The following is a 57,671-nucleotide window of genomic DNA, read 5'->3' as shown; positions in this document are numbered from 1 at the left end:
ATAAGCGGTTTTATCGGTCAGGCGATTTGGTAAGGCTGTTAGCGAACGGACAAATAGAGTATATGGGGAGAAAGGATGCCCAGGTCAAAATTAGAGGCTACCGTATCGAAATCGGAGAAATCGAAGATAATTTGGCCAAACATGAGTTCATTAAAGATGTTGCTATTATCCCCAAGGCTGATGATGACGGAACCAAAATGCTCGTGGCCTTTTATACATCGAAGGATGGCTTGTTGATTCCAAGAGCGGGCATCGTCCAATTTTTAAACAAAAAAGTGCCTTCCTACATGGTTCCTAAGCATATATGTTTCTTGGATAGTATGCCTTTAACTCCTAGCGGAAAAATAGATCGCAAGAAACTAGCGATTTTGGAGGTGAATAGCGCAGAGGATCCTCTCGAATATGTGGTTCCTGAAACTGAGTTGCAGCAAGAAGTGTGCGCAGCTTGGGAGAAAGCGATGAAAAGAACAAAAATCAGTATTCATGATCATTTCTTCGACATAGGAGGACATTCTTTAAAAATACTTGAAATTCTTGTTATTTTAAAGCCACGTTTCCCCAAATTAAAAATTAACGATTTCTTTCTATTCCCTACGATTGCCCAGTTATCCGCAAGAATCGAGGAATTAATGAACGAAACCGTTACGAAACAGATGGGTTATGCCAATGAACCTGTAAGGGACTTATATGAGTTTCCTGCCGTATTTCAAACAGGATCTATAAATAAAGAGATTTTTACTCAGCTTTATATCCTTTTAACTGGCTCCACTGGTTATTTAGGCTCTCATTTGCTTTATGAACTGTTAACTAAGTCGGAAGCAATGATCTACTGTCTCGTTCGTCCAACTGATCATCAAGATCCCTATGAACGTCTAGTGAATGTTATGTCGGACTATTTCGGAAGCAGTATCTTGAAATTGATGGAACATAGAGTTTATGTAGTCCAAGGCGACTTGGAAAAAGAGGATTTAGGATTAAGCCAAGCTGACATGACGATGCTGATCAAAAACATCGATTCTATTTTTCATTGCGGAGCTGAGGTCAAACATTTTGGGGATGCCAACTATTTCACCAAGGTGAATGTCGATAGCACGCAGCAACTTTTAACCTTAGCCAAACACCGGAAAAACGTGCGATTTCATTATATTTCTACGCTGGGAATTCCTGAAGAGTTGGCCTTAAGCGGTCAATGGGAGACCTTCGTTAACAGGTCCGGTTATGATTACACTGCACATATAGACAACGTCTACACCAACAGTAAATTCGAAGCTGAAAAGCTGGTGGTTAAGGCTTGTGAAGAAGAAGGAGTTCCCGCTACGGTGTATCGGGTCGGAAACCTTTCTTGTCATTCTGACAATGGATCTTTTCAAAAAAATATCGATAATAACGCATTCTATAGAATGCTAAAAGCTATGATTCTTTTGAAGACTGCGCCAAAAGTAAACTGGCAAGTCGATATTACTCCAATTGATTATGCAGGCGAATCTATCGCTGCACTAGCGCTTAGTAACCATACTGTCGGCAGGTTGTTTCACATCTGTAACCCGACGCAGCTTTGTTATGAACAAATGATTGGGTATTTCCGGGAATACGGCTATGAAATTACATTCATGGATTTGGAAGACTACGAAGCGTGGTTGCTGGATACACAAAAGCCAAAAAACCAGGCAGGTTTGGAATTAGCCATGGCGCAGCTTGAAGGTGATGGAGCCAAGAGCTTTGCCTATCAATATTCCTGTCCTCAAACTTTGCAGTATCTTGCCGATTCGCATGTGCATTGTGAAGAGCCCAAACAACCGTTTTTCGATAAGTTAATTGATTATGCGGTACAAATCGGTTATTTTAATCAACCTTAATGGGGTGGGTGGGGACCGTTTGAACGCCTTCTTATATGCAGTCCATTTGAATTCCCATGTGGATTTTGAACAAATTTTACATACATTGCAATGGCAAGAGCAACAAAGAATTTCCCGGTACATGCGTTTCCAGGATAAATTGAATTCACTGATATCAACTATTTTAATTAAGTTTTTATTGTATAAGCACTTTAACGTCTTATCCGTGATGGAGAAAACCGTATACGGCAGGCCATTTGTTGAAGACCCGTTATGGCATGGAGATTTTAATATTTCACATTCTGGGTGTGTTATTGTTTGCGCACTGACCCACTCAGGACGTATCGGGGTTGATATTGAAAAAATAAACGATATGGATCCAGCCGTTACTGAACAATGCTTATCCGAAATCGAATTGCTGCAATGGAACCAAAAACAATCTTCTTTAGAGAAATTAAAGCTTTTTTATCGGTTTTGGACACTCAAGGAATCTTATTTAAAGTATGAGGGAACCGGAATTGCTTTTGTTCCACTAAAAAACATTGCTTTTGAAATTCAAGATGAACAAGCCTCCAGACTTTTACAAGACAAAGCTCTTAAGTTTTGCAGTTACCCTTTTATTGGTGATTATGTGATTTCCATTTGTAGTGATAAGATGGACCCGCCTCCCAAGGTGAATATATTGCAATTAAACACTTTATTATCTGATTACCTGGAGGTATTTGAGTGGCGCTGATTTAAACGAGGGTGATGGACTTGCTTTGGGGGTATTACTATATTTTAATCCTCACACGAATTCACGTATGGATATGCAGATCTATAAATGGCAGATCCATACGTTGATTCATGTGGTGACTTTGAAAAACGGATAACCTTGATTGAGATGGAGTGCGATTTAGAAATAATTAATCAAGTGTTCCTCGATTATCCTTGATAGCGGCAGCACGGATGCTTTCAATTCGCACCTGCAATGTCCCGGAGGGCGTTGCTATTGTCAGAGTATCACCTGCTTTTTTCAACAGAAGCTGCCTGCCGACAGGGGAGAGGAAGGATATGCGATTTTCTTCAGGATCTGCATCATTTGGATATACGATAGTATAGTCGTCTGTTGACTGATCATCGAGATAGGTGATTCTGACGAGGCTTCCGATGAGAACGACCGCAGGTACTTCCAAATCAGTCAGGGCCAGCTGTTCCTCAACTGTACGCGTATATGTGGAGAGGAATTGATCCATATGTGTACGATCTTTTCCGTGCATAGGAAAATAAGCGTCAAGAAAATGATTCTTCTCTTCACCCAGAACGATAAGCTGATATACAACCTGCTCGCGGAGCTCGTGCAATGAAATACTATGGTTCATAGTAGATTTCACCCCCTACCTGTGTCCTGCGGGATCTGACGTGACAATTCATGGACTTCTTCATACAAATTCCTCCAATTAATAATATAGACCTCCGGCAGAGAGGTCTTATAGCTATCTTACCAAATTTAAAGCATAAGTCCAGTTAAGACGTCGATTTTTTTTATTAAATGCGAAGTATTTTATATTAGTTTTTCTTCCCTCTACAAGGTGTCGAGCTGCGGCGATGCGGTTGAATTTTGACAAATGGATTCGTTGTAACTACAATGAATACAACAAGAGGAGGGTAACTTATGATTACTTTGAGTGTGTTGGATCAGTCACAAATATGCGAGGGCCGGACGGCATCAGCAGCATTGAACGAAACCACACAGCTGGCTCAGGAAGCCGATAGGCTCGGATATGCCCGTTACTGGGTTGCGGAGCATCATGCCTCTTCCGCGCTAGCTTCATCCAGCCCTGAGGTGCTAATTGCCCATCTGGCTGCTTTGACAAAGCGCATCCGGGTAGGCTCGGGCGGCGTGATGCTGTCACATTACAGTGCTTACAAGGTCGCAGAAAATTTCAGGCTGCTTGAGGCTCTTCATCCCGGACGCATAGATCTAGGTCTGGGTCGGGCTCCCGGAGGGATGCCTATTTCCACTAGGGCGCTTCAGGAAGGCAAATATACATCTATTGATCATTATCCGCAGCAGGTGGATGATTTGGCGGGTTATCTGCATGATGCTCTGCCCCCAGGCCACCGCTTTGCAGGCTTGCAGGCCGCCCCGATGATACGGACTTCGCCTGAAATTTGGCTGCTTGGCTCAAGCTCCGGCAGCGCACATATAGCAGCCGAGAAAGGACTTGCCTTTGCCTATGCACATTTCTTCGGTGTTCCAGGAAGTGAGCAGTCGATCTTTGATTACCAGAAACGCTTCCAGCCCTCTTGGTTGAATGCTAAGCAGAAAACGCTGGCAGCCGTAATGGTCATCTGTGCCGAAACCGACGAAGAAGCCAATCGCTTAGCGATGAGCTCTGATCTGTTTTTTCTCTTATTAAGAAGCGGCAGGCTGATGGATTCGTTCCCATCGGTCCAAACCGCTGTTGACTATCCATACACGGAAACGGATTTGGAGCTTATCCAAGCAACGAGACGGCAGCGGATCATCGGTACTCCTGATAAGGTGAAGGAACAATTATTAGTTATGCAGAAGCAATATAATATTGATGAATTTATGGTAGTAACTTTGACGCATGATTTTGCAGCAAGAATCCGCTCCTATCAGCTTGTGGCTGAAGCTTTTAAGGACAGCTGAAGTGACAACAAGTTACAGCGCCAAAAACCGTCAGGACGAGACTACCTGTCCAGGCGGTTTTTTGACATAATTAGAAAATATAATTTCTTTATTACGATGCTAATGCTTACGCTCATAGTCATCTTCCAAATGACTAATATCTTCATTGCTGCCGATAATCAGCAGTATGTCCCCGGTCCATATTTCATCCTCTGCTTTTGGCGAAATATTCATAGTTCCTTTAGTTTTGATGGCCATAATGGTGCAGCCGTATTTGGCGCGTATGTTAAGGTCCTTAAGGGACTTGCCATTCATAGAAAGAGGGGCCATCAACTCGACCAAATTATAATCAGGAGACAATTCAATGTAATCAATCAGATTGTTGGAACTTAACTGTTTGCCAAGTCTTGCAGCCATATCCCTCTCTGGATAGACGATCTGATCAGCACCAATCTTGCCTAAAACTTTGCCATGATAATCATTTTTTGCTTTGGCTGTTACTCTGGGCACGTTCAATTCCTTTAACAGGAGGGTAACAAGGATGCTGCTTTGCAGATCGTCACCAATGGCAACAATGGCATGGGAGAAGTTGCTGACTCCCATTTCTTTTAAGGTTGATTCATCTGTGCAGTCTGCCTGCAGTGCGTGCGTAGCGATAGAGGAGATTTCCTGGACCAGATGCTCATCCTTATCTACAGCTAACACCTCGTGGCCGTTTGCAATCAATGTACGAGTCAGACTTGAACCGAAACGTCCAAGACCTATTACAATAAATTGTTTTTTCAATGTGGGCACTTCCTTCTATCCATTGTATACATTTATAAAAAAAGCCTCGCTAAAAAGGAAAATCCTTTTGCGGGGCACTAGTCATTACTATGCATAGTACGCTAAGGGCGAATATTTGTCAATGTATCAAATTCTGCTGCCAAAAGCTCCATTGAACGTATACGTCCGTCCAGGTCGGGGACCATCTGCATTAGCATCACTTCCTCAGATAAGGTGTCTTTAGCCAGACGCCGCAGCCGGTCCGCAACCTGGTCGGTGCGGCCTGCTATAAATCTGCCTTTGTTACTCCTGCGGACAGCTTCTTCCTGTGGAGAGTAACGATAGCTTGCCGCTTCCTCCAAGGTGGGAGGAGGCAGGTGAAAGACCCCGCTATTCCAACGCATCCATTGCAGCTCAAGCGGACCAGCCAAGTACTTAGCTTCTTCTTCTGTTTCTGCTGCGATAGCCATAATGGATACGATGCTTTTGGATTTCGGCATAAAGACGGAGGGTTGAAATTGTTTATGATACATTTGCAGTATAGGTACCGCATAGTCAGGCGCTATATGAGCCGCGAACGTTAATCCCAGTCCATATTTTGTTGCAAAACGCATGCCGCCATCGCTTGAACCGAGCAAGTAGATCTCGGGAAAAGAAGGGAGTGGCGGTGTGAGCTTAATTTGGCTGAAAGGATGATCGGACTCAAATCCACCTGAAAAATAAGATAGCAGTTCCGCAAGCTGATCGGGAAAATCGTCGTACTGCACTGCCCTCAGAGATCGCCTGAGGGCTAGCGCCGTATTGCCATCAGTGCCTGGAGCCCTGCCAATACCCAGGTCAATTCTATGTGGGTACAAGGTTTCAAGTGTAGCAAAGCTTTCTGCAACTTTGAGCGGACTATGATTTGGCAGCATGATCCCTCCAGTGCCAAGCCGAATACGCTCTGTTACAGCAGCGGCAAGTGCGGCCAGCATTTCGGGAGAGCTGCTTGTCTGATGCGGAGTGTTGTGATGCTCGGCGAACCAGTAGCGGGTATAGCCAAGCTCGTCGGCTGCCTTGCTCAATTCCAAAGCATACTGTAACGTAACTTCGGGGGAATTTCCATTCCACACTGTACCGATATCCAGGATAGACAAGCGGATATTAGATTCAGACATCGTAGTTCACTCCCTCGAATGGATTGGTTTGAGTCTGGAATTCCTTAGACAACAGCTCGATGGATCTTTTGCGTGCTTTAATGTCAGGATGTATGGTAAGGATCATAAGCTCGTCGACGGCGGCTTCCTCCGCTAATTGACGAAGTTCGCTCCCAACCCGGGCTGCGCTGCCTACAAAGCTGCCAGAACGAATAGAGATCTTAATTTCTTCCTCGTATGATGTAAAGGAATGTTCATTAGCTTCCCTACTTGATGGTGGAGGTAAGTCCGAGCCCTGCTTTTTTCTAACCTCCCATAAATCCAACGGCTTAGCCAACCTTTCAGCTTCCTCGTCCGTTTCCGCACAAAAAACTGGTACAATCCAGATACTATGTGCTTTTTCCCGCAATACAGAGGGCTTGAAAAACTTCCGGTAAGCTCGTAGCACTTCAGTAGAAATAGCTCGTGAGGTATGATGTTCCATCACCAGTCCAAGACCGTAGTCCGTAGCATATTGTGCACTTTCATGATTGGATCCTTCAATCCAAACGTCCAGTTTTGTTGAGATTTGGGGGGATGCTATTATTTTTCCACGACTGGTGGCGTACGAATCGCTTAAATATGCAAGTAGATCCGCCAGATGCTCGGGAAATTCTTCTTTATTCATTAACTCATGCGTACGATGCAGGGCCTGAGCGACCATGAGATCATTTCCAAGCGACAAGGCAAACCCAAGATCGATCCTTTGAGGAAAAATTCCCGCCATAGTCCGAAAATTCTCAACGACCTTCAATGGACTCTGATGAGGGAGCAAAAGATTGCTTGTTCCTACACTTATTCGGGAAGTGTAAGCTGCCAGCTGTGCGATCAGCAATTCAGGAGCACTGCCCGCGTGATAGGCTGAGTTATGATTTTCAGATAACCAATACCGCTTGAAGCCTAATTGTTCTGCATAAATAGCCATATCAAGCGATTCCTTAAAAACCTGAGCAGCAGAGGTCCCGTTCCAAATCACCATTGTGTCCAATAAAGAAAGCTCAAGCTTGGCGGTACTGACAGCGCGATTATCATTAGATGGAGCCCACATATAACTTTCCTCCCATTCCATCTTTCTTTTATTCATTTATTCATTTATTTATTTATTTAGCATGCTAATTAATTAGGAAGAAAAATCATTCGTTCAAATTACGATCCATTTGCTGCAAAAGGCGTCTAAGCAATAATCGTTCCTCAGTGTTGATGCCATTTAGAAGCTTATCTTGATGACTTCGCCAAATTTCCAGCACAGGCTGTTCAAGCGCACGACCTTGCTCCGTTAAAAATACACGGCTAATCCGGGCATCACTTGCATCTTGCTTTCTGTTAACAAGACCGTATTCCTCCAGCTTTTTCAGCATATTTGTTAAAGTAGGCGGTTCACAGCCCATTCGCTCACACAACTGCGACTGCGTAACACCATCTTCCATCCAGAGCTGGCAGAGAGCATGATCCTGCCCAACGTGAATTTGATGCGCTCTAAGCGCGTCAGAGTAGTCCTTTCTCATTTTTGCCCATATTTTACTTAACGATAAGCGGATTTCCTCGTCGATCATATTCTCCATCCTTTAATAAAAGATTTTATTGATTTACTTAGCATGCTAATCATATAACAAATATGAATTCTTTTCAAGAAAGACGTCTTGCGGCGTCCTTTGATGTGTGCGTTCGTGACGTGGGAGCGTTGCGGAGGGAATGGCTGTGGGCTCCAGCCGCTGTTAAAGATTTGTTCCCTTAAGTGGATTGATGGAGAAGGTAGGAACAAATCTTTAAATGCGGACGCTACCGCTCTCCACCCACAACCTTTCGCTCTCTTAAGCTACAATCGCATGAACACACGAACACTAAGATCAAACCGACTACCAACAACCAACAAACCGAAAACAAACAAACAAACAAATAAATAAACAAACAAGCAAACAAACAAACAAACAAACAAATAAATAAATAAATAAACAAACCGAAAACCAAAAACCAACTACAACCAAACAAATTACAACCAAACGGATAACCAACTCAGACTGATAACCAGAAAGGATTTTTCTTTTGATTGGATGAGATTTCCTGGCGCGAACGGGTATTATGGATGGCTGTGGATGAAGAACGGCCCGCCAGCGCTGACAACCGAGAGGAGCTGCAGATTTAACGATGTTTTTCATCGCTAAAAGCACCGGGTCCTCTCACAACCTAGATTTAACGATGTTTTTCATCATTAAATCCCTGTTTTCCACCCTTTGAGTGGGCCATCTGACCTCTTTTAACGATGAAAAACATCATTAACGTGCTGATTGACCTGGAAACACTTGCTTTAACGATGAAAAAGAGGCTGTCGATTAACTGTGTGCAACTCAAAACGTTTACTGAAATCGATCAAAACTTGCCACTTAAACCTGTTTAAATCGATTTTTCGGGGTGAAAAGCGACGTTTTTCTCACAAAAAATTGATTTTTAGAGGTTCGTATTTTTAGTCCACAGTTAATCGACAGCCTCAAAAACATCGTTAAGTGAAGTGCGTGAAGTGAAGCACATGAAGTAAAGGACCTTAATTCAAGCACATGCGCATTTCGGCGGAAGGCGGGCTTCTACGAGTGTGTTCAACTGAATCTCTTTACAAGAATGGAGTTTGAAGCTATACTAAGCAAAGATAAAGCTGAATAGTTTTACCCGGAGGAGCCTGCCAAAAGCGGGCTCTTTTTGTGTTTTTTTCATATACGGAGCAATCAGCAGGTGATGTAATCCTTATTTTGGGAATACTAGGCATAGGGCTGCTGCTAAAATTTAGTATCTTTAATGCGGCCTACAGAAATCCCGGAAACCAGGGAAATCACAGAAATATGGGGGAGTACAAGTTGTCTATCCTTATCGCTCTTATTTTGTTACCTTTTTTATTTGCTGCGGTCGTGCCGCCGCTCTACAAATATGTGCGGTGCATCCATACAGGGTGGTTTGTGCTCGCAGTACCGGTAGTACTGTTCGTTTATTTTCTCAGCTGTATACCTGTAATCCAAGGTGGGGAGCAGTTAGCGGCTGAGATACCGTGGATTCCTTCACGGGGAATTTATTTTAGTGTTTATTTGGATGGGCTTGGTCTGCTTTTTGCATTACTTATTTCTGGGATTGGCGCACTTGTGGTGCTGTATTCGATTTATTATTTGAGCAAAAGTAAAGAGGCCATCGGCCAATTTTATGTGTATTTGCTCATTTTTATGGGAGCGATGCTGGGCGTTGTGCTGTCTGATCATTTGATGGTGCTTTACGGCTTTTGGGAGCTTACGAGCATTTCCTCATTCCTGCTTATTGCTTTCTGGCACAAGCGGGAGAGGTCGAGATATGGCGCCAAAAAATCGTTAATGATTACGGTGCTCGGTGGAATGGCGCTGCTTTGCGGCTTTATTATGCTCTATATCATGACGGGAACCTTCAGTATCCGCGAAATTATTGCTGATCTGCCCTCAGTGAACGGGCATGCCCTTTTCCTGCCAGCTCTGCTGCTAGTGCTGCTGGGGGCGTTTACCAAATCGGCACAATTTCCTTTTCACATCTGGCTGCCTGACGCGATGGAAGCGCCGACTCCGGTTAGCGCCTATCTCCATTCGGCCACGATGGTTAAAGCGGGCATTTATTTGGTCGCGCGGTTAAGTCCGGTGTTTGCCGGGCAAGCAGAGTGGTTCTGGCTAGTATCCGCTTTTGGGATGGTAACGCTGCTCTATGGTTCATTAAATGCAGTCAAGCAAACTGATTTGAAGGCTTTACTGGCGTTCTCGACGATCAGTCAGCTCGGTTTAATTATGGGCCTGCTAGGATTGGGCTCTGCTGCAGCTTATTATGGGATCGGCGGTGAATCGCTGCTATATACAACAGCAACGACGGCGGCGATTTTCCATCTGATCAATCATGCTACCTTCAAAGGCTCGCTGTTCATGGTCGCCGGCATTATTGATCATGAAACGGGAACGCGCGATATCCGCAAGCTTGGAGGATTAGCGGCGCTTATGCCAGTTACTTTTTCCATTGCTGCTATTGGAACGCTCTCTATGGCGGGATTGCCGCCGTTTAATGGATTTTTGAGCAAGGAAATGTTTTTTACCGCTGTTCTAAAGACTGTGCATATGGACCTGTTTTCCTTGCAAACCTGGGGAAGTTTATTTCCGGTCATAGCTTGGATAGCAAGTGTGTTTACGTTCATCTACAGTATGCTGCTGCTGTTCAAGACGTTTATGGGCAAGTTTCAAAAGGATCAATGGGATCGGAAGCCACATGAAGCGCCCATCGGTATGTTGATTTCTCCAGTTGTGCTGGCTTCACTTGTTCTTGTCTTCGGATTGTTTCCGAATCTTCTTGCTTATTCGTTGATTGAGCCTGCAATGGCCTCGATTATGCCTGAGCTGCTGGCTCCAGGCGAGAAATTTGTTGTATCGATTCAATTCTGGCATGGATGGACGACAGAATTGATGATGACATTTGGAGTTGTTGCGGCTGGTATAGGCTTGGCAGTGTCACATAAGCGATGGAAAGGGGTATATGGAAGGCTGCCTCAGGTGTTCTCGCTAAACTATTTGTATGACCGGGGGCTAGGTTGGTTGGGACTTGGATCGAATCGCTTAACGAGTGGCTACATGACAGGGTCGATTCGAAGCTATCTGGCCTATATTTTCACTTTTTTTATTCTGCTCTTGGGTTATGTGCTGCTTCGGACGCCTGGCATTCAATTCTCCATAAATTCAACAGCACCTATCGCTTACTATGAGATTGCTTTAGTCATTGCCCTGGTACTATCTACTGCTGCTGTGCCATTTGCCCGCTCCAGGTTGACTGCCATCATTCTGACAGGCACCGTAGGTTATTTGGTTACTATGTTTTTTATCATTTTTCGGGCACCGGATTTGGCGCTTACACAAATGATTGTCGAGACGGTTTCGGTGTCGCTGTTCCTGCTCTGCTTTTATCATATGCCGAAGCTGAAGAAGGAGCTGTCAAAGCTTCGATTCCGGCTGTCGAATGCGCTGATAGCTGCCGGCGTTGGCTTGATGGTCACGCTTATTGCTTTGGGAGCTGGCGGGAGCGGGAAATTTGCCTCCATTGCTGACTTTTTTGTGGAAGAAAGCTATAAGCTCGCAGGGGGAAAAAATATCGTGAATGTCATCCTTGTTGATTTTAGAGGATTTGATACGCTGCTAGAAATTATGGTGCTCGGGATTGCTTCACTGGGGATTTTCACGATGATCAAGCTGCGCTTGGAAGGTCGTGATATTGGTGCACGGGTACTCTATAACAAAGGAGAGCTATCCTTGGGGGCTGTAAACCGGGACACTGCGAGTCAGGAAGTTACGGAAGCACACGAAGCTTACGAAGCAGCCGTCAGGGCCAAGGAAGCAAGTATGAAAGGAGGGCAAACGGGTGGCCAAAAGCAATGATGTTATTTTAAGAACAGTGTCTAAATTTGTTTTTTTCATCATTCTTATATTTGCCTTGTATTTGTTTTTGACAGGCCATAGCTCTCCCGGAGGTGGCTTTATAGGGGGACTTATGACGTCTGGGGCGCTGCTGCTGCTGGCTATCGCATTTAATGTGGAGACGATGCGCAAAGTTATACCCGTAAATTTCCGGATCGTAACGGCGGTTGGCTTGCTCTTGGCTCTACTGACAGGCATAGGATCATTTGTATTTGATGCTCCGTTTCTCAGCCATTCGTTCGGGCATTTTGATCTCCCTCTTCTTGGAGATACAGAGCTGAATACAGCTGTACTGTTCGATCTTGGTGTTTACTTGGGAGTTGTTGGCGTGACGATGACGATACTGCTGAGTATTGGGGAGGACCGCTGATGGAAACGCTTATGGCTGTTGCTGTTGGACTTTTATTTGCTGTCGGTGTGTATCTCATTTTATCGCGCAGCTTGCTGCGTATTGTACTGGGAACGTCCCTTCTGACCCATGGTGTACATTTGCTGCTGCTGACGATGTCCGGACTGAAGACAGGCGCCGCGCCCCTGCTGGGAGAAGATGCTGGAAGATATGTCGATCCGCTGCCGCAAGCGCTGATTTTGACATCGATTGTGATTAGCTTTGGGGTTACCTCGTTCTTTTTTGTGCTGGCCTATAGAGCCTATCAAAAATTGGGCACGGATGACATGGAGCAACTGCGGGGACAAGAGGATGAATACTGATGAATAATATGGTTGTGCTGCCTTTATTAATTCCGTTATTTACAGCTGTTATGCTTATTTTTTTTCACAAAAGGCTGACGATTCAGCGCTGGATCAGCGGAGTAAGCTCGCTTGCGAGTGTGTTTGTTTCCGTATGGATCGTTCTAGAGGTTAGGGAAGAGGGGATTCAGACCTTGCATATGGGTGGCTGGCTGCCGCCCTATGGCATTGTCTTCGTTGCGGACATGTTCGCTTCTCTGCTCGTGTTAACAACATCGGTCGTAAGTGCGGCCTGCTTGTTTTATGCTTTTCGCAGTATTGGAGCTGACCGGGAACGGAACCATTTTTATTCGTTCGTGCACTTTTTGATCGCAGGTGTTATGGGCTCGTTCCTAACGGGAGATTTGTTCAATTTGTTCGTATGCTTTGAGGTTATGCTGATTGCTTCTTATGCGCTGATTGTACTAGGGGGCACAAGGCGTCAGCTTAGAGAAACTTTGAAATACATCCTTATTAATATTGTGTCATCAACACTTTTCGTCGCGGCAGTAGCCTATCTGTATGCGGCAGCCGGCACCTTGAATATGGCTCATCTATCTGTACGTGTTGCCGAAGCGGGTCAAGGTGGCATTATGACGGTTATTGCCGTTTTGTTTTTGATCGTTTTTAGCTTGAAGGCCGGTCTATTCCTGTTTTTTTGGCTCCCTGGCTCCTATGGTGCACCACCAGCTGTGGTAGCTGCATTGTACGGTGCTCTGCTTACTAAAGTAGGACTGTATGCTATCATCCGCATGTTCACTCTTGTTTTTTATCACGAGCCTGGCTTTACGCACACGATCATTGGTTGGATGGCGGCAGCAACGATGATTTTAGGTGGCATAGGTGCCATTGCCTATAAGGATGTGAGTCGGATATTAAGCTATAACGTGATAGCTGGAGTGGGCTTCATAGCTTTTGGACTCGCAGCGGCTAATCGTACTGCGCTTGAAGGGGTTATTTATTATCTCATGCACGATATGCTAATTAAAGCGCTCCTTTTTCTACTGGGTGGCATTATTGTTGCACTAGCAGGAACGGATAAACTCCAGCAAATGGGTGGTTTAATCACAAGAAATCCGCTACTCGGGTGGATGTTCTTTATTTCGGCTCTGGCCATGGTTGGTGTTCCGCCGCTTAGCGGGTTTATTGGCAAGCTGCTGATCGTGCAGGGTGGACTTGAGAGCGGTTTTTATTGGACAACGGGAATCAGCCTGGCGCTCAGTTTGCTGCTTTTAACCTCGATGCTGAACATTTTTATGAATGCTTTTTGGGGAGAAGAGAAGATGGCTGGCGATGGAATCTGGAAAAGTCCAAGGCTGCTGCTGGTTGTTTCCGCTGCATTGTTGATCTTGGTCATTTTCCTTGGAGTAGGTGCAGAATGGGTGGATCCCTATGTTTCGCAAGCTGCGGACGTGCTATTGGATGCTCAGCTGTATATTGATGCGGTATTGAAGGAGTAGATGAACGATGGCATTTCAAATTTGGGCTATTTTCAAGCTGCTGGTTCTATTTCTGAAAGAGCTGGTGGTTTCGACGATCGCTGTCGTTAGACAAATCATTCGGCCTCGCTTGCTTGTACGCCCAGGCATATTCGCTTATCAAACGGAACTGGAAACTGACTGGGAAGTGACATTGCTTGCCTGCCTCATCACCTTGACACCCGGGACCTTGACACTTGAAGTTTCTAATGATCAGCGAACTTTATACATTCATGCGATGGATATTCAGGATGTGGAGCAGCTATCCAAGCAAATTAAAGGTACTTTTGAGCGGGCGATTATGGAGGTGACAAGATCATGATGAACACGATTTTGATGGTGTCGCTCGTTATTTTGTCGTTGGCTGTGCTTGGATGTCTATATCGGATTTTGAGAGGACCCTCGATGCCGGACCGAATTTTGGCGCTGGACACCCTTGGCATTAATCTGCTTGCTATGGTGGCCATACTATGCGCTCTGCTGCGCACCCAGGCATATTTTGATACCATTTTGCTGATTGGCATTCTTACTTTTATAGGCACGACTGCGTTTGCGAGATATTTGGAAAGGGGTGTGGTGATTGAGCATGGAGACGATCCGGATGATCGGTGAGATTTCGATTGGCATACTTATTCTAATTGGCGCCTTGCTTAGCGCACTCAGCGCATTCGGACTGATTCGGCTGCCAGACGTTTACCTGCGGTCTCATGCGGCTTCTAAAAGCGCGACACTCGGCGTTCTTTGCATTTTATTCGGTGTATTTCTATACTTTATGCTTGATTTGGAACATGTCAGTGTAAAATTACTGCTGGGTATTGTATTTGTATTTATCACTTCTCCGGTAGCCGGGCATTTAAATGCAAGAGCTGCTTACCGTTCAGGTGTACCTTTGTGGAAGCACAGTAATAGGGATGATCTGAAGATTGCACTGAAAAAGGAGCAGGAACAGGAACAGGTGGAAAGTGAGAAGTAGGAGAAGAAGCAGTAAAAGGGTCTTATGCAAATTTTAATAGGAAAAAAGTCTCTCTTCTTGTAAAATAGTTGTAGCCTATACACAGAAAGAGGGAGTCTGTTTTGAATAGCCTGCAAACGCGGATTGTATTGTTTTTCTCGGCTTTATTGGTTTTGGCTGGTTCGGTGCTGGGGTTAAGTATTTATCTGAATTCCAAAGGATTGGTAGAGACATCAATAGGCATGCAGGCAAATGCGGTAGCGGAACGTGCGATTGAGCTGATACAATTTGAATCTTACGCAGCACTTAACGAGGATTCGGAAGAGACGCCATATTATTGGAAGCTTCGTACTGAACTAAATAATCTGCGTCAAACCAATGGATTAAAATATTTATATACGCTGGGAATCAAGGAAAATGCCGGAGTTAAAACTTACTATTATGTAGTGGACGGGGCGCCTGAGGATGCTGAGGAAGGTGATTTCTCCAAGCTTGGTGAGGCGGAAACAAATGGCTATCAAGGAATGATGGACGCATTTGCTACTGGCGAGCCACAGACGGGCGATTTGTCAAAAGATGAGTATGGTGCGACTTTGTCAGCCTATGTTCCGTTCAAGGACAAGGATGGCAATCTGCTTGGCGTTGTTGGAGCTGATTTTGACGCGAGCGGCATTTATACGATGATGGACAAAAACCGCAGCACACTGCTTGCAGTGTCAGCAGCTATTCTTGCCGTCAGTTTACTGCTGGTGTTCCTCTTAGCCAGATACTTGGCAAAGCCGCTAATTAAGCTGACCGGTGAGGTTGCGAAGGTCAGATCAGGAGACTTGACCGTTGCGATCGACATTAAGCGCAAGGATGAAATAGGCCGTTTGGCGGAATCCTTCCAGCAGCTTGTTACCGATACGAGGATCGTCATTCAGGGAATTGGCAAAAGTGCACAGCAATTGCAGACGGCTGCGGCTGAGGTGTTGGACAATTCCGTAGGAACTGCCGATGCGAGCGCCGCGATAACGGCAAGCATTAAAGAAGTTTCGCAAGGAGCTGACCAGCAAGTCATCCGCACCGCCGATATGACCAAAGCGATGGAGGAAATGACGACTGCAATGCAAAGAATCGCAGAATCCTCGTCGATTGCAGCTGAAGTGTCGCAAGCGACGACGGAAGAGGCTGAGCATGGAAACAGCGCCATTGGACAGGCCACGATTCAGATGGAAGCTCTCTATGCTTCCTCGCAGCAGATGGTAGAGGCAGCTCAGCATTTGCAGGTGCGCTCCGGGGAAATCGTGGAGATTGCTTCTATGATGACGGATGTTGCCGGACAGACGAATCTGCTCGCCTTGAATGCTGCTATTGAAGCGGCGCGAGCAGGGGAAAACGGCCGCGGCTTTGCAGTTGTTGCCGAAGAGGTGAGGAAGCTGTCCACGCAGTCGCACATTTCATCCTCCCGCATATCCGAGCTGATTGAAACGATTTTGCAACAAATGGAAGCACTCTCGCGAAGTATGGCAGGCAGCTCTTCCGAGGTTAGACAGGGCTTGCTGACCGTAAAGACAGCAGGGGAAGCTTTCGGCACGATAGTGAACGGATTGAAACAGGTAAACGTTCAGGTGCAGGGGGTTTCTGCAGCTACGGAACAGGTAACGGCAGGAGCAGAGGAAGCTGCTGCCTCAGTGGATGAAATGGAGCGGATTACAAGGCAGGCCGCGGAGCATTTCAAAGGTGTGGCTTTAAGCTCAAGCAGGCAGCAAACCAATATGAATGATGTAGCATCTTCAGCAAAAGCGCTGACAGTCATGTCTGAGGAACTGAAGTTATTGATTGATAGGTTCAAGGTATAATAGAATGAATGCTTGTCCTTGAAACGTGTTTAAGAGGAGATAGAGACCTGTGACTGATCGTGAGAATATACTAAATGATGCAAGAATTTATGTGAAAAAAGAGCTTGCCGGCGACAGCAGCGGCCATGATTGGTGGCATATTGTCCGTGTGACGCGGACTGCCAAATTGCTTGCTGAAGTGGAGCAGGCTGATATGTACATATGCGAGCTTGCTGCACTGCTGCATGATATTGCTGACGAGAAGCTGAATGAGAGCAAGGAAGCAGGGTTGGCAAAGGTTGTTCAATGGCTTGAACATGCTGGTGTGGATGAAGCTGGGCGGGAGCATATCAGGGACATTGTTTCCACAATGTCCTTTGGAGGCGGAGCCGGGCAGCCGATGGCAACGCTGGAGGGGCGGATCGTGCAGGACGCTGACCGCTTAGACGCGCTGGGTGCTCTGGGTATCGCCCGTACTTTTGCGTATTCAGGGTCAAAGGGGCAGCTGATTTATGATCCTGAGCTGCTTCCGCGGGAGGAGCTCACCCATGAGCAGTACCGTAAAGGGCGCAGTACAGCTGTCAATCATTTTTACGAAAAGCTATTAAAGCTGAAGCTCTTGATGAATACAGAAGCAGCCCGTGTGCTGGCGGATGAAAGACATCAGTTTATGAAGCTGTTTCTGCAGCAGTTCGATCAGGAATGGGAGCTCGGTAATGAGCGGTATGTGGAAGAATCGGTGTATCCGCAAGGTGGTATATCCCGGGTACATATCGCCTTTGATGATTCAACAAGCGGCTCGCTTCGGATCGTATTCCGTGGATTTCCTGGTGAGAAGGTGGTATGCCTGAATGATGACCTTATGGTTGGTCCGCTTCAGTCAGAAGGTGATCCAGAAGGGTGGTCGCGGCGGCTGCAATGGTGGCAGAAGTGCATCAATGGTCGTGAGCAGGACGATATCATGGAGTATTTGCTAAAAGCAGCTTTCGCGTGGCGCCTGTGGCCAGTTCGGTTGCAGGAGCTTCCGATTGTCATTTGGGCTGGTGATTCGACCGCTGAACAGGTGGGATTGCGCCGTTTGTTGGCGGTATTACCGCAAACTGCAGCTGTTTCTCTTGTGAATGCCACCTCCATTTTGCATGAAAGAGTTAGAGAGATCTGGTATCAGTGCACTGGGGAAATACCTCCAGAGAAACTGGCTCCACTGCTCGAGGAAGCAAAGCCTCTGCAAGCGGACATACGTAATGCCTACACGGCCGATTGGAAGCGGCTTATAGAAGAAGGCGGGACACTCCGTGTCCTGGAGGCTGGGGAGCTGCGGAGCGTGCAGGAAGATTATTTTGATGAGAAGATTGTTGAGGCTGCCCATGATCTAGAGGCTAAGAACGGTAAATACTTAAAGTCTGCGCGCTTAATTGGTGAAGTGATTGGGCACTCCGAGCAAAGAATCAGTGATACGTTTATTGAATATCGGGTACGGGAATTAATAGCACAAGGTCTGCTGACTTACACAGGTGAGCTGAAAGCTATGCGTTATTATAGCGTAAGTCTGGTGGAGGAAAAGCTTGAGCTTGCGTTGCGTAAGAGTACTAGACTGCATTGGTCAGTAAAGCTGCTGCCTGAGCTTGAGGCACTTATGGGGCAGCTTAGCGAACAGAATGCTCAGGTAGAAGCAGTGGAGCCTATGATGGAATCTATGCTTGAACCAGTACTGCAAGGATTGGAAGGAAGCCTGAACAATGCTGAAAATGGAGGTAATACGGAGGGAGAACAGGCTGTTCTCAAGCTGCTTAAGGAGTGGAAGCAAGGGGAGCAAGAGCAAAATGAGCGGCGGAAGGTCATTTCGCAGATCCTCTCTGGCATGGTACTCACGCTCAAGCATGTGCCGGATATCAATGATGCTGTTCAAAAAGGCGCTCATCTAAACTTACCTTCAAGAGTTGAATTTGGCCGAATTGAAACCGATCCTTATAGTGATAAAGCATAAAAGAGGAAAGAACATACCAAGAAGCAGCCCGCCCTCCGCCGAAAAGAGCGTGTGCTTCATTTAAGTATTTACCCATGTTTTTCATCTTTAAAGTAAGGATGTGGAGCGGACCTAATGCTTATAACGATGAAAAACATGGGTAAAGTAGCAGCTATTCATCCACAGCGCCTTCACTCACTAGGAAATGTGGAGGAGCGATAGCGTCTTGTTAAGACATCACTAACAGTCTACATGTATTACATAAAATGCGAACCAACCCTTTCCATTAAAAAATGGGAAGGGTTGGTTCGTTGTCACTTTGAATTAATTAATGAGGCGACGAGCACCCCAATAGTGAGAATCATAGTATGGTGTACCAAATAGAGTGCTTATTTTTACTTCTCTTGTTCCCATTGTACCTGCTTGAAGAATCTTATTATCTCCAAGATAAATAGCTACATGAGAGACACCGCTTGTGTAGGTTCCTTGCAGAAAGACAAGGTCTCCTTTGCGAAGGTCGTTTGCACTTACTGATGTTCCCATTTGACTTATTAGTGCTGCAGAGTGAAGCAGATTAAATCCGTTTTGATTAAATGCATATTGGACGAATCCAGAGCAATCAAAAGCAACGCCAGGCGTATCTCCACCAAAAACATAAGGTGTTCCAAGTTCTTTCATGCCCGTTGCTATGATGGCATCAGCTTTTGCCTCCCAGCTCTTTTGTTGTGATATAGAATTAGGAAGCTTAATAACGACACCCTTGTAAATATTATTCGGGTTAACTTGAGGATTAGCTGCAATAAGATCGGCAAGATTGATATTTAATTTTTGGGAAATGGTCCAAAATGTATCTGAGTCTGTAGCTATGTAGGGATTGGATTGTTCTGCCGAAGCGATTCCGCTGAATAAGTAACTTGCTGCTAAAGCTGCTGTAAGAATAACTTTTTTCATTAGTTACCTCCTCTGTTTTATGGGACTCTATTATTCTAGCAGAAATTGAAATACCAATAATACGGGTAAATTATGGAATGATGACAAAGTTATAAGTTCCCATGCTGAATTGGAGAAGGATCTTTGATTTATTGACTGAAGACCCAAATCGATAGTTAATAAAAAAAACAGGCAGTTTGAATCTGATTCATGTTATGATAGCATGTACGCCTGCGCTGCTATTGAGTGTATTCTTGCTGCCGTATTCTGGTTGTTTTTTCTCAAAAGGTAAGGCTGTACTAAAGCTATTTAATAGCCTAAATAGAAGCGGGAATTGCATGAAAATAGATATATTTGGAATACTTACAAAAAAAGGATGAATCCCAAAAGGGGGTATATGTATTCAAACGAAGCTTAAATTACAGCTAATTCATGCTTTTATCATAAGCCTTATTTTTGCCGCAGGTTTTGGTTTCATAGCCCTTTCCATCAGTAGTCAAACCATTGTCGGCTTTGATAAGGTAGTTACCGATTTTGTACAAAACTTTGAATCTCCGTTGATGACACAAATGATGATGGGTTTTACCATAATTGGTTCGGGTGGGGTCATCTCATTTTTGGCTCTCCTGATGGTGATATTTCTTTACAAAGTGTTGAAGCATCGGAAAGAATTGATTTTGTTTGTAGGAGTCATAGCAGGCTCGGCATTGTTGAATGTATGGCTTAAAATTTTATTTCATCGAGCACGACCTGATCTCCACCGTATCATTGATGCATCTGGTTTCAGCTTTCCCAGCGGTCACTCGATGGCAGCTTTTTCTATGTATGGCATTTTTGCTTTTCTCCTGTGGAGGCATCTTTCGACTTCCTTCAAGCGGATTAGTCTGGTCCTGCTCAGTACGGTCATGATTATAGCAATTGGTTTAAGCCGTATATACTTAGGTGTTCATTACCCAAGCGATGTTCTCGGAGGATATTTGGTCAGTGGAACCTGGTTGACTTTGTCTATTTGGTTCTATCAGCATTATAGTGAAAGATGGAGCTCCCGTTCTGCAAACCGGATGACCAACAAATCATAAAGTCATATAGGAAGTATATCGCCACTATCCCCTTCCTTCAGGAAGCAGCCTCTATGGGCAGTCCTTTTGAGCGTGCGATGCACATGGGCGATGTTTTTCATCGTTAGAGTAGCAGATCCTTCTCAGCTGCGTGCTATTCATTCCTAGCGCTGCGCCAGCTAGGAAATCTCCTCCAATCGAGAGAAGAACCCTTGCTGGCAGTCCGTTTGAGCTAGGTGTTCGTGTGATTCGTGCGAATGTAGCTAAAGAGAGGGAATGGCTGTGGGCGGAAGAGCGGAAGCGTCCGCCTTTAAAGATTTGTTCTTACCTCCATATCCATTTCATTCAAGGGAACAAATCTTTAACAGCGGCTGGAACCCACAGCCATTCCCTCCGCAACGCACCCACATCAAGAACACGCTCATCAAAGGACGCCGCAAGGCATTTTTCTCATAGCTAGTGGCTCAAAATCATAGGTTGGCATGCACCAGTCAAATGATTTTCAAACATATCGATAATTTCCAAAAATCTGTTGGCTTCTCTAAACACATGATCGGCCAACAAAGGATGAATGATGCTTTTTATTCTGCATTGCTCGATTAAATCCCTGGCAGTCTGCTTAAAGTCTCGCAATGATGTTACAGAAACTTTGTTCTGGTCAAGGAACTGGCTTAAAAGAGGTTGGGTTTGGGATTGTGGCCGCATAGAGCTTAGATCCGTTGCTTGAAACAAGAGTTGATCAAAATCGTTGCTGAATTCCCGTGCCTGATCAACAAGCTTACGTTCGGACGGATCGAGAAGATGGCCAATGAATTTGGCGTGGTCGGCCATGATTTTTAAGAAAAATACATTTTCATCGATAATGGCATCCTGCAAAGGTTCAAGCTTGCCTTGATTCAGTTCTTCCAAGCGGTTCCTGAAATAATTAGCTTCGCGGCTAACATGGTCAACAAGAAGCGGGAAATTGTTTTGTCCTGGCAGCTTGCAGGAAAGTATTAATCCCAATATTTTTCTTTTAAATACCCAGATATGGGAAACGGCCGTATGGACTTCCACATTAAAGCGATGGATCACTGAAGGATCTGTATCTACAGGGAAAGTATGTGATTTTTGTTCGATGCCTTCAAACAGATGATAAAAATAGTTGGCTTCATGAATCAATTGAGTATCCTCACAGCGAAAACCCAATCTCAAAAATAAGGAATGTTCTTTCATGATTCTGGACCAAAAGCGAATTTCGTCCAAGGATCGAAGTACAAATTCATTTGCCACGCGCGTTACCCCCCGCAAATTGATTTGTATACCATATGCGCATCCGCCCAGATGGGTTCGAAATACATTATTTTCATGGGAATGGGGAAATTACTAGAAAGACATATCCCTGGAGGAAAATAATGATCGAGACCAACGTCCCCAAAAAAGAATTGCCACAGTTTCCAGAACCTTACTGGAGAGCATCAACCAATCTCCCCTCTTTCCCTAAGCTTGATCAGCATATTACTGTGGACACTGCAGTTGTAGGTGGGGGGATTTCTGGCATTACGACTGCTTACTTATTAGCCAAGGCAGGCGTAAAGGTTGCATTGTTAGAAGCAGGAAATATACTCAACGGCACAACCGGCCACACTACAGCTAAAATAACTGCGCAGCACGATATCATTTACGATGAGTTAATTAAACAGATCGGCCAAGAACAAGCTAAGCTCTACTATCAAGCCAATATGGATGCTCTGAATTTTATAAAACAAACGGTAGACGAGCACAAGATCGAATGCGGATTTAGCGAGCAAGATGCTTATGTTTACACTAACACCGAATCGTCTATGAAAAAAATCAATGATGAGTTTGCTGCCTATCAGAAGCTTGGAATTAATGGGGAGTATGTGACCCGGATCGCTATTCCGCTGCCAATTAAGGCAGCAATCGAAATGAAAAAGCAAGCACAGTTTCACCCCCTGCAATATTTAGCTGTGCTGGTCCAAAAGATTGTGGACGAGGGAGGAGTTATTTACGAGAACACAACAGCCAAAACGATGGAGGAAGCTCCCTCTTCCAAAGTGATTACGCAAGATGGCTTTGAAATTTCATGCGAAAACATGATTTCGTGTTCACACTTTCCTTTTTATGATGGGATGGGGTTTTACTTTTCAAGATTGCATGCGCAAAGGTCTTATGTGCTTGGAATAAAAAGCGATAAGCAGTATCCGGGTGGTATGTACTTAAGTGCTGAGGATCCGAAGCGATCGATTCGTTACACGACTACGAGCAGCGGCGAAAATCTGATCCTTATTGGCGGCCAAAACCATAAAACAGGGCAAGGCATATGTACCATACAGCACTATGAAGCGCTGCAAGCTTTCGCAGAGGATACGTTTGGTATCCAAGAAATTGCTTATCGCTGGTCGGCTCAAGACTTGACTACTTTAGATAAAATTCCATACATTGGCCAGATTTCCTCGCTCAAACCGAACATGTATGTGGCAACAGGATACCGGAAATGGGGGATGAGTACGGGGACGGCTGCCGCGCTGCTGTTAAGAGATTTGATCCTTGGAAACGACAATCCCTATCACGAGCTTTATACACCTTCCCGGTTTGATCTGACTCCAGATGTAAAGAACTTTGTTGTGCAGAATGCAGATGTGGCCAAGCATCTTATTGCAGGAAAACTGGAAATTGTTCATAGAAAGCCTGAAGATTTAGAGCCGGGAGAAGGCTCAGTTGTTACTGTAAATGGAAAAAGAGCGGGTGCTTACAAGGATGACCAGGGCAAGCTGCATCTAGTTGATACGACATGTACACATATGGGCTGTGAGGTTGAATGGAATGATGGAGATCGAAGCTGGGATTGTCCTTGCCATGGCTCCAGATTTACATTTGATGGAGATGTTATGGAGGGGCCGGCCAAAAAATCATTAGCAAAATTGAATTGAATTAAAGACATTAAAAGCCAGAGTGCGTTCATCTATACGCATGCTGGCTTTTTGGTGTTGGGTGTAAAAGAAGGCTCCGATGATTCGGCATACCGTCCGCCGTTGGCAGCAGTTTTCGCAGTAATTGCAGTGTTCGTAGTCTTAGCATTCTTAGCAGTCTCGGCGATCACATCAAGCACATCAAGCACATCAGTCACATCAGTCACATCAAGCACATCAGTCACATCAAGCACATCAAGCACATCAATCACATCAGTATTATCAGTATTATTATCCAGGGCACTATTCCAAATTGGCGTGTCTACTATACATGGTGTTGGAGTCTAGTCCCTTATGTTCCATCAGCTTCAAGATGATTGCGTCATAGAACACCAGCAGAGTCTGCTCGAAAAGAGAGGCCATGGGTTGACTGGTAGTAAATCCGCCTTCAGATTGGCTTTTGGACGAACCAGGCAGCTTAACAATAACGTCCGCTAATTTTCCAATCGTTGATTCAGGTGCAAGAGTGACCGCTGCTAGGACACCACCGATCTGGCGGGTTTTCTCAGCCATCGAAACCAAACCCTTGGTTTCACCAGATCCTGATGAAATGATTAGCAGATCTTCCTGATCGAGTCCGGGAGTGACGGTTTCACCTACTACATATGCGTTCAGCCCCATTTGCATAAGCCGCATTGTAAATGCTTTACTCATAAGCCCTGACCGGCCTGCTCCGGCAACGAATATTTTTCCTGCTTTTTGAATGGCTTCAACCAGAAGATCGGATTCCGCTGCCGCGATGAGCGAAATGCTCTGCTGCAGCTCTTTTATAATATCAGAAGCGTAATCTGTTGTATGCGCCATGATGCTTACCCCGCTGCAATTAGTTTTCTCATTTCGGCTGCAGTGGCTGGCTTATCTGCTTGACCAGTGATGCCGCCCCCAACGATGATCAGATCCGGTTTAGCCTGGATGACTTCTGGCAGTGTCGCCAATTTAATGCCGCCTGCAATAGCTGTTTTAGCATTTTTTACTACAGCTTTAATGATTTTGAGATCCTCAAAAGAGCTTTGTCCTGCGGCTTGAAGATCATAGCCCGTATGAACACAAATGTAATCAACGCCAAGCGCATCTATTTCTCTGGCTCTTTGCGCAATATTTTTTACGTTGATCATATCGACCAGAATGCTTTTGCCTTGTTTTTTAGCTTCTGCTACGGCACCTTGGATGGTTGCGTCATCTGTTGCGCCCAGAACGGTGATGATATCGGCACCGGCTTCAGAAGCTTTCATGACTTCGTAGGCACCTGCATCCATGATTTTCAAATCGGCGAGAACGAGCAGGGAAGGGAAGGCTTCCTTTAATTCTTTAACTGCACGAAGTCCTTCGTTGATCACTACTGGCGTACCTATTTCGATAATATCGATGTAAGCTTGTACTTCATTTACCACCTGTTTGGCTTCCTCTATGTTCACAAGATCCAATGCCAATTGCAATTTCATCTGAACCACTCCTCGTTATCGTTTGTGCTACCCCCTTATCCTAAAGCCTAACTTTCCAAAAGGGAAGTAGGCACTTTAATGTGAAATAGTCACCTTTTTTATACTATAGAATAAGTGAGTAAGTTACTTTATAAGCACCTTAGTCACCTAGTAGTGACTGTATTCTGAAGGGGGCATAGCCCAAAAAAAAACAAAAAAATCCCTTGTCTGCAGCCCGGGAAAACAAGGCGGAACAAGGGATAGGGATTTAATAGGATCTCAGTGCTTCAGTGATCGAGTACGAAGAGGGGGAGGCCTTCTCATGTCACTTAACGATGTTTTTCATCGTTAAAGTATGTATGAGGAGAGGAGCTGTTGCTTTTAACGATGAAAAACATCGTTAAAGTAGCAGATCCTGCTCAGCTGCGCCCGCACTTCATCCCCAGCGACTGGTTCTACTAGGAAATCTCATCTAACCAAGAGAAAAACTCTTGCTGGCTGTCGGTTTGAGCTTGGTGTTCGTGCGATTGTAGCTAGAAAGAGGGAAGGGCTGTGGGTGGAAGAGCGATAGCGTCCGCATTTAAAGATGTGTTTCTACCTGCCTAGTCCAATCAAGGAAACACATCTTTAACAGCGGCTGGAGCCCACAGCCCTTCCCTCCCCCCGCACTAGCGTCAGGAACACGCACCTCAAAGGACGCCACAAGACGTTTTTCTCATCTCATAAATCAATGCTTCTGATTTTTACTTGCTTGATGGCAGCTGTTTCCATGTATTTTTTGCCCCAGTCATACATTAAATCCAGAACAGGAATCAGGCTGACCCCATATTCCGTTAAAGAATATTCAACCTTAGGAGGGACGACAGGGTACACTTTCCGATCAATAATCAGGTCTTCCTCCAGTTCGCGGAGCTGATTAACTAACATTTTCTGAGTGATATCGGGAATTAGCGATTTTAATTCTCCGAAGCGTTTAGTGCCTTCTTTACCTAAGTGCCACAATATAATCATCTTCCATTTACCGCCAATCACAGAGAGCGTTAGCTCTTTTTCGCAGTTATAAATACGGTTTTCTTTATTGCCGGCCATGATAAACCTCCTCCAGGACTCGATCTATAATAATGGTATCTTTTTGGGTAGTATATATGTTTAATAATTGTACTCTTAACAAGTGACTTTGTAAATGCGGACCTGATGTGGACGAAAAGCCATCTAATTTCGGTGAGACTTTTTTTACTTTTCTTTAAAATTATCCACCAAATCTTAAGCTTTTGGTATGGAACCTTGTACTTGACCGGTGCTATCATTAAAACTATGAAAACGCTTGAATAAAAGTGTGTTTCTGACAGAATTTCAGGACAGGTTATTTTTTGGTAATGATATTGTAGATTATTCTGTGTCTATATACGCATCTGAAGTCTCGATAAAAACGTTGTGTTGCCATACCCGAGGGTGGCGATAGGCGTTTATACTTGGACGGGGATAGTTTTATTCATAGATGGAGGGGGCTTTTTCATGTACGTCGAATTTGAAACCAGCAAGGATAAGAAAGCGCTTGAGTTTCCACATTTCCCGACACGCTTTCAGGCTGTTGTATGGCGAAATTGGGGGCTTGTCTCCCCTGATAGAATCGCCAAGGTGATTGGAGCCAGCAGTGAGCAGGTGATTGAGCTTGCGGAAGAGATGGGGCTTGCAGATTCGCCGGATATCGACCCCATTTGGCTGCAACGCGGGTTTATTACGATTATTCGCTTCAACTGGCATTTGCTTCCTTACGAGCAGTTACTCGTCCTGCTCGGTTGGACAGAGGAGCAGCTAGAGTTTGCGCTGAAGGAAGACGACTTTTTATGGATTAAATTGGGCAGCTTGAAACCGTTGTCGGAGCCTGTGAAATATCGCCCACTCACATCTAATGAACAACGTCGGACACGGGAGTTGAAGGAGCATCTCCACGCACATTTTCCATTGAAGGATAGAAGTAGGGGCAGCGCGGAACGACCATTTTCCTTTATGAATCAGTTTGCTTTTTCCGATGATACGTTTGAATGGACTGAGAGTGAAGTAGCGAATTCTTCTTATTCAGCAGCTTCGGATGAAGACGTAATCGTTATTGACCAACGCTGGACGGTTGTCTATCCGCATGGTACTAAGTGGGTGATGAAGTTTGCTGAGCGCTTCGCGAAACGACATCTGGAGCGCTGGGGGATACCTCTGACGACGGGTGAAGCTCATACATTTGGGGGGCAAGGATGGCAGGCGTTAGCCGAAGAGCAGTGTATTCGGCTGGAGCTTGCACCGAACGCCGAATTGCTCGCGGAAAGCCATGAAGTTCACATTGGACCGGACGGCATTGATATAAAGGCGGTGGACGAGGTCGGCCTATTGCGCGGATTGCAGTATATTGCGCGGCAAATGTTACGGGCTAAAGGGCCGATTCTGCAGGCGGGAAGCAGCAAACGGACGACCAAAGTCGACCTGCGCTATGTTTATTCATACTTTGCTGTCTTTGGTGATCCGTTTATCGATCCTGACCTAAATCCATATCCCGATGATTTACTGGAGAGGTTGTCCGAATTGGGCGTCAACGGTGTTTGGCTGCAGAGTGTGATGTACAACCTTGTGCAGTGGGAGGAGGCGCCCGAACTGTCGCACGGCTGCGATATACGAATGGGAGGCTTGCGCAAGCTTGTTGATCGGGCCGCCGACTATGGTATTCGCATCTATCTTTATTACAACGAGCCTCGTACGATGCCGCTACCCTTCTTCGAGAGACATCCTGAGTGGAGGGGTCACGTCGTAGGGGAATACGCCACATTATGCACTTCGCATCCGGATATCCAGCAATATTTACGAGAAGGAACAGCGCGATTGTTCCGAGATGTACCGGGACTTGGCGGCATCTTTATGATAACGATGTCGGAAAATTTGACGAATTGTTATTCAGGGTCACAAGGCAAGACGAACTGTCAGCGTTGTAGCGATAGGGAAGCTCACGAAGTGATCGCTGAAGTGGTTCGGGTTGTCACCGAGGGCGCACATAGTGTCAGTCCGGAAGCACGTATCATCTGTTGGACGTGGGGGTGGGCTCCCGGATATGGTTGGTCTGAAGACGATGTGATGAATGGAATTAAACTGCTGCCTGATGGCATCAGCGTTATGTGTACGAGCGAGCATCAGATGGCGACGAATGTCGCAGAAATTCCAGGAATTATCGTAGATTATTCGATCTCGAATGTGGGTCCGAGCGAATTGTCCCGTAATACTTGGAAGGTCGCTCATGAGCGGGGTTTGAAAGCGATGGCCAAAGTTCAGTTCAACAATACGTGGGAATGCGCGGCGGTACCGTTCCTGCCCGTTTTCGATCTCGTGCAGAAGCATATCGAAGGATTAATGGAGTCGGGTGTCTCCGGGTTGCAGTTAAGTTGGACGCTTGGAGGATACCCGTCCCCCAATTTGGAGCTGGTGAGTGAATATTATTGGGAGAACGACGGTCAGCCGGAATCCAGAATCCGCACCTTGTTGCACGGGAAATTCGGCACTCAGGCTGGGGATGCAATCGCCGACGCATCGACTGCTTTCAGCCGCGCCTTTACCGAATTTCCTTTCGAATGTGGGGTAGTATACATTGCGCCGCAAAATTACGGTCCGTCAAACTTATTGTATTTGCAGCCAACCGGATATAAATCAACGATGATCGGATTTCCTTACGATGATTTGCAAAGATGGCGCAGTATTTATCCGTCAGACAAGTTTGCTACCCAGTTCAAGAAGCTTTCACTTGGATGGAAAAAAGGTCTGGAGCTGATTGCGAAAGCGGAAAGGTACATTACCCCGGGGCAACGTTCCGAATTTAACCTATTACAACACGCGGCGCAAGGTGCTTTCCATCATTTCTATAGTACATATTTGCAAATTACTTTCGTCATCCTACGCGACCGGCTGGCCAAGGCACGCAGTCAACACGTAAAGAAGGAGCTGCGCGAAAAACTGCTGACGATCGTTGATCGAGAGATTGACACCGCCAAAGCATTATACGAAATAATGCGCCTCGACTCACGGATCGGCTATGAAGCAACCAACCATTATTTTTATACGACGGGGAGTCTGCAGGAGAAGGTGCTTAACTGCTTGAACGTAAGAGCTTTGCTTGTCGCTGGGGGAGAGCTTCCATGAATGTTGCCAAAGAGGATATCATGAGTGCCTTTAAAGAAGTTGGGGTAATATCATCGTACTTAATCATTCTTCTTTAAAGAGCTTTAGCCATGAGATTGGTGGGACCCATTGTGTGATTGAGACAATTAAAGAATCGGTGACTGAGAGTGGTTAGGCTATTCAAGGAAAGTCCGGAAATATGGTTTGATTACTCATGTAGGCTTTATTCCTGAAAACCCAAGTGATCCCGATTATATGCCAGAATTCCTCGACTTGAAATGACAATGCTCTTCATCCATTGTCGTTAAGTTGGGGATTAATGGCATTTTTTGTTGTAATAGGGATTCATTTTTAATTTATGCAACGCTAGCGATCTTTAATAATATCCACCAAATCTTAAGATATTGGTATGGAACCTTGTATTGAACCGATGATATCATTAAAATATTGAAAGCGCTTAAATATAAGGTGCTTTTATTAGCAAGAAGTTATTGAAAACAGTTTATAAAGGGAGGAATTACGTTAAATGATTAGGAAGAAGTGGATTGCATTTTTTTTGATTACAGCTCTGATAGTCAGCACGGTATCCGCTTGTACAACACGCAAAAACAATGAGGTAGAAGAAACACAGACGACAACGGCTACACCTGGGGGAAGCAAAGCACCAGAACCGGCGACATTGACGTTTGGCACCTACCACGTACCAGCAGACACGATGGATAACTTTGATCAGACGGCCGTTGGGAAAGCGATCAAGGAGCAATTAAACATTACTGTGAAAATCAGGGGCTCCCAGAATGTCGAACAGGATTTTATAGCCGATGTGGCAGCCAATAATTTACCAGATATCTTTGCTGTCACTGCCAGCGCTTCCGCTCCACAGAACATGGATATCATTACTAAAGCTGCAAAGGAAGGCATGCTGGCTGATCTAACCGACTTCATTAAGAATGGTGACGCACCGATTCTGAATGAAACAATGAAGCCCGAGAGGATGCCACTTTATACTAGGCAGGGTATCTTTAATCCAGATTTCAACGAGAAGTTATATCTGCTTCCTGCCTATTATTCTACAACAGAACCAGGCTTGAATGGTTGGGGTTTATACCTGCGAGGCGATATTGCCAAAGCATTAAATGTGGATACGAAGTCGATTCAAACACCTGAAGATTTATACCATTTAGCTAAATTGATCAAAGAGGGTAACTTTAAAGATGTGAATGGAAAGCCTGTATATCCGATAGGCATGATCGGGGCATGGGGCCAAAATTTGTATCAGCTATTCAGAGGGTTTGATTATGGGAAGAGTGGATTCACTTTGATCGATGGAAAGATAAAGAGCTTTATCGAGTCTGATCAAATTTGGGAGCAAATATTATTCGTACGTAAATTAGTGAATGAAGGACTAATTGATCAGGAATCATTCGCTCATTCCTACCAGATTGGCTCCGAGAAAGTCTCACAGGGTCGCAATGCCATTATGCCTTTTCAAGCCGTATCTGTCGCGCCTGGTAACGAAGCTGTGATGAAAGCCTTGACCGATCCTCATCCCGAAATGGTCTATGCTGCTTTATCACCGATGAAAGACTATACGGGTTCATCGGATCAGGTGGTCAACATGGGAATGGAGGCGTATCTCGTTATTGGGGTCTCCAAGAAAGCGAATGCAGAAGCCGCTGTTAAGTTATTGAACTGGATTAATTCCAAAGAAGGAAGAGCAATAATAAATTATGGGGAAAAGGATAAGCAATGGTTCTTTAACGATAAAGGGTTTGCTCAGATGACAGATGAAGCCTATAAGGAACTTCTTGCGGATTCAGATGCGTTTTATACCAAATATGGAGCTGGTGGAAATCTGCCGGTACCTGCATTAATAACCGGATTTGATTCAGCTTATGATATATACGGAGGAACCATGAGGGATCCCTATTATCAAAGTAATCCCATAGTGGCTGATAAAATCGCCGAATACGTGAGTCAAACGATGCCGAATACGGTAGTGAAGAATCAACTAGATATCAGCGGATTAATGACGAACTACCCGGAGAAAGATAAATTGTTGCCAGTTCTGCAGCAGTTGAAAGACATATTGGCGCAAAGTTATTTGGTTAAGACCGAAAAAGGGGCAAGGGATATATTAGAAGGCTATCGGGAGACGTTACACAAAAGTGGTTATCAAGATTACATCCAATTCCTTCAGCAGGAATATGATAAGGATCCATCCGTATATCTTGTTTCTTCAGGGCATTATTGATAGCGCACATATAAATTTATGTTGAAAGCAAAAACAAAAATATGGGAGGTTAAGTCAATGAGGAAAATCAGTTTTGTAGTTATGATAACGATGGTGATGTCATTTTTTATATCATTACAAGCTAGCGCTTATACAGATGTGAACAGAGCAGTCAATCCAGTTTTCGAAACAACGGTTGTTGAGGCAAACGAAAATACAGCTTTTAAAATGGCAAGAAACGGTGCAATTATCGAATTGAAAAATAACGAATTACTGCTAACTTATGACGAAATCAGCGATGTTTTTGATGACGCCTCGGGTCACGTTGTAGGTAAGATTTCCAAAGATGGCGGGAGAACCTGGGGGGATCGTTTTATTATCCAAGAAAACATCGCACAAGGAAATGTGACGAATCAAGGAATCGTCAGACTTAAATCAGGTGCTCTTGCATTGTTTTTCGCCTGGCTAGACGATTTCGAACACATCTCGTTGCATATGATACGTTCTTTTGACGAAGGAAGAACTTGGAGCGCTCCACTCAATATGACACCCTATGCCGGTTATCAAGTAACTGCTAATGACCGTGCTGTTATCTTGAGCTCAGGCAGAATTATTCTTCCTCTAGGAGGGAATACAGAAGCTATTCCGGGCAAGGTAGGTGCTTTCACCATTTATTCAGATGACGAGGGAGAGACCTGGGAATTCGGGGATTTTGTCAATCTGACAGAAGGCTACCCTGCTGAGCCGGTATTGGTTGAGCTCAAGGATCATCGAGTGATGATGTTGATTCGGACAACGCTGGGTCATATTTACAAAGCGTACTCGGAAGATGGGGGAATAACTTGGGGGGATCCAATAGAAACAGATTTGCAATCCCCGTATGCCCCTTACATGATTAAAAGAATACCGGATAATGGTATAGGGCCGTTGCTGCTTATTTGGAACAATTCCCCTACAGAAGAACGCAGGCCTTTAACGATGGCGGTTTCTAATGATGAAGGGGAGACATGGGAGAATTTCATTGATGTTGAACCGTTGAATGGAGTCATAAACGTTGCGTATCCATCTTTAACAACCTATCGTGATGAGGTTTTAATCACCAATTCGACAATTAAAATGCTTCCTAACGGGATTGACTTTACCTATTCGTTAAAGCTGCAAATTTGGAAATTGGCTGATATTACAGCAGGAACTGGGTTCGGAAATACAACTTCTTTAACGACTGACATTAGCTCGATCTCGGCAGGGGAGACATTCAAGGTGAAATACGGATTAAGCAGTGTGGCTGCGGCGGTATATGCTCAAGATATATCCTCGACCTATGATCCAACAGCCGTTGAATTCATTTCGGCAACGTCCCTCAAAACGGGAGTCAGCCTGCTTGAGACTGTTACGACTCCGGCCGGAAGCATTCAATTTGTTTTAGCCAGTACAGGACCAGGCAACGAGATCACGGGTCAAGAGGAAATCGTGGAACTCACCTTTAAATCGAAGCATGTTTCGCAAGTAACGACAGGTGAAATTAAGATCACTAGCGCTATCTTGGCAGACGCTCAAGGCATTGAATATTCAGCCGCATTGTCTTCCGTTAACATTCAAGTTACGGCTGGCATTTCTGGTGACATCAATCATGATAATAAAGTAACGATCGGTGATTTGGCCATCATGGCCGCTAATTACGGCAAAGATACGAGCAGTCCAGATTGGGAGCAAGTCAAACAGGCTGATCTGAATGGTGATGGTAAAATCGATATCGAAGATTTAGTGGCGCTGGCCAAAAAACTCAAAAAGTAACGGAACTTGACTTCCAAACAGGAGGAGGCTTCCTCCTGTTTGGAATAAGGTCTGAAGATAAGGAGGGAGCTTAGATATGCGTATACGGATCGTTTGGTTAATGATCGTTTTACTTTGTTTACCAAAGCTGTTCCTCGCAACGGTTAACGCTGAAAAAGCCCCTAACTTTTTACTGGCTGTAAATAAATCAGCTGAAGGAGAGGTTACTTTGACAATGAGCGGGAAAGACATCCTTGATTTATATGGGTATGAGGCCAGGTTCTCTTTTGATCCTGACAAGCTTGAATTATTGAAGGTCGATTCTAATCTGGATGGCTTTTCGGTATCTCCAATCATCCAAAAGAACGAAATTATTGTTGCTCATACCAAAATCGGCAATGTATCTGGAGATAGCGGGGATATGACAATCGGTACCTTGACTTTTAGGCTCAAGAAACATGGGGAAGCCACTGTGAAGTGGGAATCCATGAAGGTGGTAACCGATAAATTAAAGAGTACATCAACTATTGTTGGAAAAAGTATATCTGTCAGTAAAAATTTTGGAGATTTGGCTGGACACTGGGCTAGAGAAGATATTGAGCAGCTCGCTTTGATGGGGATTATCCAAGGTATGGATGAGGATCATTTCGTGCCGGAGGCAAAGGTGACAAGGGCACAATTTGCTGCGATGATTTCTAGGGCATTAAATTTGAAAGGGACAGCTGTTCAAAGTCCATTTACCGATGTACCGCCGGATGCTTGGTATGCAGGGGTCGTAAGCAGCGCATACTCTGCGGGGATTATTAAGGGAATAACGGACAGCAGCTTCGCTCCGGAGCAAGATATTACTCGAGAAGAAATGACGGTTATGATGATGAGAGCAGGCAGGTATGTGTCGGAGGGGACATTTAAGGAAACGGGATCAGTCAGTAAAATAACATTTATAGATGCACACTCTATAAGCGAATGGGCGATTAAGGATGTAGAGCTTGCTGTTCGTGTAGGCCTTATCAATGGCAGAAGCGATAATACATTCGTTCCGCAGTCGCAGGCAACTAGAGCGGAAGCAGCAGTTGTCATTAAGAGATTGTTATCCAAAATTTAAAGGAGGAAGTATTATGTTTATCGATATTCATGCACATGCATATAGAAAGCCAGTACCTTTTGTAGTCCAATTTTGCACAGCGGAAGAGTTAATCCAGCGATATGACGAGCTGGGGATTGAAAAAGGCGTCTTACTTCCGATTGTCAGTCCAGAAATTTATTTCCCGCAAGCCAACGAGGATATTCTGGATATGGCAGAGAAATATCCCGACAGATTCATTCCTTACTGTAACATCGATCCGCGTGCGTTAACCAATTCAGCAGAAGCTCCGCTTGATCGAGTGCTTTCCTATTATAAGGATAAAGGCTGCAAGGGGCTCGGAGAGGTTATGCTCAATGCAGAGCTAATGGATCCTTTGGTTCAAAATTTATTTCGACACGCAGAGCGTATAGGTCTTCCGGTAGTCTTTGACGGTTCCGACCAGAAGACTGGAGATTTTGGCTTGTATGACGACCCTGGCTTGCCGCAGTTGGAGCACACCTTGCAAAGGTTTCCGAATTTAATCATCTTCGGACATGGGCCTGTGTTTTGGGCGGAAATCGGACGCTTGGAGACTCCGGGAGAGAGGGCGATTATTTTTGATATAAAAGGTGGTCAGGTTGGCAGATTACCTAGCGGTCCGATCAAGGAAGAGGGTGTTGTGCCCAAGTTGTTCCGCAGGTATCCGAATTTGTATGGTGACCTCTCAGATTATACGGCTCACAACGCGATATCCCGTGATCCCGAGTACGGTCCGAAGTTTCTGACAGAATTTCAGGACAGATTATTTTTTGGTACTGATATTTGTACGAAGAATATGCCGGTTGATTTGGTCGATACGCTTATCAATTGGCGTGATACCAAAAAAATCAGTGAGACCGTATTTATGAAGATTTCAAGAGAGAATGCAGTGAAATTTTTTGGATTGAGTTAGACAAGACAGACGCCATCGAGTTTTTGAGACGTACGAACAGGATGAACACACGAGTAAAAAGCTTTCAATGGCAGAAAAGAAATGCCAATAAAGCGGTAATATACTCGGACAGAATGGGTGGAGCTAATGGGAAAGAAAGTAACGTATTTCGGTAAGCATTACCAAATCTATTTATTAATAATTCCTGCTGTAATCTACTTTTTTATTTTTAATTATTTACCTATGTTAGGGCTTTCACTTGCATTTCAAGATTATCGGTTTTCTAAAGGGATGTTTTTCAGTCCATGGGTTGGGTTCAAATATTTCCAAACATTCTTTGATTATTTCAATTCTTGGAATATTATTCGGAATACATTGATTATTAGCTTTTATAAAATTATTGTGTTTTTTCCGATTCCCATTATCTTTGCAATTATGCTTAATGAGATCCGGAACAGCTATCTTAAACGTGTGATCCAAACGATTTTTTATTTGCCCTATTTCATATCATGGGTCGTAGCCATAACGATTTTTCAACAATTTCTGTCTCTTGACGGGATGTTCAATCAAATTCGCGAATCCCTTGGATTAGAAGCCATCTATTTCATGAATGATCCAACCTACTTCTATCCGATCATGTTTATCTCCTATGTATGGAAAATGACAGGGTGGAGTGCGATTATTTATTTAGCTGCCATTTCAGGGATTGACCCTGAATTGTTTGAAGCAGCCAAAGTGGATGGCGCGAATAAGTTAAACAGGATTTGGCATATCACGATTCCTTCCCTTGTTCCCATAGCGTCCGTCTTGTTTATTCTAAGTCTGGCTTCCATGCTCCAAGCCGGGTGGGAGCATATATACCTCCTTCGTACTCCCGGTAATATGGATGTATCCGATATTCTGGACACGTATGTGATCCAACAAGGGTTTGCGAATGGGCAAATTGGTTATGCAACCGCGGTATCCTTGTTTCAAAGCGTTGTTGGCCTGGTATTTGTAGTGATCACAAACATGATCATTAAGAAGAAGAGCGATATTAGCGTGTTTTAAATTCTCAGGAAGTATAAGTTTGTGGAGGTCTTGGACATGAAGAAGCGCATATCACCGCTAGGGTTAATCAACGCGTTCATTTTATTGGTACTTGGCGCGATTACGCTATACCCTTTTTATAATGTATATGTTTATACCTTCAATGAAGGAATGGACTCCTTAAGGGCTGTACTGTATTTTTGGCCAAGGAAATTTACACTCGATAATATTACGAAAGCATTAATGCAAGACGGAATTATGTCCGCTTTTCAAATATCTTTACTGCGAACGATCGTTGGCACATTGTTGACTTTGATCTGCACCTCCTCATTGGCATATGCTATGACCAAAAGAAATATTAAGGGATATAGAGTGTTTTCGACCTACTTCTTTATCACTTTCATTTTTACCGGGGGGTTAATCCCTTTCTATATGACGATGCTGAAGCTTCATCTATACGATACCTTCTGGGTGCTCGTCCTGCCTGGGATTTACAGCTTCTGGTATATGGTTATCTTCCGCACCTTTTTTGATTCGATCCCGAAGGCTTTGGGGGAAGCTGCGGAAATAGAAGGCGCCTCTTTTATGCATATTTTTATTCGTGTAATGGTACCTCTCTCAAAGCCGGTATATGCAACGATCGGGTTATTCGCCGCCGTAAATTATTGGAATGACTGGTTTACAGGTTTGTTTTTTGTTAAGAAGCAATACTTGCTCCCGCTGCAGAGCTTACTTCAGAAAGTAATGAATGAAACTGACATGATCAGTAAATTCGGCTTGATGCTGGGTACCAATAAAGCAGCACAAACCGTTACACCTTATTCTATTAAATTAGCGATTGTTGTGATTTCGGTAACTCCGATCGTGGCGGTTTATCCATTCTTGCAAAAGTATTTTGTAAAAGGGATGATGCTGGGCTCGATTAAGGGTTAAATAAATGAATCTTATTGAGGTGTTCCGTTAAATTGATTTTATTTGAATTATCGAATTATTCTTTGGGGGGGGACGGTGCATATGAAGATCAGCAAGTATCGCTCTCTCCAAACACGATTAATTGTTTTCTTAGTTTTTACTATTCTCATCACCGTAGGTCCGACCATCAATTGTGAAAGGATGAGCTTGGCTATATTTTTCAAAGCTTTAATAGTATTCTCGAGGATAAAGAACTGCTGCTGAAAAATATGTATTCAAAAAAAGCTGATCCTTCAAGATACTAAAATTCGCCTGCTTTATTCGCAAATCAACCCTCATTTTCTATATAACACTTTGGATAATATCCGTTGGTTAGCTATGGGATTGAGTGGTGGAGAGAATCGGGTCAGCCAAACCATACAGAGCCTGTCAGACATCCTAAGAAATAGCGCAAAGACAGAATCAACAAATCGTTTATCTCGAAGAGGAAATGCTATTTTTGGACATGTACCGGAACATCCAGAAGGTCAGATATGGAAATCCACTGATCTATGTGTTGTGGAATTAGTGGATAATGGACGTAAAGTACTTGATTATCTGTCCAAAAATGATGTCGATATTTTGCTTCTGGATATTCAGATGCCAATTCTTTCTGGCTTAGAGGTGATGGAGACCATTTTTTTAAAGTATCCAATGGTGAAATCCATCATTTTTAGCGGTCATGCAGATTTTAAATATGCCCAACAAGCGATTTCATACGGTGTAACGGAACATATGCTCAAGCCGATCAATATATCGCATATATGCGATGTCTCGGTAAAATCAAAGAAAATCTGGATGCTCAAAGAGGGAGCGTAGAGATTCTCGCTAATTTGCAGCTGATCGAGCACTTGAAAAGCGGCTCCATTCAGGGCACAAGTCGAAGAAAACGAATCGTGGATTTGTCTAAAGAATGGATTGAACATCATTATTTCGAGGATTTTGGTTTGGATGGCATAGCGAATCAGTTTCAGATTAGCAAAGAATACTTTTGCTCCATTTTCAAGGAAGAAACGGGAGTGAATTTTATCCAATATCTTAAGGAGTTCCGTATGACGAAGGCTATTAGCCTGATGAAGGATGACCCGGCACTACGGATTTATGAAATTTCCGAAAGGGTAGGATTTAGGGAATCCAAATATTTCTGTCGGGTATTTAAAGTGCATTTTGGACAATATCCGGAAGAGTATCGGAAAAGGATAGCAACAATCGACTGGCGTAGTTCGACTTCTAGATGAAAGGGGCATCTTCATGTTTCTCAAATTTGAAACCAGCAAAGGCAAGAAAGCGCTCCGGTTTCCGCATTTCCCAACATGTCTAAGATGAAGGAGTCTTCCTTCCTGATCAATACTTCAAGAGGTGGAGTAGTGGTTGTGGAAGCATTAGAAATAGCTTTAATAACCCAACAGATTGCTGGTGCTGCACTTGATGTATTGGAAGAGGAACCAATCTCTCCACAACATCCATTGTTGAAGCTGAATCAATGTTTGATCACCAGCCACTGTGCGTGGTACTCCGAAGATTCTCTTGTACGGTTGCAACAATTTGCAGCCATGGAGATTTACAGGTTGTTTAACGGAGACAAGCCGAAACATATCGTAAACAAGATTGATACTCAGTTCTTTTATTTAACGAAGGAGGATAATCGATGAGAGGATTGCAGGGCAAAGTAGCTGTTGTGACTGGAGGAGCCCAAGGACTGGGGGAAGCGATAGCCTGCAGATTAAGTGTGGAAGGAGTAACTGTTTGGATATTGGATCTTGCTGAAGAAGGCAAAGATATTGCTGTCAATATTCAACATCATACTAATCATAAGGTGTATTTCGAACAAATTGATATTTCTGACGAAATTCAGGTCCAAGCGGTTTTTAAAAAAATTCAAGAGCATTCCTCCAGCTTGGATATATTAGTCAATAACGCAGCTGTATTTGTATTCAAAGGTGTCGAAGCGACAGTAGAGGAATGGAAGCAAATAACCGATATCAATATTGTCGGAACCTCCTTAATAACCAAATATGCCCTTCCATTGCTGTGCAAAAAAGTTCAAGGATCGATTGTCAATATTTCTTCCATTAGCGGATATGTGGGTCAAGCTCATTATGCTACTTATAATGCAACAAAATTTGCAATTAGAGGGCTTACCAAGTGCTGGGCCATTGACTTGGCACCTTATTCAATTCGGGTCAATACGGTTTGTCCCGGATATATTTGGACGAAAGCGTTTGATAGTTACTGCATGAAATTCGGACTTGATGTCCAGTTGGAGAATGAAAGAGTTTCAGGACTTCATATCCTCGGAAGACAAGGACGGCCGGAAGAAGTGGCAGCAGCAGTGGCATTCCTGGCATCCGATGACGCAACCTTTATTACCGGAGCTGATCTGATGGTAGATGGCGGTTATACTGCATTGTGACTATGAAGGGAGAGATATAGATGTTTGAAATACTGTCTTATCCGCTATCTGAGCATGATCCTGGTTGGCCGGGTAACTTTAAGATGAAAACGGAACCCTCGACCTTGATCTCGAAAGGTGAAGTTGCGAATCAATATATCATAACGCTTCATAATCATTTTGGTTCTCATATGGATGGCGCAAAACATTTTAATGATAAGGGACCGCGGCTTTCCGAACTTCCTTTGGATACCTTTATCTATAATCAGCCATTGCTTCTTGATATCCCTAAGACATTCGGAGAAAAAGTGTTTGATTCCGACTTAAGACCTCTTGCAGAAAAAATAAAAAAAGCAGATTTGCTTATGATTAGAAGTTTGGTTGGCATATAGGGCCGTTACACAGGCATCAAAACGACGGATATCGCTACGTGCCGTGAACTTTTCCGAAATCTACCGGAAGTAGATCCTCTTTTCCAAATTATTTACAGAGGATTAGATACCTTTGATATCGCATGTCATTATGACATTACGAGAAATTTAGATGGTATGTTTAGCTGCACCAGTGACTAGCCTCTTCGATGCCTTCTCCAGTTTGGGTTGATCCTATCGGACTATTGACCTTTTTTGGCCGGATCATTACTTTATGTGATTTTGGGTCACGCCTTATCCAGCTGAAATCGGGTTTGATTTAGCAAAGGAATATTGGAGAAAAGGAATTATGCAAGAAACATTGAAGCCTGTAATAGCTTTCGTCTTCAAACGCCCCCTTCGTTCCTTGCAGCTCGTAATTTAAGTAATTGCAAGGACGTGGAGAAGAAAAGTCATTACGCAAATAGATCGTAATCCCTTGTTTTGTACGAATCAAAGAGAGGCAGGAATCCCCTGTTTCCAATAATCAGGCTGTGCCCCGGGATGAGAGGGCCCGAATATTTCATTGAAATAGCCGCTCTGGTAAGCTGTCTTGGATACGATTGTCATGATGTAATCAAAGGAATCGCTGCGATTGATGCCCAGCCACTGTGACACCGGCTCCAAAGAATGGGGAGGATAATTGTTGCCATTATAGTGCTGCAGCAGCTTTCCTCTCCAAAGCAAATTGCCATTTGAATCATGAGTTGAGTTGCGAACGTCGTGTCCATAACCGCATTCTGCATGGGTCAGCTCTCCGAATGCTCCTGTCTCTACCATATGCCTGACCATTATATTCGTTCTGCTATAGCAGAAATTTTCGGCCATCATATTAGTCATACCCGTCTGTTCTACGGTTTCTACGAGTTCCCAGCAATCCTCCAATGTATGGGCAGCCTAAACCTCAGACAAAACATGCTTGCCGGCTTTCATTGCGCTAATGGCTTGCTACGCATGCAGCAGCACTGTCTTGGATAGGTTACAGCGTCCACATTCGGGTCGAGCAATGCGTCTTCGTATCGTTACGGGTATTAGGAAATGATTGAATGGGGTCTATTCCCAATTATTCATGCTGAGCTTATTGACAAAGGGGGGGGGGACAATTCTAAACAAGTTGTTCGGTTTTGTTATGAAAAGGAACTTTTACTTTAAATTACTTATTTACACCTCGCTTGTCGCCCTGCTGCCCATATTAATAATCAGTTTTATCTTGTACCGCAACACCACGCAAGTGATGCAGAAAGAATTGCAAACAACCAATGAGGCGTACTTGAAACAAACGGCCAATGCGATGGAACTGATCATTAGACAGATCACCAACAGTTTTCAGCAGACGGTTCTGGACGGGACGATCAAGGAGTTTGAAATTTTTACGCTGGGAAGTTACTACGAGTCGCTTACCGGTGATTACAACACGGACGATTTGCGTAATCTTCATATGTATTTGAACAGCAAATCGAAGGCACAGTGGTATTTGGATGTGCTGAGGAATTCGAATGAATTCATTCAATCGGTTTATTTTTACGACAATGCCAAAAACATCGTTTTAACCGGGGGAATGCAGTATAAGAAAGATTCGTTCCATGATAATGACTGGAGCCTGAGTACGGAAGGAATCCATGTCTATCCGGCAATCAGTGAAATCCGTGAAGCCCGGCAAAAAGAGGGCAATTTCAAACAGGTGATATCCGTCATTTATCCGACGCCTACGACGAATAATTACATCGCAGTCAATCTGGATGTGGAAAAGCTCTGCAGCGATATTTTTCAGAAATTTTTTCGCGATGGCAACCATACCGTTTTTGTATTATCCGAAAGCGGACAGCTCATGTTCAATGATCGTGGCAACGAAATAAACGTAACAATAAGCAAACACCCGGTTCTGCAGAGGAACATCAAAGAAGGTGCACAACATTCTTATGAAGTGGAACTTTCCGGCAATCGGAGCTTTGTTACCCAGATGAACTCAGAGCTGTTGGGCTGGACATTTATTAGCGCTATTGCCATCGACGATCTTTACGTAAGCGTAACCAAAATTAAGAAATTGATTACATTTACTGCCGTATTGTTGATCGCGGCGACAGCGCTGCTCGTATTTGTCACGTCAAGAAACATCTATAATCCCATTTTCCATCTGCTCTCCTTTATCAAACGTAACAACGATGATACGGGCGAATATCCGCAGCGCAATCGCTCGATCGGTGAATTGAAGCTGATTCATAGCAGCTTGCAGGAAGCGTTCGAGGAACGGACGAATTTACAAGCGCGGCTGCAAGAAAGCTTGCCGGCCTATAAGAAGATGTTCATTCACTCGTTGCTGCGTAATAATACCCTCAGCCGCGAAGAGATTGCCGAACGGATGCGTATGCTGAATGTGCGAATCGAACTCGAAGGTCTGTTGCTGATGGTCGTTTCGGTGAAAGAACGGGAAGTAATGGATGTCGAGCGCATTCATCTCAACAAGCTGCGTATTGCAGACATCATCGATGCCAACATCCCTGCCGGAAATAATCGTATTGTAACCGAGTTGATCGATGAGCTTTTTGTTGTGATCATCAACTGCGATCCTAGTCAGTTAACGGCCATGTTCGGATTAGCCGACCGCATCGTTCAGGATATCAAGACATTGCCAGGCATTAACGGCACCATTGGCATTGGGGGGTATTGTCATCAATTAAGAGACTTACCCAAGGTGTTCGAACAGGCCAAGGAAGCGCTCCGCTATCGAATCGTGTCCGGGGACATGGATGTCATTTATATCGAAGATGCCAGACTGAAGGACATACCCGTGCTGGACTATCCGAGAGATAAAGAAATCGCGTTAAACAGTTATGTTGTGAACGGTGAAGCGGAGCAAGCAAAGCATATGCTTGCCGAAATGGTCAAAGATATAAAAGCGCAGCATCATAAAGTGGATTTTCGCCAAGTGCAGCAAGCATTTATTCGTCTGCTTGGCAGTTTGATGGAGTCGGCAAGCGGGCTTCGGCTCGACATTAATAAAGTATTGCAGCGACAAACGAATTTGTATGATGCGTTGCTGCGCAAGGACGAGGTGGAGGATATTCGGATATGGTTCGACGACATTATCGTTCAACTGACCACTTATATCGGAAAAGCCTTTGTCGATAAAAACAACAAGTACGTTCAGCAAGCGATTCACCTGTTGACCAAGGAATTTCATGACAACATCTCACTCGCGTCAGTCGCTGAACAACTGCAGTTAAGCCCTTCCTATCTGAGCCGCATCTTCAAGGAGCATACGGGACAATCGTTCTCCGATTATGCGATGGCGGCACGGGTCGAATATGCGAAGAAGCTACTGATCGAGACGAATCTGATGATTAAGGAGATCGGTCAGCGCATCGGGTATCATACAACCAATTATTTCATCAGGGTGTTCAAGGAAGTGACGGGCGTGACTCCGGGAGAGTACCGGAAAATGCATGAAACGAAGAATACTACAAGAGAGTAAAAGTGTCACTATTATGATGTGTTCAATAAAATCACTATCCATATCATGACTTTGCTGATTTCGTATATCTTCACAGGGGGCTACAATATGAGTATCAGACTTCAATCCGCCGGCCGGCATGATTGTCAAGAAGCTGATATTGAAAGCGCTCCATTACATCGAAACATTAGAGGGGTATGTTAGAACATGAAAAAATGGCTTACTGCCGCATTGATCATTAGTTTGTTAGCTGTTGCCGCTCTGGGCTGTTCGTCGAATAAATCGACAAGCTCGTCCAGCAGCACCCCGGCAGCTACAGGAAACAGCAGCCAAGCCCCAAGCGTAGCACCCAAAAAGGTTGAAAAGGTGTACTTGTATTCCAACCTTGGCAATCTAACGGCAACGACAGACACAAGTAAGCCGGAAGCGATCGAAGAAGTGCGAAAAGTCATCATCGACAAGATCGGCATCGAGATCATATCCATTATTCCGCCGAAGGGATCGGAAGACGATAAATTAAATATTTTGCTTGCTTCCAATGAGCCGCTCGACATCTTCAAAGGCAGTATGACCGTTCACCAAACGATGGGCGCTGCGATGCCGCTTAATGATTTGTTAGACAAATATGGACAAAACTCCAAAAAGCTATGGCCGAATGACTGGGCCGGCGGTTGGGAAGCGATGGCGACGGAGGATGGGAAAATATGGGCAATTCCCGAAGTTCCGCCTTTGGCAGGCAATGCAGTCCTGTTGCGTGATGATTGGTTGAAAGAATTAAATTTGCAAATGCCCAAAACGATTGACGAGCTGGAACAAATATTGAAAGCGTTCAAGGAAAAAGATCCGGCGGGGAACGGCCAGACGATCCCGCTGCTTACGAGTCTCGATGAACTAAATAATTCACTCGCTGCTGGCTGGCTGGATTTCGGCTACGGCAATTGGGTCGATGCGGACGGCAAAGTGAAGCCACCTGTGTTGGCCCCCGGATACAAAGAATTTCTGGTGAAAATGGCAGACTGGTATCAAAAAGGATATATATACAAGGAGTCATTCTCCACAAATACCGAACAAGTCATTGAACTAATCAAGCAAAACCGGGTTGCAGGCAGTGCCCAATGGCATTCGCGAACGCTCGGGAATCTGGCCCCGTTGCGGAAAAACGCTCCTGACGCCAATTATGTTGTGGCCGATCAGTTGCGTGGTCCGAAAGGCAACATCATGTCGATGTCTGGTGTGACCAGAACCGGATATATGATCAACAAAAATGCCAAAAACCCGGAAGGGGCGATGAAATATATAAACTGGCTGCATAGCAGCCTCGATAACTATATGCTCGCCTATTTCGGTATCGAGGGGAAACATTGGAGATGGGTTGACAAGCAGAAGGGGATTTATGAACAGCTGAATCGCGATTATTTGGGTGATTTAATCACAGCCGGAACTTATGCTTATACTGTTCAATTCCGAACTAACAATCCCGATCTTACCAGTGTGTTCGATTATTATGCCAATCAAATTACGAACACAACAAACACGAAGAAACCCGCCCTTTACAATGTCGATTACAAATTCGATGCGAAAGTTATTGCGGGGAAAGTGCCCACGCTTAACGACATCACGCGGATGATTGAGCAGGAGACGATCAAGTTTATTATGGGGGCAAGGCCAATTGCCGAATATGATAATTTCCTCCAGGAGTTGAACAAAGCCGGGCTGGACAAATGGATTGAAGCGTACACAGCCGAATACCAGGCTGCGAAATAAGGTTTTCAGCGCATCGTTGCTGTCGTCGGCAGCAACATTGGGCAGCCTTGACTTGGCCAGAAGTGGAGATGATCTTCCCATGCACGCTCGAACGGTAACATTGTTCAGAAAGAACAAGCTGTATTATGCGCTTATTTTCCCTGGCGTCCTTTATTTTCTTATTTTCCACTATACGCCGATGTACGGCATCATCATCGCCTTTAAAGACATCGCGCCTTTTGACGGGTTGCAAGGCATTTTCTCCGCCGAATGGGTCGGATTGAAGCATATCAGGAACTTTATCGGTTCGTATTACTTTTGGGATATTATCGGCAATACGTTGATCATTAGTTTTTACCGGCTCATATTCGGATTTCCTGCACCAATTGTACTGGCTTTACTGATGAATGAAGTGGGCAGTATCATGTTCAAACGAACTGTGCAGACGATCTCTTATTTGCCACATTTTCTATCGATGGTTGTTGTCGCCGGGCTGGCGACGACGCTGCTTACAACGGATGGCGGATTCGTCAACAACTTGCTGCAGAAGCTGGGTTTTCAACCGATTATGTTTTTGAGCAGCACGGACTATTTCAGGTCGGTCCTTGTCGTTACCGGCATATGGAAAGAGATCGGGTGGGGCACGATTATTTATTTGGCAGCCATCACCGGAGTCGATTCGCAACTATACGAAGCGGCCCGCGTGGATGGAGCAAACCGGATGAGACAAATATGGCATATCACGTTGCCAGGAATCAGACATATCGTCGTGATTTTGTTTATCTTATCGATCGGCGGCATCATGAATGCCGGATTCGAACAAGTCTTTCTGCTGTATTCCCCTCCTGTATATGAAGTAGCCGATATTATCGATACTTATGTATATCGCAAAGGTTTGGTCGAAATGCAGTATTCATTCGCTGCGGCGATTGAGTTGTTCAAATCGGTCATTGCCGTCGTACTGATCTTGAGCGCGAACTATATGGCGAAGAAGCTCGATCAGGAAGGAATTTGGTAGGGGGGTTGCATTTGAATCGGGCAAAAGGTTTAACGGGAGAAACGGTTTTTCAGGTAGCGAATTACACCCTGCTGACCGTTCTGGCATTGTTATTTATTCTCCCCTTTCTTGTCGTCTTATCGACTTCAATGGTCAGCGAAGCGGAACTGATACGCAGGGGGAGCTTCATTCTCGTCCCGCAAAAATTCGATTTTACCGCTTATGAGGTTTTACTCTCGCAAGGGTCGATTCTATATAACGCATATGGAGTTACGATTGCCCGGGTAGTCATCGGTACAACACTCAACCTCATATTCACAGCGATGATTGCTTATGGCTTGTCGCGCAAACAGTTGCCCGGGAGAAATATGCTCATTACATTCGTATTTATTACGATGCTGTTTCACGGCGGGTTGATTCCCAGTTATTTGCTGATGAAATATTTGCATCTGACCAATTCGTTCTGGGTGATGATTATTCCTGGTTTAATAAGCGCTTGGAATATGCTGATTATGAAAAATTTCTTCTCGCAATTACCGGAAGGATTGGAGGAAGCCGCCACAATCGATGGGGCTTCGCCAATTAAAATTTTAACGCATATCGTCGTGCCGCTCAGCCTCCCGACCTTTGCAACGATCGGACTTTTCTATGCTGTGGGCCATTGGAACGCTTGGTTTGATGCGGTCATTTATATTTCCGACGCGAACAAATTTCCTGTTCAGGTACTTCTGCGTAAAATCGTGCTGACGATGACGAGCCAAGATTTGAATGTTGATATTATGGTAGACTTGGCAACGAAACCGACACCGCAGAGCTTGAAAGGGGCGATGATTATCGTGACGACACTGCCAATTGTGTGCGTCTATCCTTTTCTGCAGAAGCACTTTGTGAAAGGCGTTTTGACTGGTTCGCTGAAAGGCTGATGGCGCTAGTAAGTATTAGCGAATAAACTTCAAAGAATATGAAATGAGAGAAGGATGATTCACCAACATGAAGGATAATTCCAGGGTCAGGCAACTTCTATCCGGGCCGATCGCATCGATTAGTACCCCCTTCAAGCGGGATGGCAGCATCGATTATCCGGCGCTGCGCAATATTGTTGAATTTGTCATTGCGGCCAATAGCGGCACGCTTCTTCTTACATGGGGGGATAGCTTGTACAGCATCTTGACGGACAGCGAAATCACCGAAGTGACCCGGGTCGTTGTGGAACAGAACGCGGGACGCAAGCTGGTTGTCGCTGCGGGAAACTGGTGGACGGGCGAGTCGGTCCGCTTCGCGAAGTATTGCAAGGAGATTGGCGTCGACATGTATATGCCGCTACCTCCGAATTGGGCAAACTCCTGCACGGCTGATACACTAGTCGAGCACTTTGCACAAGTTGCCAATGTAATGCCGGTTATGCTTGTCACTGCATTGGGGCCCGGGGTCAGTGTTCCGCTGTCCGTTGTCAAGACGTTGCTGGAGCGAAAAGCCAATATCGTAGCCGTCAAGGACGACATATGCGGCGCCTATGGACGCAGGCTGGCAAGCATGGTGAAAGGGCAATGGTTATTTTTGTCCGGGGGCCGCAAAGAAAATCATATGGATGCGTTGCTTTATGGAGTCGATGCTTATCTGTCGATCTACATGCGGTTCAAGCCGGAAATTGCCCACAGGTATTGGTCAGCTGTGCAGGCTGGGAATCAAGACGAAGCTATAGCGGTCATCAATATGTATGACATTCCATTTATGGACTTTGTCGGAACGATCGGAGCCGACTTCGATGCGGTCATTCATGCTTCAATGGAGTTGTTCGGCGTGGCCGAACGGTGGAGAAGACTGCCGTATAATAGTTTAACAGACGAACAAATGGGAAAGCTGAATGATTTTTTTCGGACATTGGGCTTGTTATAAGGGCACAATGTGAATGAGACATTTGTGTTATCAAATAAGTTGAATAGGGGAGTTGTCAAAATGACTACATCATCGATTAATTCCAAAGTGGCTCAACTTCTTTATGAGGATAGCGGTCATAATCTTAGTCATGTCATTCGATTAAATGACGGTAGTTTATTCACGTTAGTATGTATAACGAAGAAAAATCTAAGTGAATTGGACCAAGCAGTATGTTCGCATTACGTGATGGGAAGGCAATCGTTGGATAATGGTCGGATGTGGAGCGACCCGCGCATGCTAATTGCATTTCCCCAACAAGCGGGCTATATTAGCGGACAGCATTTTCTCCAAAGCCGTGCAGGTTTTTTGCATGTATTCTCATTTAGAATCAAGGAATTGAACGTAAAGACCAACAGTTTCATTGGGGATACTTTGCATACCCGAGTGGATGATATTCATGGTACAAATGCAATCACTCAGAAGGTTGAATGCTTGGACCGTTACAATGGTGGGATGAACAGCTCCTTGCAATTGGCAAGCGGTAGAATTGTAATACCGATTTCGACGGTCCCCCAAAACACGCTCGGTTTTGTGTGCAGCACTATATACTCCGATGATGAAGGGGTTACTTGGAAAGCCTCCAATGATGTAGGGATTTCGGATGGGGAATCACATAGTGAATCGGGCGCCATGGAACCGGTGGTTATTGAGCTTAATCGAGCGCACATTCTTATGCTGATTAGAACCACATTAGGTCGGTTTTATTATGCCATCTCCATTGACGGTGGAGCTTCTTGGGGACCGGCTCGGCCGACGCTATTCCGTTCCTCGAACGCTCCCACATCGTTAGTGAGATTGGGCAATGGCGATATCGTTAAAATATGGAACCATTGTCTTGGTTATAGATACATCGAAGGAATCAGTTATGCCAGGCAGGTTTTGCATGCCGCTATATCGGAAGATGGCGGTACGACCTGGAATGGTTACCGTGAAATTATTGGAAGAAGGCAGGATGATCCCCCTGGGGTATTAAATTGTTACGCGTTCCCGATTGTTTTGCACGACGATGAATTGTTAGTGAAGTATTACAGTATTGAGAGTAAGGAAGGAGCAACCTTTAATGATCCTAACGCCAAGTTGATCAGTTTCTCCTCAGCATTCCTCAAGGAAAAAACGATTGTCGAGGAATTCAGCAATGGCTTGCAAGCCTGGTCAACAGTTGGAAAACATGTAACAACAGGCACGTACCGTTCGGATCCTTCCTCACCGGATAAGAACATGCTGCAAATGTCAGCGGGAGTGGACGAGACGGCAGTCGCCAGCATTAATTTTCCATACGGCAGTGCAGGCAGCTTAAAGATAAAGATGAAGTCCGGGAAAAATTTGACAGGCGCATCATTGATCCTAAGTGAAACCTATCTGGATGAGTATCATTTTACCGGGAACGATGAAGAGATAAAGAGAATTAGAGAAATCGTATTGAAGGACTGTGTCCGATTGGCGGTATACGGATCCTCTAATCAGTGGGAAGAGTGGGATATCTCTTGGGATATGAACAAAAATGAAGTACGCTTAAGTGATGGAACGGAAACGCAGACTATTGAGGTCAAGTCAGATATCGGAGGCTTCAGTTACTTGATGTTCTGCCTTGAAGGATCAGAAGGAGAAGTGCAGAGGTTATCGATCGCTCGGGTAGCAGCAGAATCGCAACGCGGGGGCTATTCCGGGATTGAGTTATGATGAAACAGTATTTAGCGGCGGTAACCGACTTTACTTTTTCTAATTTGGATCAAGAAAAACGGGTTTTGGAACCTCTTGGTTTTCGCATCATTACAGGACAATGCAAGACAGCTACTGACGTTATCGAATTGTGCCAGAATGCCGATGCGATCTTGACGCAATTTGCACCGATTACTTCCGATGTGATCCGGCACTTGAGAAATTGCAGGATTATTGTGCGATATGGAATCGGAGTCGATACGGTAGATATCGACGCAGCCTCGGAGGCAGGCATACTTGTTGTTAATATTCCGGACTATGGTATTCAGGAAGTTGCCGATCATACCATGTCCTTGTTGCTCGCTGCTGTTCGTAAGATACCTGCTGTCGTAGCTCAAGTTCGCCGAGGACAGTGGGAGAACGCCCCCTTTCGTCCGATTATGGGACTCAGCGGTAAAACGCTCGGATTAGCGGGACTCGGCAATATTGCAAGGGCTGTTGCTCAACGGGCGCAAGCATTCAACTTGAATGTAATAGCATATGATCGCTATGCGCCGAAGGAAGTGTTCACTGAATGGAATGTTCGCCGAGTCGAATGGGAGCAGTTGTTGGCAACTAGCGACATCTTATCGATCCATTTGCCGCTAACCGAGCAGACAAGACATCTGTTGAACAGGGAAGCATTCTCCAAGATGAAGGAATCCGCCGTCCTGGTCAATACGTCCAGAGGTGGAGTGGTGGATGCGGAAGCGTTGGAAGTCGCATTAAAAACAAACCAGATTGCTGGCGCTGCACTCGATGTGTTGGAAGAGGAACCTATCTCACCCGAACATCCATTATTGCAATTAAGCCAATGTCTCATTACCAGTCACTGTGCTTGGTACTCGGAAGATTCAATCATACGTCTGCAACAATTTGCGGCAATGGAAATCTGCAGGTTGTTCAGCGGAGAAAGGCCGAAGCACATCGTAAATAGTAGTGCCGTCCAAGAATCATATATGAGCAGGGAGGATAATCGATGAGAGGATTGCTCAGCAAAGTCGCTGTTGTGACTGGAGGAGCACAAGGGCTGGGGGAAGCCATAGCCCACCGATTAAGTGAGGAAGGTGTTACGGTTTGGTTATTGGACCGTGATGAAGACGGCAAGGATACCGCTGCCAGGATTCAAAACCACACTGAACATCAGGTGTATTTTGCACAAATCGATATTACGGACGAGGCACAGGTGCAAGCAGTTTTCGCAAAAATTCAGGAGCAATCTGGCGGTCTGGATATCCTGGTAAACAATGCGGCCGTATTTGTTTTTAAAGGTGTCGAAGCGACATCGGAGGATTGGAAGCAAATCGTGGATGTCAACGTGATCGGAACCTCGTTGGTAACCAAACATGCCCTTCCATTATTGAACAAGAACAATCATGGATCGATTGTCAATCTTTCTTCAATCAGCGGAGGATCGCGGTGGCCGTTCCGGTATCGATTTTGTCTGCTAATCTTTCTAAACACCGACGACTTCGAGACGGCGGCGTTTATATCTCGTTCGCAAATAAAGATGGAGGCGTAAGATGAATGTCTTGAATCTGTTTCGTTTAGATGGTAAAGTCGCCATCGTAACGGGAGGAGCCGGTATGTTTGGCGGGCAAATTTGTGAAGCGCTTGGGCAAGCAGGGGCAAAGGTTGTTGTTGCATCGCGCGACATTGATCGTTGTGAGGAACAAGCGGAATCGTTGCGTTTGAACGGCTGCCAGGCAGTTGCGATTGCGTTAAATCTGGCAGATGAGTCGAGTATCCACGAATTTGTAGAACAAACATTGGATCGTATGGGTTGCATTGACATTTTGGTCAACAACGCTGTGTCCCGCGATGGCTTGAACAATATCGAACAGACGACTGCGGAAGGCTGGCAACAGGCGGAGCAAGTGAACGGTTTAGGTACGATGCTGCTCTCCAAGGCTGTCGTGCAAACGATGCGGGAGCGGCAAACAGGCAACATCATCAATATATCCTCCATTCAAGGCATTAATGGCCCGCATTTTCCTGTGTATGGTGATAGCGGGATGACAAGCGGTATCGAGTACACCTATACCAAATGGGGTATGATCGGTATGACGAGATGGCTTGCGAACTATTATGGTAAATATAATGTGCGGGTAAATTGCATAAGTCCAGGCGGGTACAGCCCCTCTTGGATCGAACCGAATGCAGGGTCTGAAGTGTTTCGCCGTAACTATATCGAGCGAACACCGCTCGGCAGATTCGCCGATGATGACGATATTAAGGGCGCAGTCGTCTATCTCGCTTCATCAGCGTCCAAGTATGTCACTGGACATAATTTGGTTGTAGACGGTGGATGGAGCAGTTGGTAGATTGCAAGGTGTGTGATTGATAGTTTACATAATTTGAAATAAATAAATATCGGAGGGGATAAGAAATTGAAGTATGTACGCTTGTCCTATGATTTGGCCAAATCCGACCCAGGCTGGCCGGGTAGCTACTCGATCGATATCGAGCCATACACGCAAATCGCACGGGGAGACGTTGCCAATCAATATAAGATAACGTTATTAAACCATTTCGGATCGCATATGGATGGTCCAAAGCACTTTAACGAGAAGGGTCCGCGCCTCGCAGAGATGCCGCTCAGCACGTTCATCATGGAACATCCGCTCTTGCTGGACATTCCCAAATCGTTTTCGGAATTGGTGCGAGTGGAGGATCTGCTTCCTTATGAAGATGAATTGCAGCGAGCGGACAGTTTGTTCATCCGCAGCGGTTTTTCCAAATTTCGCGAGAGTGACAAGATAAGGTATGCCTCGGAGGGAGTAGGGATCAGCTCTCAGGCATGCCAATATATTATGGACAGGTGCCCTAATCTCAACGCCATCGGTATGGATTGGATTTCATTGGCTTCTTACGCTCACGGCGAAGACGGATGTCTAGCTCATCAATATTTGCTGGGCATGTTTCACAGTCACTACATTTGCATCATTGAAGATTTGAATTTGGATGCTATCGATCCAGCCCGATTAGAGCGAATATTCGCGTTGCCGCTCTTTATCGAACAAATAGACAGTGCTCCGGTCACGGTGATCGCGGAGCTCAACATTTAAGACCCTATCCATAAGTCACTCAATGTCAAATTTCGATACGTTATTATTATTTGGGGAGGAATGATGATATGTCAGAGGCAATGATAATTCCGGAAATTGGACGTTTCTTTGAACATCCTATTGTAGCAGGGGCATTGACCACCTGAATATATGATGAGTGCACATCGGCATGGTCACCTGACCAAAGCGGGAACAGGAAATGTAGAATGGCATAAAGACAATTATTGGTTTAACGAAAAAATCCGGAATCATCATCCTTGGTCTGTCATCATCTTCTATTATACCCAAGATGTTACCGAAGATATGGGACCTTCTGCTATAATACCGGGGACACATAATTATTATGATTTACCCGGAAATGAATCCGAACTGATGCTGAAGGTGACCGGGAAAGCCGGGACCATGGCGCTGATTGCTTACGACCTCTGGCATACGGCAACCGCCAATTTGTCGGCAATCGATCGCTATATGCTGAGATTTCAATTTTTCCGGCTAGAAGTTCCCAAGACTCCGACTTGGAAAAACAAGAGCAATCATTTTGTCTCAACTCCGGCAATCCATCAAGTAAACGAACATCGATTGATATGGAACATGAATGGAATTGACTGTCGGGGAATATGAAAGACGAAAGATTGACAAAAACGGTTATTTCGAAGTACGTGGAGAAAGGGAGTACTTCCATTTCGCTCGCGACGCGGCCGGAGTGCGGTAATAGCAGAAGGCCGACGCCGCGTCTGTTTTCCTTGGAAGACTTATTAAAAATGTCGCCCAAGAATACGTATGGATATTTGTTTGAAACCTTGGACATGAATCCATTCTTACTTGCTGTATCTAAAAAGGCATTCTTAGGTGCGCCCACTCGGCTCAATTATACAGCTATGCTGCAATCGCTGTTTATTCGAATTGTGGTACGTATTCCAACCATTAAAGACCTTAGGAAACGTTTGAAAAGAAGTGTAGAATTTAGCACGGACTGTGGCTTTACTGAATCTGATCGGAAACCCAGTCATTCTTCGTATACACGGCTTATTCAAAAGCTTCATCATTCCGAAGTATTCCAGCAATCGCAAGAAGCGTTAGTTCAACAAGCCTTTCTAGAAGGGTTTATCGACGCTTCAGAAGGCGCCTCTTTTATGCATATTTTTATTCGTGTAATGGTACCTCTCTCAAAGCTGGTATATGCAACGATCGGGTTATTCGCCGCCGTAAATTATTGGAATGACTGGTTTACAGGTTTGTTTTTTGTTAAGAAGCAATACTTGCTCCCGCTGCAAAGCTTACTTCAGAAAGTAATGAATGAAACTGACATGATCAGTAAATTCGGCTTGATGCTGGGTACCAATAAAGCGGCACAAACCGTTACACCTTATTCTATTAAATTAGCGATTGTTGTGATTTCGGTAACTCCGATCGTGGCGGTTTATCCATTCTTGTAAAATTATTTTGTCAAAGGCATGATGCTGGGCTCGATTAAGGGATAAATAAATAAAATAAATCATTGAGGTCTTCGGACAAATTGATTATATTTGAAGTATCTTATTTTCCAAATATTCGGAGGGACGGTGCATATGAAAATCAGCATGTATCGTTCTCTCCAAACCCGGTTCATTGTTTTCTTGGTTATGACTATTCTTTTTACCTCTGGCCCGACTATTTACTATATGTACAAAGTATCGCAAAATAATATGGAGCAAAAATCCAGCGATTTTATTATTACTTCTATGGATCATATCTCGGATCAGTTTGATGATTTGGTAACAAATATGTATAAAAACATGCTAGTTTTAACAACAAACAAGGATTTATGGGAATTTTTGAGGAATGATTATTCGTTGGATGATAAAAATTCCTATGACGTCAGTTGGATACGGAACCAAATTTCTGCATTTCGCACCTTAAACATATCCATATATTCGGTATTTATTTTGGACTTTAGAAAACAATATGTCATTTCGTCTGCGGAAGGCGCTTTGACCGCCATTGAGAATTCAAGGGTTTCTGAATATACACGCTTTATGTTTGACCCTGAAAATAATGTATTGCAGAACAAGCTAATATTCGCCAAAGATGACGGCAGATACTTTAAACAATTCACTGGTGGTCCAAGCCAGCATAATACCTATTCCGTTATCGTTCCTATTCGGGATATCGTATTAGGTCCTACGCTCGGAGTTATGGTCATCAATTTGGCTGACACCACAGTGACCAGTATTTTTGAAAATACCCGTTTCGCGGAAGGATCGAAGATCCATTTGGTTGATGCAAACGGGGTGATTCTCTCTTCAACCGTTAACTCTGAAGTAGGCCAAAACATTCCACACGAATTTACCGAAGCAGCTGATCGCCAGGGAAAGAAGGTGAAGCATGACCACAAGGAATATTTAATTACAAAAACACAGACTTTGTATAATAACTGGGAATTCATCTCGGTAACACCGTACCAAGCGTTGATTAGACCAAATCAGCATGCAGTCAGGAACGTATTCACTTATATACTTATTGCTTTAATAGCTGTTTCCCTGGTTCTGATTTCACTGATTCAACGTTTTTTCTACAGGCCCATTAACCGGTTGCTAAGAGAGATTAGACAGAACAATAATGGCTTGCAAAAGCCGCTAGGGATAGCCTCGGGCATAAAGTTTCGGAAGGATGAGGTTGGCTATATTTTTCAAAGCTTCAATGACATTCTTGAGGATAAAGAATTGCTGCTGAATAATATGTATTCACAAAAGCTGATCCTGCAAGATACGAAAATCAGGCTGCTTTATTCGCAAATCAATCCCCATTTCCTATATAACACATTGGACAATATCCGCTGGTTAGCAATGGGTTTGAGCGGGGGAGAGAATCGGGTCAGCCAGACCATACAGAGCTTGTCAGACATGCTAAGAAACAGCGCAAAGACGGACAAACAAATCGTCGATATCGAAGAGGAATTGCTTTTTTTGGACATGTATTTGAATATACAAAGGGTCAGGTATGGCGATAAAATTGATATACAATGGAATGTGTCGGACGAAACGAAAAAAATGAAAATTATTAAATTTATTTTGCAGCCGCTGCTGGAAAACGCTATTGCCCATGGTATCGAGAAATTGGAAAACAAGGGGTTGATCTATATATCGATTCATTTAGTGGATGGCCGCTTAAGCATTCAGGTCACCGACGAGGGCGTAGGGATGGATAAGGAACGGCTTGAATTGGTTCGGAAGGTCATTGAAGGAACACATCAAATAGATAACAAGGGGATCGGATTAAGGAATATATTTGAACGAATGCGTTGGTTTTATGGGGAAGAAGCGGAGATGACTATTGAAAGCAAAGAAGGTAAAGGAACGGTAGTAAAGATCCTACTTCCATTGATGGCGGGTGATACTTATGTACAAAGTATTGATAGCGGACGATGAGCTGAACATCAGAGAGGGACTAAAAACCTTTATCCCTTGGAAATCCATGGATCTATGTGTTGCAGAGCTGGTGGATAACGGACGTAAGGTGCTTGATTATTTGTCCAAGAATGAAATTGATATTCTGCTTCTGGATATTCAAATGCCAATTCTGTCCGGAATAGAGGTGATGGAGACCGTTTATTCCAAGTATCCAAAGATGAAATCCATCATCCTTAGCGGCCATGCCGATTTTAAATATGCCCAGCAAGCGATTTCATACGGTGTAACGGAATATATGCTAAAGCCGATTAATATATCGCATATTTGCGATGTTTTGGGTAAAATCAAAGAGAGTCTGGATGCTCAAAGAGGAAATGTAGATATCCTTGCTAACCTGCAATTAATCGAGCAAATGAAAAGCGGCTCTATCCAGGGAACAAGTCGAAGAAAACGAATCGTGGATATGTCCAAGGAGTGGATCGAACATCATTATTTCGAGAATTTTGGTTTGGATAGTATAGCGAATCAGTTTCAGATCAGCAAAGAATACTTTTGCTCCATCTTCAAAGAAGAAACGGGAGAGAATTTTATCCAATACCTGAAGGGCGTCCGCATGGTGAAGGCGGTTAGCCTGATGAAGGATGACCCTGATTTGCGAATTTATGAAATTTCCGAACGGGTAGGGTTTAGGGAATCCAAATATTTCTGTCGTGTATTTAAGGCACATTTTGGCCAATATCCGGATGAGTATCGGAAGCGAATAGCGACAATAAGCCAAAGTGAATCCGCTTTGTAGAAGGAGAGCGCGCCCGGATCTGAGAGTGAGCTACAACCAACGTGAGATTCAACCACTTAGCGATGTTTTTCATCGTTAAAGTAAGCGTTTCAGGTCAATCCGTTACGTTAACGATGATTTTCATCGTTAAAAGAGGCCGAATGGCCACTGGGGGGCGTGAAAAGTGATTTTAATGATGTTTTTCATCGTTAAAGTAAGGATGGGGAGCGGATCTGGTGCTTTTAATGATGAAAAACATCGTTAAAGTAGCAGGTCTTTCTTAGTTGCGAGCTCAGGCAGAGGGCGTTCTTCATCCCAAGCGCCTTGATCCGCGGGGAAATCTCCTCCAACCGAGTAAGAAACCCTTGCTGGCTGTCCGTTTGAGCGGGTGTTCGTGCGATTGTAGCTAAAGAGAGTTATGATGAACGTAAGACAGCTCCAATTTGTTCACACATAGGTTACAATGTTGTTAGGACTAACACATTG

At 44.5% G+C, this 57,671-nt stretch carries 50 protein-coding genes and 3 pseudogenes (1 of these 53 running past the window's edge); 40 read left to right on the top strand and 13 right to left on the bottom strand.

Annotated features, from left to right (window positions below):
* Together J2Z66_RS38395 and J2Z66_RS38390 are read left to right on the top strand one after the other, a co-directional pair.
* Positions 1-1,856 carry the 3' portion of a non-ribosomal peptide synthetase family protein gene (locus J2Z66_RS38395; protein WP_209978647.1) on the top strand. Its footprint begins 1,855 nt before the window's first position, so 1,856 of the gene's 3,711 nt are visible here — the last part of the coding sequence; its start codon lies beyond the left edge, outside the window; the stop codon is at positions 1,854-1,856.
* Positions 1,857-1,875: 19 nt separating this feature from the next.
* On the top strand, positions 1,876-2,571 hold the full coding sequence (locus J2Z66_RS38390; protein ID WP_209978644.1) for a 4'-phosphopantetheinyl transferase family protein: 696 nt from the start codon (positions 1,876-1,878) through the stop codon (positions 2,569-2,571).
* A 169-nt stretch (positions 2,572-2,740) separates the two neighbouring features.
* On the opposite strand, the gene J2Z66_RS38385 is transcribed toward J2Z66_RS38390, so the two are convergent.
* Entirely contained in the window at positions 2,741-3,196 is a 456-nt protein-coding gene (locus J2Z66_RS38385) for a GreA/GreB family elongation factor (protein ID WP_209978642.1), read from the bottom strand.
* Between the two features lie 293 nt (positions 3,197-3,489).
* On the opposite strand from J2Z66_RS38385, the gene J2Z66_RS38380 reads away from it, so the two are divergent.
* Entirely contained in the window at positions 3,490-4,494 is a 1,005-nt protein-coding gene (locus J2Z66_RS38380; protein WP_209978640.1) for an LLM class flavin-dependent oxidoreductase, read from the top strand.
* A 99-nt stretch (positions 4,495-4,593) separates the two neighbouring features.
* On the opposite strand, the gene J2Z66_RS38375 is transcribed toward J2Z66_RS38380, so the two are convergent.
* From J2Z66_RS38375 to J2Z66_RS38355, 5 genes are all read right to left on the bottom strand, one after another.
* The gene (locus J2Z66_RS38375) at positions 4,594-5,259 is read right to left on the bottom strand and encodes a potassium channel family protein (protein WP_209978638.1); all 666 of its coding nucleotides are present in this window, start codon (positions 5,257-5,259) and stop codon (positions 4,594-4,596) included.
* 101 nt (positions 5,260-5,360) lie between these two features.
* The gene (locus J2Z66_RS38370; RefSeq protein ID WP_209978636.1) at positions 5,361-6,395 is read right to left on the bottom strand and encodes an LLM class flavin-dependent oxidoreductase; all 1,035 of its coding nucleotides are present in this window, start codon (positions 6,393-6,395) and stop codon (positions 5,361-5,363) included.
* On the bottom strand, positions 6,388-7,461 hold the full coding sequence (locus tag J2Z66_RS38365) for an MsnO8 family LLM class oxidoreductase (RefSeq protein ID WP_209978635.1): 1,074 nt from the start codon (positions 7,459-7,461) through the stop codon (positions 6,388-6,390). Before J2Z66_RS38365 ends, J2Z66_RS38370 begins: the two co-directional genes overlap by 8 nt.
* An 85-nt stretch (positions 7,462-7,546) precedes the next feature.
* Complete coding sequence (locus J2Z66_RS38360) at positions 7,547-7,966, bottom strand: MarR family winged helix-turn-helix transcriptional regulator (RefSeq protein WP_312894991.1); 420 nt, start codon at positions 7,964-7,966, stop codon at positions 7,547-7,549.
* A 303-nt stretch (positions 7,967-8,269) separates the two neighbouring features.
* Positions 8,270-8,569, bottom strand: coding sequence for a hypothetical protein (locus tag J2Z66_RS38355; protein WP_209978631.1), 300 nt, complete (start codon positions 8,567-8,569; stop codon positions 8,270-8,272).
* 690 nt (positions 8,570-9,259) lie between these two features.
* Here J2Z66_RS38355 and J2Z66_RS38350 point away from each other — a divergent pair.
* From J2Z66_RS38350 to J2Z66_RS38310, 8 genes and pseudogenes are all read left to right on the top strand, one after another.
* Positions 9,260-12,233 (top strand): annotated as a pseudogene (locus J2Z66_RS38350) (Na+/H+ antiporter subunit A).
* A complete protein-coding gene (locus tag J2Z66_RS38340) occupies positions 12,233-12,574 on the top strand; it encodes a Na(+)/H(+) antiporter subunit C (RefSeq protein ID WP_209978624.1) in 342 nt (113 codons plus the stop codon). The pseudogene J2Z66_RS38350 and the gene J2Z66_RS38340 overlap by 1 nt, the downstream one beginning before the upstream one ends.
* Positions 12,574-14,052, top strand: a complete 1,479-nt coding sequence (locus tag J2Z66_RS38335; RefSeq protein WP_209978622.1) for a Na+/H+ antiporter subunit D — start codon at positions 12,574-12,576, stop codon at positions 14,050-14,052. The genes J2Z66_RS38340 and J2Z66_RS38335 overlap by 1 nt, the downstream gene beginning before the upstream one ends.
* A gap of 28 nt (positions 14,053-14,080) precedes the next feature.
* Positions 14,081-14,392, top strand: a pseudogene (locus J2Z66_RS38330) (Na+/H+ antiporter subunit E); the annotation flags it as partial.
* The gene (locus tag J2Z66_RS38325; protein ID WP_209978618.1) at positions 14,389-14,682 is read left to right on the top strand and encodes a Na(+)/H(+) antiporter subunit F1; all 294 of its coding nucleotides are present in this window, start codon (positions 14,389-14,391) and stop codon (positions 14,680-14,682) included. The pseudogene J2Z66_RS38330 and the gene J2Z66_RS38325, both read left to right, overlap by 4 nt.
* A complete protein-coding gene (gene mnhG / locus J2Z66_RS38320; protein ID WP_245376161.1) occupies positions 14,657-15,043 on the top strand; it encodes a monovalent cation/H(+) antiporter subunit G in 387 nt (128 codons plus the stop codon). Before J2Z66_RS38325 ends, mnhG begins: the two co-directional genes overlap by 26 nt.
* A 101-nt stretch (positions 15,044-15,144) precedes the next feature.
* Positions 15,145-16,863: a methyl-accepting chemotaxis protein gene (locus J2Z66_RS38315; RefSeq protein WP_209978616.1), complete on the top strand. Its 1,719-nt coding sequence runs from the start codon at positions 15,145-15,147 to the stop codon at positions 16,861-16,863.
* Positions 16,864-16,912: 49 nt separating this feature from the next.
* Positions 16,913-18,829 (top strand): DUF3658 domain-containing protein, encoded by a 1,917-nt coding sequence (locus J2Z66_RS38310; protein ID WP_209978614.1) that lies wholly within the window; start codon positions 16,913-16,915, stop codon positions 18,827-18,829.
* 303 nt (positions 18,830-19,132) lie between these two features.
* On the opposite strand, the gene J2Z66_RS38305 is transcribed toward J2Z66_RS38310, so the two are convergent.
* Positions 19,133-19,759 carry a C40 family peptidase gene (locus J2Z66_RS38305; RefSeq protein WP_209978612.1) on the bottom strand — a complete coding sequence of 209 codons (627 nt, stop codon included), beginning with the start codon at positions 19,757-19,759 and terminating at the stop codon, positions 19,133-19,135.
* A 548-nt stretch (positions 19,760-20,307) separates the two neighbouring features.
* Here J2Z66_RS38305 and J2Z66_RS38300 point away from each other — a divergent pair.
* Positions 20,308-20,817, top strand: a complete 510-nt coding sequence (locus tag J2Z66_RS38300; protein WP_245376156.1) for a phosphatase PAP2 family protein — start codon at positions 20,308-20,310, stop codon at positions 20,815-20,817.
* A gap of 435 nt (positions 20,818-21,252) precedes the next feature.
* On the opposite strand, the gene J2Z66_RS38295 is transcribed toward J2Z66_RS38300, so the two are convergent.
* Positions 21,253-22,068, bottom strand: coding sequence for a DUF2935 domain-containing protein (locus tag J2Z66_RS38295; protein WP_209978610.1), 816 nt, complete (start codon positions 22,066-22,068; stop codon positions 21,253-21,255).
* Positions 22,069-22,190: 122 nt separating this feature from the next.
* Between J2Z66_RS38295 and J2Z66_RS38290 the strand changes: the two genes are divergently transcribed.
* A complete protein-coding gene (locus tag J2Z66_RS38290) occupies positions 22,191-23,729 on the top strand; it encodes an FAD-dependent oxidoreductase (RefSeq protein WP_209978608.1) in 1,539 nt (512 codons plus the stop codon).
* A 32-nt stretch (positions 23,730-23,761) separates the two neighbouring features.
* Here the strand turns inward: J2Z66_RS38290 and J2Z66_RS38285 are convergent, their stop codons facing one another.
* From J2Z66_RS38285 to J2Z66_RS38270, 4 genes are all read right to left on the bottom strand, one after another.
* Positions 23,762-23,962 (bottom strand): hypothetical protein, encoded by a 201-nt coding sequence (locus tag J2Z66_RS38285; RefSeq protein WP_209978606.1) that lies wholly within the window; start codon positions 23,960-23,962, stop codon positions 23,762-23,764.
* Positions 23,963-24,011: 49 nt separating this feature from the next.
* Complete coding sequence (hxlB, locus tag J2Z66_RS38280) at positions 24,012-24,572, bottom strand: 6-phospho-3-hexuloisomerase (protein ID WP_209978605.1); 561 nt, start codon at positions 24,570-24,572, stop codon at positions 24,012-24,014.
* 5 nt (positions 24,573-24,577) lie between these two features.
* On the bottom strand, positions 24,578-25,210 hold the full coding sequence (hxlA, locus tag J2Z66_RS38275; protein WP_209978603.1) for a 3-hexulose-6-phosphate synthase: 633 nt from the start codon (positions 25,208-25,210) through the stop codon (positions 24,578-24,580).
* 699 nt (positions 25,211-25,909) lie between these two features.
* Positions 25,910-26,278: a winged helix-turn-helix transcriptional regulator gene (locus J2Z66_RS38270; protein WP_209978601.1), complete on the bottom strand. Its 369-nt coding sequence runs from the start codon at positions 26,276-26,278 to the stop codon at positions 25,910-25,912.
* Between the two features lie 426 nt (positions 26,279-26,704).
* On the opposite strand from J2Z66_RS38270, the gene J2Z66_RS38265 reads away from it, so the two are divergent.
* From J2Z66_RS38265 to J2Z66_RS43210, 13 genes are all read left to right on the top strand, one after another.
* Complete coding sequence (locus tag J2Z66_RS38265) at positions 26,705-29,362, top strand: beta-N-acetylhexosaminidase family protein (protein WP_209978599.1); 2,658 nt, start codon at positions 26,705-26,707, stop codon at positions 29,360-29,362.
* Positions 29,363-29,867: 505 nt separating this feature from the next.
* Positions 29,868-31,595, top strand: coding sequence for a type 2 periplasmic-binding domain-containing protein (locus J2Z66_RS38260; protein ID WP_209978597.1), 1,728 nt, complete (start codon positions 29,868-29,870; stop codon positions 31,593-31,595).
* Positions 31,596-31,652: 57 nt separating this feature from the next.
* The gene (locus J2Z66_RS38255) at positions 31,653-33,368 is read left to right on the top strand and encodes an exo-alpha-sialidase (RefSeq protein WP_209978595.1); all 1,716 of its coding nucleotides are present in this window, start codon (positions 31,653-31,655) and stop codon (positions 33,366-33,368) included.
* Between the two features lie 76 nt (positions 33,369-33,444).
* Positions 33,445-34,452: an S-layer homology domain-containing protein gene (locus tag J2Z66_RS38250; protein WP_209978592.1), complete on the top strand. Its 1,008-nt coding sequence runs from the start codon at positions 33,445-33,447 to the stop codon at positions 34,450-34,452.
* Positions 34,453-34,465: 13 nt separating this feature from the next.
* Positions 34,466-35,365, top strand: coding sequence for an amidohydrolase family protein (locus tag J2Z66_RS38245; protein WP_209978590.1), 900 nt, complete (start codon positions 34,466-34,468; stop codon positions 35,363-35,365).
* A gap of 126 nt (positions 35,366-35,491) precedes the next feature.
* Positions 35,492-36,394 carry an ABC transporter permease gene (locus J2Z66_RS38240; RefSeq protein WP_209978587.1) on the top strand — a complete coding sequence of 301 codons (903 nt, stop codon included), beginning with the start codon at positions 35,492-35,494 and terminating at the stop codon, positions 36,392-36,394.
* 36 nt (positions 36,395-36,430) lie between these two features.
* On the top strand, positions 36,431-37,306 hold the full coding sequence (locus J2Z66_RS38235) for a carbohydrate ABC transporter permease (protein WP_209978585.1): 876 nt from the start codon (positions 36,431-36,433) through the stop codon (positions 37,304-37,306).
* A 246-nt stretch (positions 37,307-37,552) separates the two neighbouring features.
* Positions 37,553-38,143 carry a response regulator gene (locus J2Z66_RS38230; protein ID WP_312894995.1) on the top strand — a complete coding sequence of 197 codons (591 nt, stop codon included), beginning with the start codon at positions 37,553-37,555 and terminating at the stop codon, positions 38,141-38,143.
* A gap of 14 nt (positions 38,144-38,157) precedes the next feature.
* Complete coding sequence (locus tag J2Z66_RS38225; RefSeq protein ID WP_209978582.1) at positions 38,158-38,562, top strand: helix-turn-helix transcriptional regulator; 405 nt, start codon at positions 38,158-38,160, stop codon at positions 38,560-38,562.
* A 75-nt stretch (positions 38,563-38,637) separates the two neighbouring features.
* Entirely contained in the window at positions 38,638-38,976 is a 339-nt protein-coding gene (locus tag J2Z66_RS38220) for an NAD(P)-dependent oxidoreductase (RefSeq protein ID WP_209978580.1), read from the top strand.
* Complete coding sequence (locus J2Z66_RS38215; protein ID WP_209978578.1) at positions 38,973-39,737, top strand: SDR family NAD(P)-dependent oxidoreductase; 765 nt, start codon at positions 38,973-38,975, stop codon at positions 39,735-39,737. The genes J2Z66_RS38220 and J2Z66_RS38215 overlap by 4 nt, the downstream gene beginning before the upstream one ends.
* Before the next feature lie 20 nt (positions 39,738-39,757).
* Positions 39,758-40,108, top strand: coding sequence for a cyclase family protein (locus J2Z66_RS38210; RefSeq protein ID WP_209978576.1), 351 nt, complete (start codon positions 39,758-39,760; stop codon positions 40,106-40,108).
* Positions 40,109-40,394: 286 nt separating this feature from the next.
* A complete protein-coding gene (locus tag J2Z66_RS43210) occupies positions 40,395-40,511 on the top strand; it encodes a GNAT family N-acetyltransferase (RefSeq protein WP_209978655.1) in 117 nt (38 codons plus the stop codon).
* A gap of 68 nt (positions 40,512-40,579) precedes the next feature.
* On the opposite strand, the gene J2Z66_RS38200 is transcribed toward J2Z66_RS43210, so the two are convergent.
* A complete protein-coding gene (locus J2Z66_RS38200) occupies positions 40,580-41,011 on the bottom strand; it encodes a Gfo/Idh/MocA family oxidoreductase (RefSeq protein WP_209978574.1) in 432 nt (143 codons plus the stop codon).
* Positions 41,012-41,255: 244 nt separating this feature from the next.
* Between J2Z66_RS38200 and J2Z66_RS38195 the strand changes: the two genes are divergently transcribed.
* The 14 genes and pseudogenes from J2Z66_RS38195 (at position 41,256) to J2Z66_RS38130 (ending at position 57,206) form a co-directional block, all read left to right on the top strand.
* Complete coding sequence (locus tag J2Z66_RS38195; RefSeq protein ID WP_209978571.1) at positions 41,256-43,598, top strand: AraC family transcriptional regulator; 2,343 nt, start codon at positions 41,256-41,258, stop codon at positions 43,596-43,598.
* A gap of 186 nt (positions 43,599-43,784) precedes the next feature.
* Positions 43,785-45,341, top strand: a complete 1,557-nt coding sequence (locus J2Z66_RS38190; RefSeq protein ID WP_209978569.1) for an extracellular solute-binding protein — start codon at positions 43,785-43,787, stop codon at positions 45,339-45,341.
* Positions 45,304-46,338, top strand: coding sequence for an ABC transporter permease (locus tag J2Z66_RS38185; RefSeq protein ID WP_245376154.1), 1,035 nt, complete (start codon positions 45,304-45,306; stop codon positions 46,336-46,338). The genes J2Z66_RS38190 and J2Z66_RS38185 overlap by 38 nt, the downstream gene beginning before the upstream one ends.
* A gap of 11 nt (positions 46,339-46,349) precedes the next feature.
* Positions 46,350-47,240, top strand: a complete 891-nt coding sequence (locus tag J2Z66_RS38180; protein ID WP_209978567.1) for a carbohydrate ABC transporter permease — start codon at positions 46,350-46,352, stop codon at positions 47,238-47,240.
* Positions 47,241-47,307: 67 nt separating this feature from the next.
* Positions 47,308-48,213 (top strand): dihydrodipicolinate synthase family protein, encoded by a 906-nt coding sequence (locus tag J2Z66_RS38175; RefSeq protein WP_209978565.1) that lies wholly within the window; start codon positions 47,308-47,310, stop codon positions 48,211-48,213.
* Between the two features lie 60 nt (positions 48,214-48,273).
* Entirely contained in the window at positions 48,274-49,935 is a 1,662-nt protein-coding gene (locus J2Z66_RS38170) for a sialidase family protein (RefSeq protein WP_209978563.1), read from the top strand.
* The gene (locus J2Z66_RS38165) at positions 49,932-50,936 is read left to right on the top strand and encodes a C-terminal binding protein (protein WP_209978562.1); all 1,005 of its coding nucleotides are present in this window, start codon (positions 49,932-49,934) and stop codon (positions 50,934-50,936) included. Before J2Z66_RS38170 ends, J2Z66_RS38165 begins: the two co-directional genes overlap by 4 nt.
* Positions 50,933-51,475 carry an SDR family NAD(P)-dependent oxidoreductase gene (locus J2Z66_RS38160; RefSeq protein WP_209978560.1) on the top strand — a complete coding sequence of 181 codons (543 nt, stop codon included), beginning with the start codon at positions 50,933-50,935 and terminating at the stop codon, positions 51,473-51,475. The genes J2Z66_RS38165 and J2Z66_RS38160 overlap by 4 nt, the downstream gene beginning before the upstream one ends.
* Before the next feature lies 1 nt (position 51,476).
* Complete coding sequence (locus J2Z66_RS38155) at positions 51,477-52,277, top strand: SDR family NAD(P)-dependent oxidoreductase (protein WP_209978557.1); 801 nt, start codon at positions 51,477-51,479, stop codon at positions 52,275-52,277.
* A 66-nt stretch (positions 52,278-52,343) separates the two neighbouring features.
* Positions 52,344-53,021, top strand: coding sequence for a cyclase family protein (locus tag J2Z66_RS38150; RefSeq protein WP_209978555.1), 678 nt, complete (start codon positions 52,344-52,346; stop codon positions 53,019-53,021).
* Between the two features lie 150 nt (positions 53,022-53,171).
* The gene (locus J2Z66_RS38145) at positions 53,172-53,642 is read left to right on the top strand and encodes a phytanoyl-CoA dioxygenase family protein (RefSeq protein ID WP_209978553.1); all 471 of its coding nucleotides are present in this window, start codon (positions 53,172-53,174) and stop codon (positions 53,640-53,642) included.
* A 140-nt stretch (positions 53,643-53,782) separates the two neighbouring features.
* A pseudogene (locus J2Z66_RS43205) lies at positions 53,783-54,133 on the top strand (transposase); the annotation flags it as partial.
* A gap of 456 nt (positions 54,134-54,589) precedes the next feature.
* Positions 54,590-56,428, top strand: coding sequence for a sensor histidine kinase (locus tag J2Z66_RS38135; protein ID WP_209978547.1), 1,839 nt, complete (start codon positions 54,590-54,592; stop codon positions 56,426-56,428).
* Positions 56,400-57,206, top strand: coding sequence for a response regulator transcription factor (locus tag J2Z66_RS38130; protein ID WP_209978545.1), 807 nt, complete (start codon positions 56,400-56,402; stop codon positions 57,204-57,206). The genes J2Z66_RS38135 and J2Z66_RS38130 overlap by 29 nt, the downstream gene beginning before the upstream one ends.
* Positions 57,207-57,671: the final 465 nt, after the last annotated feature.

The organism is Paenibacillus eucommiae (genome assembly GCF_017874215.1).
Lineage (GTDB): Bacteria > Bacillota > Bacilli > Paenibacillales > NBRC-103111 > Paenibacillus_AI > Paenibacillus_AI eucommiae.
The sequence above is the reverse complement of the archived record's forward strand: the minus strand, read 5'-3'. Positions and strand labels throughout refer to the sequence as shown.

Coding starts and splice junctions, on each gene's coding strand:
- J2Z66_RS38385 (WP_209978642.1), bottom strand. CDS start 3,196: ATGAACCATAGTATTTCATTGCACGAGCTCCGCGAGCAGGTTGTATAT.
- J2Z66_RS38380 (WP_209978640.1), top strand. CDS start 3,490: ATGATTACTTTGAGTGTGTTGGATCAGTCACAAATATGCGAGGGCCGG.
- J2Z66_RS38370 (WP_209978636.1), bottom strand. CDS start 6,395: ATGTCTGAATCTAATATCCGCTTGTCTATCCTGGATATCGGTACAGTG.
- J2Z66_RS38365 (WP_209978635.1), bottom strand. CDS start 7,461: ATGTGGGCTCCATCTAATGATAATCGCGCTGTCAGTACCGCCAAGCTT.
- J2Z66_RS38360 (WP_312894991.1), bottom strand. CDS start 7,966: ATGATCGACGAGGAAATCCGCTTATCGTTAAGTAAAATATGGGCAAAA.
- J2Z66_RS38355 (WP_209978631.1), bottom strand. CDS start 8,569: ATGAAAAACATCGTTAAATCTGCAGCTCCTCTCGGTTGTCAGCGCTGG.
- J2Z66_RS38340 (WP_209978624.1), top strand. CDS start 12,233: ATGGAAACGCTTATGGCTGTTGCTGTTGGACTTTTATTTGCTGTCGGT.
- J2Z66_RS38335 (WP_209978622.1), top strand. CDS start 12,574: ATGAATAATATGGTTGTGCTGCCTTTATTAATTCCGTTATTTACAGCT.
- J2Z66_RS38325 (WP_209978618.1), top strand. CDS start 14,389: ATGATGAACACGATTTTGATGGTGTCGCTCGTTATTTTGTCGTTGGCT.
- mnhG (WP_245376161.1), top strand. CDS start 14,657: ATGGAGACGATCCGGATGATCGGTGAGATTTCGATTGGCATACTTATT.
- J2Z66_RS38305 (WP_209978612.1), bottom strand. CDS start 19,759: ATGAAAAAAGTTATTCTTACAGCAGCTTTAGCAGCAAGTTACTTATTC.
- J2Z66_RS38300 (WP_245376156.1), top strand. CDS start 20,308: ATGATGATGGGTTTTACCATAATTGGTTCGGGTGGGGTCATCTCATTT.
- J2Z66_RS38290 (WP_209978608.1), top strand. CDS start 22,191: ATGATCGAGACCAACGTCCCCAAAAAAGAATTGCCACAGTTTCCAGAA.
- hxlB (WP_209978605.1), bottom strand. CDS start 24,572: ATGGCGCATACAACAGATTACGCTTCTGATATTATAAAAGAGCTGCAG.
- hxlA (WP_209978603.1), bottom strand. CDS start 25,210: ATGAAATTGCAATTGGCATTGGATCTTGTGAACATAGAGGAAGCCAAA.
- J2Z66_RS38270 (WP_209978601.1), bottom strand. CDS start 26,278: ATGGCCGGCAATAAAGAAAACCGTATTTATAACTGCGAAAAAGAGCTA.
- J2Z66_RS38265 (WP_209978599.1), top strand. CDS start 26,705: ATGTACGTCGAATTTGAAACCAGCAAGGATAAGAAAGCGCTTGAGTTT.
- J2Z66_RS38260 (WP_209978597.1), top strand. CDS start 29,868: ATGATTAGGAAGAAGTGGATTGCATTTTTTTTGATTACAGCTCTGATA.
- J2Z66_RS38255 (WP_209978595.1), top strand. CDS start 31,653: ATGAGGAAAATCAGTTTTGTAGTTATGATAACGATGGTGATGTCATTT.
- J2Z66_RS38250 (WP_209978592.1), top strand. CDS start 33,445: ATGCGTATACGGATCGTTTGGTTAATGATCGTTTTACTTTGTTTACCA.
- J2Z66_RS38245 (WP_209978590.1), top strand. CDS start 34,466: ATGTTTATCGATATTCATGCACATGCATATAGAAAGCCAGTACCTTTT.
- J2Z66_RS38240 (WP_209978587.1), top strand. CDS start 35,492: ATGGGAAAGAAAGTAACGTATTTCGGTAAGCATTACCAAATCTATTTA.
- J2Z66_RS38235 (WP_209978585.1), top strand. CDS start 36,431: ATGAAGAAGCGCATATCACCGCTAGGGTTAATCAACGCGTTCATTTTA.
- J2Z66_RS38220 (WP_209978580.1), top strand. CDS start 38,638: ATGTCTAAGATGAAGGAGTCTTCCTTCCTGATCAATACTTCAAGAGGT.
- J2Z66_RS38215 (WP_209978578.1), top strand. CDS start 38,973: ATGAGAGGATTGCAGGGCAAAGTAGCTGTTGTGACTGGAGGAGCCCAA.
- J2Z66_RS38210 (WP_209978576.1), top strand. CDS start 39,758: ATGTTTGAAATACTGTCTTATCCGCTATCTGAGCATGATCCTGGTTGG.
- J2Z66_RS38195 (WP_209978571.1), top strand. CDS start 41,256: ATGAAAAGGAACTTTTACTTTAAATTACTTATTTACACCTCGCTTGTC.
- J2Z66_RS38190 (WP_209978569.1), top strand. CDS start 43,785: ATGAAAAAATGGCTTACTGCCGCATTGATCATTAGTTTGTTAGCTGTT.
- J2Z66_RS38175 (WP_209978565.1), top strand. CDS start 47,308: ATGAAGGATAATTCCAGGGTCAGGCAACTTCTATCCGGGCCGATCGCA.
- J2Z66_RS38170 (WP_209978563.1), top strand. CDS start 48,274: ATGACTACATCATCGATTAATTCCAAAGTGGCTCAACTTCTTTATGAG.
- J2Z66_RS38165 (WP_209978562.1), top strand. CDS start 49,932: ATGATGAAACAGTATTTAGCGGCGGTAACCGACTTTACTTTTTCTAAT.
- J2Z66_RS38160 (WP_209978560.1), top strand. CDS start 50,933: ATGAGAGGATTGCTCAGCAAAGTCGCTGTTGTGACTGGAGGAGCACAA.
- J2Z66_RS38155 (WP_209978557.1), top strand. CDS start 51,477: ATGAATGTCTTGAATCTGTTTCGTTTAGATGGTAAAGTCGCCATCGTA.
- J2Z66_RS38145 (WP_209978553.1), top strand. CDS start 53,172: ATGATGAGTGCACATCGGCATGGTCACCTGACCAAAGCGGGAACAGGA.
- J2Z66_RS38135 (WP_209978547.1), top strand. CDS start 54,590: ATGAAAATCAGCATGTATCGTTCTCTCCAAACCCGGTTCATTGTTTTC.
- J2Z66_RS38130 (WP_209978545.1), top strand. CDS start 56,400: ATGTACAAAGTATTGATAGCGGACGATGAGCTGAACATCAGAGAGGGA.